Here is a 57,671-nt window from a genome sequence, read left to right on the forward strand (position 1 = left end):
GAAAAGCTGCAACGCATGCAGCGTTTCCAGCACGCGACTATCAGACACACAAGAGAAGCGCGTAAACCGCTCCAACAGGTAAGCCGCGCGACGGCGTTCTATATCGTCACTGTGATTTTTCAGAAACGCCTTAACCTCGCTTTCAACACTAGAATTCGAGTACCACACTTCTTTCGCAGCGTTCACCAGCGCGACGTCATCGGCCTGATTGAGAGGGCTCCTGACGAGAGTATCCAACGCGGATGAGAGGACGTGCGCGTCATTCACCTTCGTCATCTCCCTTCTCCAGATAGTCTTGCCAGTTAATTAGAAGAGCTTCGCGAGCAGGCTCGCTCCCACAGGTTGAGCAGTGTTCTCAAAATCCTGCACGACGTTGTGGGAGCCCGCCTGCTGGCGATCAACGATGTCGCGTTATCAGGTTTGTGGATCGACCCGATCCAGCGCCCGGTTTACCGCGAGTTCGGCGAGCATGATGATTTGCTGGATCGCCAGAGCGGTGCTGCGTTGCAGGCCGCTGAGTTCGTTGGCGAAGTTGCTCGCCATGGCACTGGCAGAGGCCAACGATTCGTAGGCGTGGGCTAGCAGGGTTTCGGTGTCGACGTTGGGGTGGACGAGGAACATCGTGCTGGGTTGTCGGGGTTTGGCGGGTTGCGGGGTGAAGTAGAAATCGACAGCGCGCTTGATGGCTTCACGGTCTTTGGCTAGGTCTTCGACCCGGATGGCGTCGACGGGTGGCGTTGTAGCTTCGTGGGGTGGGTCGGGGATCAGTTTGTCCATCGAACAAGTCCTTTTAAGTGTTGCAGCCACTTGCTCCCGATCTCACTCGGAGAAGAGGTGGCAGCCATGTACGGAGTGAGATTACCGGTAAGGACCCCAAATCCGGCCGGACCGAAGTCCGCCCGTACATAGCCGCCATAAGGAATTGCTGACAGCGAAAGCTGACCGCAATTATGGGGGCACTTGTCTGGGGATCCAAATCGGGTATCTCACCTCCCGGTCGCTGAATTGGCAGCGACAAGCAAAGCCTAGAGACCGGGCGTCCGAGGGACAACCTGAAAACCTTGTGGGAAGGTTCTGGTTATTTGACACAGATTTAAACAGGACCAATGCCCTTGGTGACCAGACTGACCCCATCGCCAGCAGGCTGGCTCCCACAATTTCAACCCGGTGTATTCAGGTAGAGATTGGTCGGCTGTCAGGCCGCCATCGCTGGCAGGCCAGGCTCCCACAGGGGTTGAGTACATCTGCAATGGATCAGTGAGCTATCAGGACGCCTTCGCGAGCAAGCCCGCTCCCACAATTTCAACCCGGTGTATTCAGGTAGAGATTGGTTGGCTGTCAGGCCGCCATCGCTGGCAAGCCAGGCTCCCACAGTGGTTGAGTACATCTGCAATGGATCAGTGAGCTGGCAGGACGCCTTCGCGAGCAAGCCCGCTCCCACAATTTCAACCCGGTTTATTCAGATAGAAATTGGTCGGCTATCAGGCCGCCATCGCCAGCAGGCTGGCTCCTACAATTTAGCAAGCGCACACCCCATGCGGCGAAGCCGCCCCACTCCAGGATGAGCGCAAGCTCGGCTGCAGCTCTTGATCTTGATCCACGGGCGACGTCGGAAGGCTGAGTGGAGGGATTGATCCGGGGGTGGGAGCGCAGCGACCGTTTGGCGCAGCCAAACACAGCGAGAGGAGGTGCAGCGAAGCAAACCGGAGGCGCTGCGCCCGGATCAATCCCGGAGCGAAGGGACCCCGAGCCTCAGCGAGCGGGCCGAACGTAGGAGCAAGACTTTTTGGTTACTTTTGAGGCGTTTGTCAAAAGTGACTCGCTGTAAGAGCGAAACCGCCAGCCGCAGCACCCGCAGAAACGGATATTCACACAGTCAGCCAGAACATGGTCGCCTGTCAGGGCGCCATCGCGAGCAGGCTCACTCCTACAGAAAAGCAAATCGCAGCCAACAAAAAACCCGCAGACAATCACTCATCTGCAGGTTTCCCGTTCCAGCGGAAGGAAGATCAGAAATCCTCCAACCGCCACACTTCATAAGCCGGCGTCTCGTACGGGTGACTCAACTTCAAAGCCGCCACCACATCACGAATCAACGCGTCACAAACCACAAGCTCAACCTTCCACTCCTCAACCCGCTCAACCTGCCCCGCCTCACCAATGAACGGCTGACTGCCGTCCAAAGGCCGAAACTGACCAGACCCAAGCACCTGCCAAGCACAGTGGTCATAGTCCCCGATCCGCCCACCACCGGCAGCGAATACAGCGTCCTTGACCACCTCGACATGACTGTCAGGAACAAAAAACCCGAGCTTGTACACAGGCCTCAGTTCACCCAGACGCGAGCATTACGGAACATGCGCATCCAAGGAGCATCCTCGGTCCAGTCTTCCGAACGCCACGAGTTCTGCACCGCGCGGAACACCCGCTCCGGGTGCGGCATCATGATCGTCACACGACCGTCGCGGCTGGTGAGACCGGTAATCCCGCGCGGCGAGCCGTTCGGGTTGGCCGGGTAGGCTTCGGTGACCTTGCCATGGTTGTCGACGAAACGCATCGCCACGCAACCGGACAGATCGGCTTCCAGCAGCGCTTCTTCGCTGGAGAACTCGGCATGGCCTTCACCGTGAGCGATGGCGATCGGCATACGCGAACCGGCCATGCCCTGCAGGAAGATCGAGTTCGATTCCTGGATCTGCACCATCGCCACGCGCGCTTCGAACTGCTCGGAGCGGTTGCGCACGAAGTGCGGCCAGAACTCGCTGCCCGGGATCAGCTCGTGCAGGTTGGACATCATCTGGCAACCGTTGCACACGCCGAGGGTGAAGCTGTCGTTACGCTCGAAGAAGCCCTGGAACGCATCGCGGGCACGGCTGTTGAACAGCGCCGACTTGGCCCAGCCTTCACCGGCGCCGAGTACGTCGCCGTAGGAGAAGCCACCGCAGGCCACCAGGCCTTTGAACTCGTTCAGGTCGACGCGGCCGGCAAGAATATCGCTCATGTGCACGTCGATCGCGTTGAAACCGGCACGGTCGAAGGCAGCGGCCATTTCCACCTGACCGTTGACGCCTTGCTCACGCAGCACGGCAACCTGTGGGCGGATGCCTTTCTTGATGTAAGGCGCGGCGATGTCCTGGTTGACATCGAAGCTCAGCTTGACGCTCAGGCCCGGGTTGTCTTCTTCCAGCAGCGCGTCGAACTCTTGCTCGGCGCAGTCGGCGTTGTCGCGCAGACGCTGGATCTGGTAGCTGGTCTCGGCCCACTGACGTTGCAGCAGGCGACGCTGGCCTTCGAACACCGTGTCACCGTTGAAGGTGATGTTGATCTGGCCATTGTTGATCGGCTGACCGATCACCGACACGCAGTCACCCAGGCCGGCCGCGCTGAACTGCGCGAGGATGTCCGGAGTGGCGTCCTGACGAACCTGGATCACCGCACCCAGTTCTTCGTTGAACAGGATCGCGGCGATTTCTGCCGAGTTTTCGGCAACGCTGTCCAGGTTCAGGCTCAGACCGCAGTGGCCGGCGAACGCCATTTCCACCACGGAGGTCAGCAGACCACCGTCGGAACGGTCGTGGTAAGCCAGCAGGTGACCGTCGGCGTTGAGGCCCTGGATCACCGCGAAGAAGGCTTTCAGGTCTTCGGCGTCATCGACGTCCGGCGCCTGCTTGCCGAGCTTGCCGTGCACCTGAGCAAGGATCGAGGCACCCATACGGTTCTGACCGCGACCGAGGTCGATCAGGATCAGGTCGGTGGTGCCCTTGTCCATGCGCAGTTCCGGGGTCAGGGTCTGACGGATGTCAGCCACTGGGGCGAAACCGGTCACGATCAGCGACATCGGCGAGGTCACGGTTTTTTCTTCGCCGTTGTCGTTCCAGCGGGTGGCCATGGACATCGAGTCCTTGCCCACCGGAATGGTGATGCCCAGCTCAGGGCACAGTTCCATGCCGACCGCTTTCACGGTGTCGTACAGACGTGCATCTTCGCCCGGGTGGCCGGCAGCGGACATCCAGTTCGCCGACAGTTTGATGTCGGAGATCTTGTTGATGCGCGAAGCGGCAATGTTGGTCAGGGTTTCGCCGATGGCCATGCGGCCCGACGCCGGAGCGTCCAGCAACGCCAGCGGAGTGCGCTCGCCCATCGCCATCGCTTCACCGGTGTAGACGTCGAAGCTGGTGGCGGTAACTGCGACGTCGGCCACCGGCACCTGCCATGGGCCAACCATCTGGTCACGGGCCACGAGGCCGGTGATGGTGCGGTCGCCGATGGTGATCAGGAAGCTTTTGCTCGCCACGGCCGGGTGATGCAGGACGCGCTCGATGGATTCGCTGATGTCGAGGTTCGACGGATCGAAGTCATCGCCCAGCTCGGCTTCGCGAACCACCGAACGGTGCATGCGCGGGGCCTTGCCCAGCAACACTTCCAGTGGCATGTCCACCGGGTTGTTGCCGAAGTGGCTGTCCGTCACGGTCAGTTGCGGCTCGGCAGTGGCTTCGCCGACTACGGCGAACGGGCAACGCTCGCGTTCGCAGATCGCCTTGAAGCGCTCGAAGTCGGCCGGGCCGACCGCCAGAACGTAACGTTCCTGGGATTCGTTGGACCAGATTTCGTGCGGGGCCATGCCCGGCTCGTCATTTGGAATGTTGCGCAGTTCGAAACGGCCACCACGGTCGCCGTCGTTGACCAGTTCCGGGAAGGCGTTGGACAGACCGCCCGCACCCACGTCGTGGATGAAGCTGATCGGGTTCTTGTCGCCCAGTTGCCAGCAACGGTCGATGACTTCCTGGCAGCGACGCTCCATCTCAGGGTTTTCACGCTGTACGGAAGCGAAGTCGAGATCCGCCGAGCTGGTGCCGGTGGCCATCGAGGACGCAGCACCGCCGCCCAGACCGATGAGCATGGCCGGGCCGCCAAGCACGATCAGCTTGGAGCCGACCAGAATCTCGCCTTTCTTGACGTGTTCTTCGCGGATGTTGCCCATGCCGCCCGCGAGCATGATCGGCTTGTGGTAACCGCGAACTTCGTCACCGTGCGGGGTGGTGATCGACTGTTCGAAGGTACGGAAGTAGCCAGTCAGGGCCGGACGACCGAATTCGTTGTTGAATGCGGCGCCGCCCAGCGGGCCTTCGATCATGATGTCCAGCGCGGTAACGATGCGCTCAGGCTTGCCGTACGGCACTTCCCACGGCTGTTCGAAGCCCGGGATCTGCAGGTTGGACACGGTGAAACCGGTCAGGCCGGCCTTTGGCTTGGCGCCACGACCGGTTGCACCTTCGTCGCGGATCTCGCCACCGGAACCGGTGGACGCGCCCGGGAACGGGGCGATCGCGGTCGGGTGGTTGTGGGTTTCGACCTTCATCAGGATGTGCACCGGCTCCTGCACCGCGCCGTACTGGCGGGTTTCCGGATCCGGGAAGAAGCGGCCGGCGACGTTACCGACGATCACCGAAGCGTTGTCCTTATAAGCGGACAGCACGCCTTCGTTGTGCATCTGATAGGTGTTCTTGATCATGCCGAACAGGCTTTTTTCCTGGCTTTCGCCGTCAATATCCCAACTGGCGTTGAAGATCTTGTGGCGGCAGTGCTCGGAGTTGGCCTGGGCGAACATCATCAGTTCGATGTCGTGCGGGTTGCGCTTGAGACCGTTGAAGGCGTTGACCAGGTAATCGATCTCGTCTTCGGCCAAGGCCAGGCCCAGCTCGGTGTTGGCCTTTTCCAGCGCGGCGCGGCCGCCACCGAGGATGTCGATCGCGGTCAGCGGCTTCGGCTCGGCGTGGCTGAACAGACCGGCGGCCTGTTCCAGATTGCCCAGAACGATCTGGGTCATGCGGTCATGCAGCACGTCGGCGATTTGCTGGGCTTCGGCGTCACTGAACTGGCCGGCCACGTAGAACGCGATGCCGCGTTCCAGGCGCTGGATCTTGCTCAGGCCGCAGTTGCGGGCGATGTCGCTGGCCTTGCTCGACCATGGCGAGATGGTGCCGAAACGCGGCAACACCAGAAACAGACGACCGGTCGGCTCTTGTACCGGAACGCTTGGGCCGTACTTCAGAAGGCGCGCAAGCACCTGCTGTTCGTCGCCGGTCAGGACGCCGGTGACTTCGGCGAAGTGAGCGAATTCAGCATACAGGCCACTGACAGCTGGAACCTTCTGGCTCAGTTGCTCAAGGAGTTTGCTGTGGCGAAAGGCAGAAAGGGCAGGAGCGCCGCGCAGGATCAACATCTTCGGGACAGCCTCGGGAAGGGGTGTGCTTTGAGGCCGTGCATTCTAGCCTAAACCGCCCTCAACATCACCCGAAACGCTACGCACGGTTGCACTCGGATATCAATCTGTGTTTCTGCCTTTGAAGTCAAATTCCGAGGGTGCACGAGCCGTGCTTATTTTTCCTGTCACAAAATGCCGTTCAGCCCCATTCCTGCGGGGTTTCGTGCGGTTTTGTGATCTCTAGCAGACAAGCCGCTCACTGTCGAGATATGGCGCCCGCAGCCGTTTGCGTATACTGCGCAGATGTTTTTCCCAACGGCTTTGCGTCCGCGGTACGCCAAATGGCTGATCGCAACCGGACTCTTCCTGATGCTCGGTGGCTGTGTTGATAAACCCAACACACTCGAGCGCGTAAAGGAGGATGGTGTGCTGCGGGTGATTACCCGTAACAGCCCCGCCACCTACTTTCAGGATCGCAGCGGTGAAACCGGCTTCGAATACGAGCTGGTGAAGCGCTTCGCCGACGATTTGGGGGTTGAACTGAAGATCGAGACCGCCGACAACCTTGATGACCTGTTCAACCAGATCGGCAAGCCGAACGGCCCGGTGCTGGCGGCGGCAGGTCTGGTCAGCAGCGAGGATCGCAAGAAGCAGGTGCGGTTCTCCCACTCCTACCTCGAAGTCACTCCGCAGATCATCTATCGCAACGGCCAGTCGCGCCCTACCGACCCGGGTGATCTGGTCGGCAAGAAAATCATGGTGCTCAAGGGCAGCACCCACGCCGAACAACTGGCGGAGCTGAAAAAGAAATTTCCGGGCATCGAATACGAAGAATCCGACGCCGTTGAAGTGGTCGACCTGTTGCGCATGGTCGATGAAGGCCAGATCGACCTGACGCTGGTCGACTCCAACGAAGTGGCGATGAACCAGGTGTACTTCACCAACATCCGCGTGGCCTTCGACCTCGGCGATGCGCGCAGCCAGAGTTGGGCGGTGGCTGCTGGCGAAGACAACAGCCTGCTCAACGAGATCAACGCCTACCTCGACAAGGTGCAGAAGAACGGCACCCTGCAGCGCCTGAAAGACCGTTATTACGGCCATGTCGATGTCCTCGGCTACATGGGCGCCACCACCTTCGCCCAGCACTTGCAGCAGCGCCTGCCCAAATACGAACAGCACTTCAAAACCTACGCCAAGAAAGAGAAAGTCGACTGGCGCCTGCTGGCGGCCATCGGTTATCAGGAATCGCTGTGGCAACCGGCAGTCACTTCGAAAACCGGCGTGCGCGGTTTGATGATGCTGACCCAGAACACCGCTCAGGCGATGGGCGTGTCGAACCGTCTCGATCCCAAGCAAAGCATCATGGGCGGCGCCAAGTACCTGGCCTACATGAAGGATCAGCTCGACGAATCGATTCAGGAGCCGGATCGCACCTGGTTTGCCCTGGCGGCGTACAACGTCGGCAGCGGTCACCTCGATGACGCACGCAAACTGGCGTCCCGCGAAGGCCTGAACCCGGACAAGTGGCTGGACGTGAAGAAGATGCTGCCGCGCCTGTCGCAGAAACAGTGGTACAGCAAGACCCGCTACGGCTACGCCCGGGGCGGCGAGCCGGTGCATTTCGTGGCGAACATCCGTCGCTACTACGACATCCTGACCTGGGTGACCCAGCCGCAGCTTGAAGGCGATCAGGTGGCCGAGGGCAATCTGCATGTGCCCGGTATCGACAAGTCAAAACCGGCTCAAGAGCCTGCCCCGCTCTAACCAACAGCATAAATCCAATGTGGGAGCGGGCTTGCTCGCGAAGGCGGTGTGTCAGTCGACATATTCTTTGACTGATACACCGCCTTCGCGAGCAAGCCCGCTCCCACATTGGGTTCTGGGGTGTTGCTTAGTGCTTGGCGGCCGCCAGAATCAGCGTTTTCATCTCGGAAACAGCTGACTTGAAGCCCACGAACAACGCATGCGCCACCAGTGCATGGCCGATGTTCAATTCGTTGATGCCTTTGATCGCCGCCACGGCTTCGACGTTGTGATAATGCAGGCCATGCCCGGCGTTGACGATCAGGCCCTGCGCCAGACCAAACGCCACACCGTCCGCCACACGCTTCAGCTCTTCAGCAACTTCAGTCGGGGTTTCGGCATCGGCGTAACGCCCGGTGTGCAGTTCGATGGCCGGCGCACCGACGCGCTTCGACGCAGCGATCTGGCGCTCGTCAGCATCGATGAACAGCGACACCTCGCTGCCGATCTTCGACAGGCGCTCGACCGCTGCCCTGATGCGTTCTTCCTGCCCCGCTACATCCAGACCGCCTTCAGTGGTCAGTTCCTGACGGGTTTCCGGGACCAGGCAGATGTGCGCCGGACGGATGCGTTCAGCGAACGCCATCATTTCTTCGGTGACGCCCATTTCGAAATTCATGCGGGTCTGCAGCACATCCTTGAGCAGCAGCACGTCGCGCTCCTGAATGTGCCGGCGGTCTTCGCGCAGGTGCACGGTGATGCCATCGGCGCCCGCCTCTTCCGCGTCCAGCGCTGCCTTGACCGGATCCGGGTAGCGTGTGCCACGGGCCTGACGCAGGGTGGCGACGTGGTCGATGTTCACGCCAAGAAGAATGCGATTGCTGGTGGTCACGGATGCGCTCCTGAAGGGAAAGATTCGGCGCACAGCATATCAGGGCTTGCGAAATAGCTCGCGGCTGACGAGGGGGCGACCGCCCAAGTGCACGGCCAGTGCCTGACGCATCAGCCGCTTGGCCGCCGACAGTGCGCCGGGCGCGGTCCAGTCGGCTTCGGCCATGGCCAGCAGCTCGGTGCCGTTGAACAAGCCCGGCTGCAACAGAAACACCCGCTCAAGTCCGGCGTCCACTTGCAGACGATACAGACCGTCCGGCGCGACCGGTTCGCTGTGGATATCGGTATTCAGGGAGAAGCCGTAACCGAGATCGTCCAACAGGCGCCATTCGAAAGAACGCAGTAGCGGCTCCAACGGGCGACCCTCGGCCAGGGCCAGCAGTGTTGCAGCGTAATGGTCGAACACCGCCGGGTGCGGGTCTTCGGCAGGCAGCAGGCGGATCAGCAGCTCATTGAGATAGAGGCCACTGAACAGCGCCTCACCGACCATCCAGGTCGCATTGCCGGCACTTTCCATGCGCCCGACATTCTTCAGTTCACCCTTGCCACGAAACTCGACTTCCAGCGGCACGAACGGCCGCGCCAGTGTCCCGGCCTTGCCCCGCGCACTGCGCAACACCGCCCGCAGCCGCCCTTGCGGCGTGAGGAAGTCGACCAGCGCGCTGGTTTCGCGGTAGGCGCGCGAATGCAGGACGTAGGCGAGTTGGGCGGGAGGTGGGGTTTGCGACATGGAGTTCTCGATGAAGAAACGCGGTTTTACTCACAACCCAAAACTACTGTGGGAGCGGGCTTGCTCGCGAAAGCGCTGAATCAGTCAAAGCATAGGTCGACTGACACTGCGCATTCGCGAGCAAGCCCGCTCCCACAGGGGGTTCTCCGGTGTCTCGGAAAACCGCTGCTTACAGGTCGCCGTAACCCAGCGAACGCAAAGCACGCTCGTCGTCGGACCAGCCGCCCTTCACCTTGACCCACAGGTTGAGCATGATCTTGGAGTCGAACAGCAGCTCCATGTCCTTGCGCGCTTCGGTGCCGATGCGTTTGATGCGCTCGCCCTTGTCACCAATGATGATCTTCTTCTGCCCGTCACGCTCGACGAGGATCAGCGCGTGGATGTGCAGGGTCTTGCCCTGCTGCTTGAACTCTTCGATCTCGACGGTGATCTGGTACGGCAGCTCGGCGCCCATCTGACGCATGATTTTCTCGCGCACCAGTTCGGCGGCGAGGAAACGGCTGCTACGGTCGGTGATCTGGTCTTCCGGGAAGAAGTGATCGTTCTCCGGCAGGTGATCGGCGATGACCTTTTCCAGCGCGTCGAGGTTGTGCCCGTGCTGCGCGGAAATCGGGATGATCTGCGCGTTCGGCAGCTGTTCCTGCAACCACGACAGGTGCGGCATCAGCTCGGCCTTGTCTTCGATGCGGTCGGTCTTGTTCAGCGCGACGATCAGCGGGCCGGTCACGTACTGCACGCGCTCCAGCACCATCTGGTCCTCTTCGGTCCACTTGGTGCGATCAACCACGAAGATCACCACGTCGACGTCTTTCAATGCTGCCGAAGCGGTTTTGTTCATGTAGCGGTTCAGGGCCTTTTCGCCACCCTTGTGCATGCCGGGGGTGTCGACGTAGATCGCCTGCACGTCACCCTCGGTCTTGATCCCGAGCATGTTGTGACGGGTGGTCTGCGGCTTGCGCGAGGTGATCGCGAGCTTCTGGCCGAGGATGTGGTTCAGCAACGTCGATTTGCCGACGTTGGGACGGCCGACGATGGCAACGTAGCCACAGCGAGTTGCGTTTGTATCAGTCATTGCCATTCTCCACGCCCAGGGCAATCAGTGCTGCGGCGGCCGCTACCTGTTCGGCAATACGACGGCTCACACCCTGACCTCGGCTTTTTTCATTCAATAAGACCACTTCGCACTCGACGAAGAAGGTACGGCAGTGCGGCTCACCCTGGATATCCACCACTTCGTAGCGTGGCAGTTCGCAACCGCGCGATTGCAGATGTTCCTGCAGACGGGTCTTGGGATCCTTGTTGGTGTCGACCAGCGTCAGGCCTTCGAACTCACCGGCCAGCCAGGCCAGTACGCGCTCGCGAGCGACGTCCATGCCGGCATCGAGGTAGATCGCACCGATCAGCGCTTCGAGGGCATCGGCCAGAATCGATTCGCGACGGAAGCCACCGCTTTTCAGTTCGCCCGAGCCCAGACGCAGGTAGTCGCCCAAGTCGAAACCACGGGCCAGCACCGCCAGTGTCTCACCCTTCACCAAACGTGCGCGCAAACGCGACAACTGGCCTTCGCGGGCCAGCGGGAAGCGATCGAACAGCGCCTCGCCAGCGACGAAGTTGAGGATGGCATCGCCGAGGAATTCCAGGCGTTCGTTGTTACGCCCGGCAAAGCTGCGGTGCGTGAGGGCCAGCAGCATCAGCTCCTGATCCTTGAAGGTGTAACCGAGCTGGCGCTCGAGACGGCTTAGAGAAACGCTCACGGTTTACCCACGCTGAGTTCGTGGCTGGATTCCACTGCCATCGCCGGGGTACGGCGCAGGCCTGGGACAATTAACGCTGTGTTCAAAAATGACGTCCTGAATATCGTGGCTTCATGCCCTGGTGCCGATTTGTGTCGACTCCAGAAATGCATTCGGCGCTGTGGTCAACAGCGCCGTGATTGATTACTTGATCAGGCCAACCCGCGAGAAATTCGGCAGGTGGCTGAGTTTCGGTTCCGGCCAGCTCATCCAGACAGCGAAGGCTTTGCCGACGATATTCTGGTCGGGAACCATGCCCAGCAGATCCTTGGGAATGTTCGGGTCATCCCAGTAGCGACTGTCGTTGGAGTTGTCGCGGTTGTCGCCCATCATGAAGTAGTGCCCGGCCGGCACGGTCCAGGTATGGTCCGGCGTAGCGCGGTAGCGGCTCATTTCCTTGCGGATCAGGTGCTCGGCAGCGCCGAGTTTTTCCTTGTAGAGTTCCGCGCTGCCCAGCGTGCCCGGCTCGGAGCCGACCAGTTGCTCGGCAATCGACTCGCCATTGACCAACAGACGCTTGTCGGCGGTGTAACGCACCGTGTCGCCCGGCAGGCCGACTACACGCTTGATGTAGTTGACGTTCGGGTCGCTCGGGTAGCGGAACACCATCACATCGCCACGCTGCGGATCACCGACTTCGATGATTTTCTTGTCGATCACCGGCAGGCGGATCCCGTAAGAAAACTTGTTCACCAGAATGAAGTCGCCCACGTCCAGAGTCGGTTTCATCGAGCCGGACGGGATCTGGAACGGTTCCACCAGGAACGAACGCAGCACCAGCACGATGAACAGCACCGGAAAGAACGACTTGCCGTATTCAACCAGCAACGGCTCTTTGTTCAGCTTCTCGACCACCACGGGCTCGGGCTGGCTGACACTGCCTTGATAAGAGGCAATGGCAGCACGCCGGCGCGGCGCCAGGAACAGCAGATCGAGCAACGCCAACAGGCCGCAGACCAACACGGCGATGACCAGCAACAGCGGGAAATTTAGTGACATAGGACCTGACTATTCCAACCTGAGCACGGCAAGGAAGGCTTCTTGTGGAATTTCCACGTTGCCGACCTGCTTCATGCGTTTCTTACCGGCCTTTTGCTTTTCAAGCAGCTTTTTCTTACGGCTTACGTCACCGCCGTAGCATTTGGCCAATACGTTCTTTCTGAGTGCCTTGACGGTTGTCCGGGCAACGATCTGACCGCCAATGGCCGCCTGGATCGCCACGTCGAACATCTGACGAGGAATCAGTTCTTTCATCTTCTCGGTCAACTGGCGACCTTTGAAGTGCGAATTGTCACGGTGCACGATCAACGCCAGGGCGTCGACCTTGTCACCGTTGATCAGCACGTCCAGTTTCACCAGATTAGCCGATTGGTAACGATCGAAATGGTAATCCAGCGAAGCATAGCCGCGGCTGGTGGATTTGAGACGGTCGAAGAAGTCCAGGACCACTTCGTTCATCGGCAGGTCGTAGGTCACCTGGACCTGATTGCCGAGGAACAGCATGTCGACCTGTACGCCGCGTTTCTCGATGCACAGGGTGATGACGTTACCCAGGTGTTCCTGCGGAACCAGAATGTTGGCCCGCACGATCGGCTCGCGCATGTCTTCGATGGCCGACACATCGGGAAGCTTGGATGGGTTGTCGACGTAAATCGTTTCACCGGTTTTCAGCACCAGCTCGAAAATTACCGTTGGCGCGGTGGTGATCAGATCCAGGTCGTATTCGCGCTCGAGGCGCTCCTGGATGATCTCCATGTGCAGCATGCCGAGGAACCCGCAACGGAAGCCGAAGCCCAGTGCGTCGGAGCTTTCCGGGGTGTACTGCAGCGACGAGTCGTTCAGGGTCAGTTTCTGCAGCGCTTCACGGAAGTCCTCGAAGTCGTCGGAGCTGACCGGGAACAGACCGGCGTAAACCTGTGGCTGAATGCGTTTGAAACCGGGCAGAACCGGTACATCCGGAGTCGAGCTCAGGGTCAGGGTGTCACCGACCGGTGCACCGTGAATGTCCTTGATGCTGGCGATGATGAAGCCCACTTCGCCAGCCTTGAGGTCAGCGGTAGCGGTGTGCTTCGGGTTGAATACACCAACGCTGTCGACCAGGTGGATCTTGCCGGTGGATTTCACCAGGATCTTGTCGCCCTTCTTCACGCGGCCATGACGCACGCGCACCAGGGAGACAACGCCCAGGTAGTTGTCGAACCAGGAGTCGATGATCAGCGCTTGCAGCGGATCTTCGATGTTGCCGGTCGGCGCAGGAATGGTCGCGACCAGACGCTCGAGCACTTCGTCGACACCCAGGCCGGTCTTGGCGCTGCAGGTGACGGCGTCGGTGGCGTCGATGCCGATGATCTTCTCGATCTCGTCCTTGACGCGGTCCGGCTCGGCCTGTGGCAGGTCGATCTTGTTCAGCACCGGCATGACCTCGAGGCCTTGCTCGATGGCGGTGTAGCAGTTGGCCACGGACTGGGCTTCAACACCCTGACCGGCATCGACCACCAGCAACGCCCCTTCACACGCGGCCAGGGAACGGCTGACTTCGTAGGTGAAGTCGACGTGGCCCGGGGTGTCAATGAAGTTCAGCTGGTAGGTGACGCCATCTTTGGCTTTGTAATAGAGGGTAACGCTGTGGGCCTTGATGGTGATCCCGCGTTCGCGCTCCAGATCCATGGAATCCAGTACCTGGGCTTCCATTTCACGCTCGGCCAGGCCACCGCACATCTGGATGAAACGGTCAGCCAGCGTCGACTTGCCATGGTCAATGTGGGCGATGATGGAGAAATTGCGGATATGACTCAAATCACTCACGGATCAACACTCAAAAAGGCTGCAGGCTTGGCCCGCCGAAAAATAGCCGGGAATTGTACCTGATACACGGCGCAAGCGTCACGTTCGCCTGTCACCCCGATTGCATACGAAAACGCCCCGATCTGTCGACCGAGGCGTTTTCGCGGTTAAAGCGTTGGCAACAACGCGGCCATCAGCCGGCCCGTCGCAGCAACCACACACCCGCCAGCGCACAGACCGTGGCCGGCACCAGCACCGCGAACAGCGGCGAGAAACCGAACACCAGGCTCGATGGGCCAAGCAGATCCTGGACGATGCGGAAGGTGAAGCCCACCAGCACACCGGTGAACACTCGCTGACCGAGGGTGACCGAACGCAACGGACCGAAGATGAAGGAGATCGCCATCAGCACCAGCGCGGCGGTGACCAGTGGCTGCAACACCTTGACCCAAAATGCCAGCCAATAGCGGCCATTGCTCAGGCCCTGATCCGCTAGATAGTGGATGTAGCCCCACAGACCGGAAATCGACAGCGACTCAGGCGCCATCACCACCGTATTGAGCAGTTGCGGGCTCAGCGACACGTCCCACTCCTCGCTCGGCGCATTCACCACTTCGGTGCTGCGCTCGTGGAACACCGTGGTGGTCACGTCGCTGAGCAGCCAGCGCTTGCCGTCGAACTCCGCACGCTTGGCGAAGCTGGAGCTGAGCAGGTGGCGCTCTTTGTCGAAGTGATAGCGGGTCACGCCATACAACAGGCCGTCGGGTTGCACGGCGTTGATATGGATGAACTCCTCACCCTGACGGTGCCACATGCCGTGCTTGGCGCTCTGCGCGTCGCCGCTGCCTTGCGCCAGCGAGCGATTGGCCTGGGCCATGCTTTCGGTGGCCGGGGCCACGTATTCGCCGATCAGCACGCCAGCCAGCATCAGCACCAGCATCGGTTTCATGACGGCCCAGACGATGCGCCCGATGGACACACCCGCGGCACGCATGACCGTCAGTTCGCTGCTGCTGGCCAGACTGCCGAGGCCGATCAGACAGCCGATCAGCGCGGCCATCGGCAGCATTTCGTACAGGCGACGCGGCGCGGTGAGCAGGACGAAGCTCAGCACGTCGGCCAGCGTGTAGGTATCGCTGACGTCGCTCATCTCGTCGATGAAGGCAAACAGGGTCGCCAGACCCAGAATGATCGCCAGCACGGCGATGATCGCCACGAATACGCTGCTGCCGATGTAGCGGTCGAGTTTAACCACGGGCCACCTCCAGCGCAGCGCTGCGACGGCTGGCCAGCTTCAGGCGCAACGGCTCCCAGTACAGCAGGCCGAGACCGATGACCAGGAAGATCCCGTGCACCCACCACAGTCCCAGCGCCGCTGGAATCTTGCCTTTTTCGAGGGCGCCGCGGGCGGCAATCAGGATGGTCAGGTAAGCCATATAAAGAAGAATCGCCGGCAGCAGCTTCAGGAAACGGCCCTGACGCGGATTGACCCGCGACAGCGGCACCGCCATCAGGGTCACGATGAACACCAGCAACGGCAGGGAAATCCGCCATTGCAGTTCGGCCTTGGAACGCTCGTCGTCGGCGCCCAGCAGGGTCGAAGTCGGGATCGCGTCACGGTCGGTGACTTCGTCACTGGCATCAGGTTTTGGCAGCAATACGCCGTAGGTGTCGTATTTGATCGCGCGGTAATCGGCCTGACCCGGGCTGCCGTCATAGCGATAGCCGTTGTGCAGGATCAGATAGCGGTTGCCGTCCGAGTGAACTTCCTGGCGGCCTTTTTCGGCCACCAGCACGGAAATCCCGCGGTCCTTCTGATCGGAGCCGAGGTTTTTCTGCGAGATGAACACGCCACCGAGGTTGACGCGATCGTCGGTCAGGCTTTCGGTGTAGGTCACCCGAGTGCCGTCTCGCAACGCCTGGAAACGGCCAGGTTCGAGGGTATCGAATTCGGTCAGGGCGTCCTGCTTGTTCAGCAGCAGCTGGAACTGGTTGGCGCCCTGCGGGGCCAGACTCAGGCTCAGCCACGCCACCACCAGTGCCACCAGCGTCGCCGGGAACAGGGTCATGCGCAGCAGACGCTGCTGACTCATGCCGGTGGCCGAGAGCACGGTCATTTCGCTTTCGAGGTACAACCGGCCGTAAGCCAGCAGGATCCCGAGAAACAGACCCAACGGCAGGATCAGTTGCATGAAACCCGGCAGACGGTAACCCATGATCAGGAACAGCGATCCCGGATCGAGTTGGCCCGCAGCGGCCTGGGCAAGGTATTTGATGAAGCGACCGCTCATGATGATGACCAGCAGCACGGCGCTGACGGCGCTCAGGGTCAACATTACTTCACGGGACAGATAACGGAAGACGATCAAACCAGACACTCCAGGGTTGTCAGGCTAAGGCGGCCAAACAAGCAAACGTTTCGAGCGACCCGCAAGGCAGAGCCGTCGAAAAAAGATGCGGCATTATCCTGTGATTGAGGGCGCCTGTCACTGCGCACACTCACCCAAGCGTAGATTCCGTTGAAGATCGCACAACCGAGGGTTGTCAGGCGCGGTGAGCGAGGTTCAAACTGCCGCCTTCGTCGCAGGCACAGACCTGCGCCTCTTCTATCTATAAGCAGGCGACTGCGGACACCGTCGAACGCCTGTGTGTTGACCATTCATTCAGGGATCCGGACATGGAACTGGTTGTAAAAAGCGTTAGCCCAGAAACGTTGAAAACCGCCACCCTGGTGGTTGCCGTCGGCGAAGGCCGCAAACTCGGCGTCGCCGCCAGACAGGTCGACGAGCTGAGCGGTGGCGCGATCAGCGCCGTGCTCAAGCGTGGCGATCTGGCCGGCAAGGTCGGTCAGAGCCTGCTGCTGCACAGCCTGCCGAACCTGAAAGCCGAGCGCGTGCTGCTGGTCGGCGCGGGCAAGGATGAAGAACTGGGCGACCGTCCGTTCCGTAAAATCGTGGCTGGCATCCTCAACACCCTGAAAGGTCTGGGTGGCAGCGATGCCGTGCTGGCCCTGGATGAAATCATCGTCAAGAACCGCGACAGCTACGGCAAGATCCGTCTGCTGGCGGAAACCCTAGTGGACGGCGAATACACCTTCGACCAGTTCAAGAGCCAGAAAGCCGAACCGCGCGCCCTGAAGAAAATCACCCTGCTGACCATCAAGGCTGCGCAGGCCGAAGTGCAGCGCGCCGTGAACCACGCTACGGCAATCGCCAACGGCATGGCCTTCACCCGCACCCTGGGCAACCTGCCGCCGAACATCTGCCACCCGACGTTCCTCGGCGAGCAAGCGAAGAACCTCGGCAAAGAGTTCAAGGATCTGAAAGTCGAAGTCCTCGACGAGAAGAAGATCAAATCCCTGGGCATGGGCTCGTTCTACGCCGTCGGCCAGGGCAGCGCCCAGCCGCCGCGCCTGATCGTCATGCAATACAACGGAGGCAAGAAGTCCGAGAAGCCTTACGCGCTGGTCGGTAAAGGCATCACCTTCGACACCGGCGGCATCAGCCTCAAGCCGGGCGCCGGCATGGACGAAATGAAGTACGACATGGGTGGCGCGGCCTCCGTGTTCGGTACCCTGCGTGCCGTGCTCGAACTGAAACTGCCGATCAACCTGGTGTGCATCCTCGCCTGCGCCGAAAACATGCCGAGCGGCAATGCTTCGCGTCCGGGCGACATCGTCACCACCATGAGCGGCCAGACCGTGGAAATCCTCAACACCGACGCCGAAGGCCGTCTGGTGCTGTGCGACGCCCTGACCTACTCCGAGCGCTTCAAGCCACAAGCAGTGATCGACATCGCCACCCTGACCGGTGCCTGTGTGGTTGCACTCGGTGCACACACTTCCGGCCTGCTGGGCAATAACGACGAACTGATCGAGCAACTGCTCAGCGCTGGCAAGGCTGCTGACGACCGCGCCTGGCAACTGCCGCTGTTCGACGAATACCAGGAACAACTGGACAGCCCGTTCGCCGACATCGCCAACATTGGCGGGCCGAAGGCCGGCACCATCACCGCCGCGTGCTTCCTGTCGCGCTTCACCAAGAACCTCAACTGGGCGCACCTGGACATCGCGGGCACCGCGTGGACCAGCGGCGGCAAGGACAAGGGCGCCACCGGCCGTCCGGTTCCGCTGCTGACCCAATACCTGCTGGACCGCGCCAAAGCCTGAAACCGATGAACCTGGGCGGCGTCACTTTGCGGTGACGCCGCTCAAGGCTCAGGGAACCGCAATGACCAAAGTCGACTTCTATATCCTGCCCAGCGCCGATCCTTCGGCTCGCCTGGACTTTGCCTGCAAGCTCACCGAGAAAGCCTGGCGCATGGGCCACCGCATCTACCTGCATTGCAGCGATGCTGCTCAGCGTGGCGATCTCGATGCGCGCCTGTGGGCGTTCAAGGGCGAAACGTTCGTGCCGCACGGCCCTGCCGAGAGCGAGCCGGATGGTTTGATCGTGCTGGGACTGGGCGCTGACTGCGGCGAGCATCAGGATCTGCTGGTCAACCTCGACCTGAAAGTCCCGGCTTTCGCCAGCCAATTCGCCCGCGTGGCGGAAGTGGTGGTGGAAGATCCGGCGATTCGCGCGGCGGCACGGGAGAGTTTCCGTTTCTACCGCGAACAGGGCTATCCTCTGCAAGATCACCGTTTACAGCGACTCTGAGTACGCCGATGGACACTCCAAAACCGCTGCAAAAGCCTGCACACCTGTTGGACGATCTCGAATCGATCCGCCAGTTGCTCGGCGATGACAACCTGCAACCGCCACTGCTGACCGACACGGTCGATGACGGTGAACAGGAACAGATTCCGATGCTGTTCGAGGCCGTCGACGCCACGCCGCCCGCCATCGAACCGCCCCAAGCTCCGGCCCCGGTGCCTGCTGCCAAACCGGCAGCACCTGTGGATAAAGGCCCGGACGCCCTGCTGCACCTCGATAGCGAACTGCGCGCCGCCGCGCAATTGATCATGCAGGACGTGATCGACGACTTCGCGCCGCACATCGAAACCGAAATCAAACGCCGCCTCGAGGCGCGGATGGAACGGCTTTTGAGCCAATACGAATAACCACAAATCCCCTGTGGGAGCGGGCTTGCTCGCGAATGCGGTATGTCAGGCACCATCATCGCTGGCTGACACACCGAATTCGCGAGCAAGCCCGCTCCCACATTTGAACCGCGCACTACCTCCCCCGCTCGCCCTCGGCCCCATGCCCCGCTATACTTCCCGGCTTTTCCTGAATAAATGCCAATAGGGTCCCGCCGCGCATGGATAAGACCTACCAGCCGCACGCCATTGAAACTTCCTGGTACAACACCTGGGAGTCCGAGAACTATTTCGCACCGCAAGGCGCGGGCGATTCCTACACCATCATGATCCCGCCGCCGAACGTCACCGGCAGCCTGCACATGGGTCACGGTTTCAACAACGCGATCATGGACGCCCTGATCCGTTTCCGCCGCATGCAGGGTCGCAACACCCTGTGGCAGCCGGGCACCGACCACGCCGGTATCGCCACGCAGATGCTGGTGGAGCGTCAACTGGAAGCCACCGGCCAGAACCGCCACGACCTGGGCCGCGAGAAATTCCTCGAGAAAGTCTGGGAGTGGAAGGATCAGTCCGGCGGCAACATCAGCCGTCAGATCCGCCGCCTCGGTTCGTCCGTGGACTGGAGCCGCGAGCGCTTCACCATGGACGACGGTCTCTCGGAAGCGGTTAAAGAAGCCTTCGTACGCCTGCACGAAGACGGCCTGATCTACCGCGGCAAGCGTCTGGTCAACTGGGACACCAAGTTGCACACGGCGATTTCCGACCTCGAAGTGGAAAACCACGACGAGAAAGGTTTCCTGTGGAACCTCAAGTACCCGCTGGCCGACGGCGCGAAAACCGCTGAAGGCAACAATTTCCTGATCGTCGCGACCACCCGTCCGGAAACCATGCTCGGCGACTCCGCCGTCGCGGTTAACCCGAACGACGAACGCTACAAAGCCCTGATCGGCAAGTTTGTCGAGCTGCCACTGGTTGGCCGCCGCATCCCGATCATCGCCGACGATTACTGCGATCCAGAGTTCGGCACCGGTTGCGTGAAGATCACCCCGGCCCACGATTTCAACGACTACGAAGTCGGTAAGCGCCACAACCTGCCGCTGCTGAACATCTTCGACAAGAACGCCAACGTGCTGCCCGCAGCCCAGGTGTTCAACCTCGACGGCACGTTGAACGACAGCATCGATGGCCAGATCCCGGCCCAGTACGCCGGTCTCGAGCGTTTCGAAGCGCGCAAGCAGATCGTCGCGGCGTTCGACGCCGCCGGCCTTCTGGTCAGCGTCGACGATCACAACCTGAAAGTGCCGAAAGGCGACCGTTCCGGCACCGTGATCGAGCCGTGGCTGACCGACCAGTGGTACGTTTCCACCAAGCCGCTGGCTGAGCCGGCGATTGCTGCCGTTGAAGACGGCCGTATCCAGTTCGTGCCGAAGCAGTACGAAAACATGTACTTCTCGTGGATGCGCGACATCCAGGACTGGTGCATCAGCCGTCAGCTGTGGTGGGGCCATCGGATTCCGGCCTGGTACGACGAGTCGGGCAAGGTCTACGTCGGTCGCGACGAAGCCGAAGTGCGGGCCAAGCACAACCTCGGCCCGGACGTTGCGCTGCAACAGGACAACGACGTGCTCGACACCTGGTTCAGTTCGGGGCTGTGGACGTTCTCCACCCTCGGTTGGCCGGAAAAGACCGAGTTCCTGAAAAAATTCCACTCCACCGACGTGCTGGTCACCGGTTTCGACATCATTTTCTTCTGGGTTGCCCGGATGATCATGCTGACGATGCACCTGATCAAGAACGAGGACGGCACCCCGCAAGTACCGTTCAAGACCGTTTATGTGCACGGCCTGGTGCGTGATGGCCAGGGCCAGAAGATGTCCAAGTCCAAGGGCAACGTCCTGGACCCGCTGGACATCATCGACGGTATCGAGCTGGAAGCCCTGGTGCAGAAACGCACCTCCGGCATGATGCAGCCGAAACTGGCGAAGAAGATCGAGAAGCAGACCCGCGACGAGTTCGCCGACGGCATCGCCAGCTACGGCACCGACGCCCTGCGCTTCACCTTCTGCTCGCTGGCGTCCACCGGTCGCGACATCAAGTTCGACATGGGCCGCGTCGAAGGCTATCGCAACTTCTGCAACAAGATCTGGAACGCCGCGCGTTATGTTCTGGACAAGGGCGAAGACTGCGGCCAGAACGGCGAAGCCTATGAGCTGTCGCTGGCGGATCGCTGGATCATCTCGCAACTGCAACGCACCGAAGCCGAAGTGACCCGTCAACTGGATCAGTTCCGTTTCGACCTCGCCGCGCAAGCGCTGTACGAGTTCATCTGGAACCAGTACTGCGACTGGTACCTGGAACTGTCCAAGCCAGTGCTGTGGGACGAAAACGCTCCGGTCGAGCGTCAGCGCGGCACCCGTCGCACCCTGGTGCGCGTATTGGAAGTGGCGCTGCGTCTGGCGCACCCGTTCATGCCGTTCATCACTGAAGAAATCTGGCAGCGCATCGCGCCGCTGGCCGGCATTCAGGGCAAGACGATCATGCTGCAACCTTGGCCGGTGGCCAACGAGGAGCGCATCGATCCGGCCGCCGAAGACGACATCGAATGGCTCAAGGGTCTGATGCTCGGCACGCGCAACATCCGTGGCGAAATGAACATCGGCCCGGGCAAACCGCTGCCGATCTACCTGAAGAACGTCAGCGCTGAAGATCAGCGTCGCCTGACCGAAAACGAAGCGCTGCTGAAGAAACTGGCGCGTCTGGAATCGATCACCGTACTCGCCGCCGGCGAAGAGGCGCCGCTGTCCGCCACCGCGCTGGTTGGCGAGATGGAAGTGCTGGTGCCGATGGCCGGTCTGATCGACAAGGGCGCCGAGCTGGCACGTCTGGATAAGGAAATCCTGCGTCTGCAGGGCGAAGTCCAGCGGGTTGGCGGCAAGCTGTCGAACGCCGGTTTCGTTGACAAGGCCCCGGCCGAAGTCATCGAGAAGGAACGCGCCAAACTGGCCGAGGCTGAACAGGCCCTGGGCAAACTGGCCGAGCAGCACGCGCGGATTTCCAGCCTGTAAGGGCAAGCCGCAATGAAAAAGGGAGGCCCGCAAAGGCCTCCCTTTTTTATTCAAGAATCGCCACGAATCCCCTGTGGGAGCGAGCCTGCTCGCGAATGCGGTGTGTCATTCAACCTATGTGTTGGCGGACACACCACTTTCGCGAGCAAGCCCGCTCCCACAGTTTGAACGGTGTTGCCTTTAGATGTGGGACAATACCCGCCACTTTCAGCCATACCCGAATCGATCACACCCATGAACGCCCCCCGCACACCCAAACCTGCGCGCAAGAAGCCTGATGCCGCGACCCCGGCCAAAGCCGTCGAGCCGCGTGAAAAGGCCAGCCTGCACCCGCGCAATCGCCACCAGGGTCGCTATGACTTCCCGGCGCTGATCAAGACCACGCCGGAACTGGCGAAGTTCGTGATCACCAACCCGTACGGCAAGGAAAGCATCGACTTCGCCAGCCCCGATGCGGTGCGTGTGTTCAACCGGGCGCTGCTCAAGTCGTTCTACGGCATCGAGCATTGGGACATTCCGGCGGATTATCTGTGCCCACCGGTCCCGGGCCGTGCCGATTACGTGCATTTCCTCGCCGACCTGCTGGCCAGCATGAACGACGGCAAAGTGCCGCGCGGTGCGATCGTCAACGTGCTGGACATCGGCATGGGCGCCAACTGCGTTTATCCGCTGATCGGTAACAGCGAATACCGCTGGCACTTCCTCGGTTCGGAAATCGATCCGACCGCAGTGGCTGCCGCGAAGGCCATCGTCCAGTCCAACGGGCTGAACAAGGTGATCCAGCTGCGCCAGCAGGAAAACCGCAAGCACATCCTGATCGGCTTGCTGGAGCCGGGCGAGCGCTTTGACCTGACCATGTGCAACCCGCCGTTCCACGCTTCGATGGAGGAAGCGACCAAGGGCAGCGAGCGCAAATGGCGCGCACTGGGCAAGGCCGATCCGAAACGCAAGCTGCCAGTGCTGAACTTCGGTGGTCAGTCCGCCGAACTGTGGTGTGAGGGCGGTGAAGCGCGTTTCGTGACGCAACTGATCGCCGAGAGCGCGCACTTCCAGCACAAGGTGCTGTGGTTCAGCACGCTGGTGTCGAAAGCCTCGAACCTGCCCGCCATCGAAACCGCGCTGAAGAAGGCCGGCGTGCTGGAAAGCCAGGTGGTGGAGATGTCGCAAGGGCAGAAACAGAGCCGCTTCGTGGCCTGGACCTTCCAGACCAAGTCCGAGCAGCAGATCTGGCGTCGCGAGCGCTGGGTTCGCTGACACTGAGCTACTTGTGGGAGCGGGCTTGCTCGCGAAAGCGGTGTATCAGCCGACATCAAGGTGACTGACACACCGCTATCGCGAGCAGGCTCACTCCTACAAAGGTTCGAGGTGCATCGCCAAATCGCAGACACAAAAAAACCGTGCCCGGATCGCTCCGGTGCACGGTTTTTTTATCGCTGCGTCTTACTTGTTCACAGCGTCGGTCAGGCCTTTGGCCACAACCAGCTTGATCACTTTCTTGGCAGGGATTTCGATGGCAGCGCCAGTCGAAGGGTTACGGCCAGTGCGGGCAGGACGCTCGGTCACTTTCAGCTTGCCGATACCTGGCAAGGTGATTTCGCCGCCGTTTTCCAGCTGATCGGCAACGATTTGGCCCAGTTGGTCCAGAGCGTTACGCGCGGTGGTTTTCGGCGCGTCGATAGCTTCAGCGATGTCGGCGATCAGTTGGTCTTTAGTAAGAGCCATGTAGTGTTCCTTCCCTATCAAATTCATATGGATTGCAGAGTGCAGTGTCAGCCATCGAGCCCGATCTTCTGGATCTGGCACCCTCGGCGATAACCACGACGAGTCGGGTTATAGATGCCGAAATCAGGGTTTGGTTCGACCTGACAAATGCTGATTGCACGCTTAACGCAGTGACTTCGCGTAAGACCGGGCAAAACTAGCACAGAGACGGGGAAATATCCGCCTCTAGCTACCCATTTGGTCAGGTTTATTGCTCTAAATCGGTAAAAAACTGCATAAGGGCACCCACCCGCCCCGGATTTGCCCTTCACCCCGCGCCAAAACCAGTGGTTGCGGTACACTGGGCGCTTTTTCGGGGGAGCCTGCCCTCCTCCCTTCCACCAGCCGAGAAGCCCATGCCGATCCGTCATTGCATCGTCCACCTGATCGACAAAAAACCCGACGGCACGCCCGCAGTTCTGCACGCCCGTGACTCCGAACTGGCTGAGTCCGCGGCCATCGAGAACATGCTCGCCGACCTCAACGAGAGCTACAACGCCAAACAGGGCAAAGCCTGGGGCCTGTTCCACCCGGAATCCGGTGCGTTCCCGTTCAGCGGCTGGCTGAAGGAATACATGGAAGGCGGCAAGGACTTCGCCGCGTTCAGCAAGGTTGCGGTCGAGCATCTGCAGAAGCTGATGGAAGAGTCGAACCTGTCGGTCGGCGGCCACGTGCTGTTCGCCCACTATCAGCAAGGCATGACCGACTACCTGGCGATCGCCCTGCTGCACCACAGTGAAGGTGTGGCGGTGACCGATGAGCTGGACGTGACCCCGTCGCGTCACCTCGACCTCGGCCAATTGCACCTGGCGGCGCGGATCAACGTCTCCGAGTGGCAGAACAACAAGCAGTCCAAGCAGTACATCTCGTTCATCAAGGGCAAGAACGGCAAGAAGGTTTCGGAATACTTCCGCGACTTCATCGGCTGCCAGGAAGGCGTCGATGGCCCGGGCGAGACCCGCACCCTGCTCAAGGCCTTCAGCGACTTCGTCGAGAGCGAAGACCTGCCGGAAGACTCCGCCCGCGAGAAAACCAAGACCCTGGTCGATTACGCCAGCAGTCAGGCCAAGCTCGGCGAGCCGATGGGCCTGGAAGAGCTGTCGGAGCTGATCGACGAAGAACGGCCGAAAGCCTTCTACGATCACATCCGCAACAAGGACTATGGCCTGTCGCCGGAGATTCCGGCAGACAAACGCACCCTTAACCAGTTCCGCCGCTTCACCGGCCGCGCCGAAGGCCTGTCGATCAGCTTTGAAGCGCACCTGCTGGGCTCGAAGATCGAGTACGACGAAGAGGCTGGCACCCTGATCATCAAGGGCCTGCCGACCTCGCTCACTGATCAGCTCAAGCGCCGCAACTGATGCTCGGCAATGTACTGAAGAAGGTCGCGCTGGTTCTGCTGGTGGTGGTGATCTATCAGAACTGGGGCAAGATCGAGCGGGTGTTCAACCCGTCGCAGATGGTCTCTGAGCAGACGCGAGCGCAGGCCCGTGTCGTGCTGTATGCCACCGACTGGTGCGGCTACTGCAAGCAGACCAGGCGCTTTCTCGACAGCAAGGGGATTCCTTTCAAGGAATTCGACATCGAGAAGGACGCCGAGGCGCGCAAGGCGTATGAGGCGCTGGGCGGGCGCGGGATTCCGCTGATCGACGTGAATGGCACGTTGATTCGCGGATTCGACCCGGACGAAATCCTCGCTGCCCTGAAATAACACAGCTCCTCTGTGGTGAGGGGATTTATCCCCGATCGGCGGCGAAGCCGTCGCAAAATCTGCATGGTAAAGCGTGCAGTTTTTTGGGGGCGCTTCGCGCCCCATCGGGGATAAATCCCCTCACCACAATTGCGCCCCTCCCCTCAAGCAGAGGCTACTTGCTGATCAGCGAGCTTCGATGCGGAATCCAAAGCGCGGGAAGTGCACGTGCACCACGCCGCCACGCGGGTCTTCGCGGCGCAGGATCAGCTCTTCGCGGCCAGCAAACAGCAACTCACCCACCACCGGATCAACCCCGTAATCTGTCGCGGCAATCGCCACCTGCTGCCCGGCCTTGAAACCGTTCGGATCGACAAACTGCTCATCCGGCAACGCCGCCGGCGTCGAACTGCGCGCGACTTCCAGCGCCTCCTCGGCAGTCATCTCACTCGCGGCACCATGACCAAAGCCCAGCACACGCCCCAGCCAGGCAGTCACGGCCGGATATTCATCGACCAACGGCGCAGTGACGTGCGTCGCCTTGAGGAACCACAGTGGATGCGCCAGGGCGAAGTCGGCAATCGACGGCTCACCGAACAGGAAGTCGCCCTGCTCACGCTGCAACTGCTGCTCCAGCCGCGCCATGAGCGTTGGCCACTGATGCTTGGCCTGTTCGGCCGACAGCCGCGTGGCGCTGCCGCCACTGAACAGCCCGGCACGGTCAGCGATAAAGGCCTTGATCGCTTCCGGCGGCAACTTGCCGAAACGCACCGCCACCGATTCTGGCTGGAACACCAGGCTGACCGCGTGCTGGAACACCACCGAGTCGGCCCAAGCGGCGAAGCTGGCGCTGGTCATTTCCTGGCCTTCCGGGAAAAACGCCGGCAGGGCTTTTTCCTGCTCCAGACGACGGGCAATCAACGATGTGTCGCAATAGATGTCGGCGCCGATCTGCAACACCGGGGTCTTGCGGTAGCCGCCAGTCAGCGCGGTCAGATCCGGCTTGGGCATCACCGGCGAAATGTGCACCGAGCGCCAGGATAAGCCTTTGAAGCCCAACAGCAGACGAGCCTTTTCGGCAAATGGAGAGGTCGGGTAATGATGCAGAATCAACTCGGACATGCTCGGCTCCGCCGCACAGAAAGTGAGTCCGCAGCTTAGCGTGCATTTGGTTAGCAGCCTACAGATCTGCCTGATGGGAACCGATCAGTCAGATTGATAAGACGCGACCAGGCATTCCTTGGCGCTCTTGCGCAGCTTCTTGATCAAGCGTTCCTGACGCAACGCATCGCTCTTGTCGCGGCAACGTTCGGTGTAGACCAGCGCCATCGCCGGGCTGGACAGGAAGAAGCGCGCGCCCTTGCCGCTCTGATGCTTGGCGAAGCGGCGCACCGGGTCGTCGCTGATCCCGCAATACAGCGAACCGTTGGCCGCGCGCACGAGGTAGACGAACCAGGACTTGCTTACTGGCTCGACGACTTCAACCGGTTTTTCGCTGAGGCTGGTCACTTCGGGATCTGGATGTGTAGGAAACAGGCCGCGATCTTATCAGCGAGTAGCCTGAAATGCCTTCAGACCTTTCAGCGCCTGCGCCCGGACGGCGTTGCGCACCAGCGGTGTCCAGCCCAGCAGCAGGCCTTTGAAACCCAAGGCCTGACGCGACCAGCGCCACAGGTCGAAGTGGTCGTGGTGCTCGCAGATCTTGCCGTCGCGAAAGACGAAGCGCGCCTGGATATCGTTGATTACCACGTTGCCGGTCTGGCTGAACAGGTAAGTCGCCACCCAGTGCGCGCCGCCGCTGCGCTCGTCGGCGCGGACATTGTCGAAAGTCAGGGAGAAGTCCTTGGCGCGGGTGGTGAGCATGCGCCACATGTCGCCGGCATCGCGCCCGCGCAGTTCACCGAAGGCCGGATCGCTGAACACCACATCGTCGGTATAGCAGGCGGCCATGGCCTCGGCGTCGAGGCGCTGGAAGGCCTGGTAGAAGCGAGTGATCAGGGCGGCGTGGGCTTCGCTCATGGGCAAACTCCGGAAATGGACAGATTGCCAGCACGATAAGCTGCAAATCGCAGAAACACTATCGGCATTCGCAAAGCGAATATCAGCCGCACACAGAACCACTGTAGGAGTGAGCCTGCTCGCGATAGCGGTGTATCAGTCAGCGCAATGTTGACCGACACACCGTTATCGCGAGCAGGCTCACTCCTACAAGTTGAACCGTGTCAGATCTTTTCGCTTTGCACTTGCACGTACAGCGCCCGGCCGGCACCAAGGCCGGCAATGATCGCACCGGTGCCAATGATGCCGAAGATCCAGCCCACGGCATTCCAGCCGCCGGTCCAGTCATGCACCACGCCGACCGCGAACGGCCCCATCGACGCCAGGGTGTAGCCGAAGCCCTGGGACATGCTCGACAGGTTCGCGGCCACATGCGAATCCCGCGAGCGCAGCACGATCAGGGTCAGCGCCAGACTGAACGTACCGCCCTGCCCCAGCCCCAGCAGAATCGCCCAGCCCCAGAGCCCTTCAATCGGCGCATACAGGCAACCGAACAGACCACCGAGGGTCAGCGCCATCACCACCACGATCGCCAGGCGCTGGTCCTTGCCACGGGTCGCCAGCCACGGCGCAGCCAGGGAGCTGGCGAGCTGGATGATCACCGAGCAGGACAGCACCAGGCCGGCCTGGGTCGGAGTCAAGCCGCGGCCGATCAGAATCGACGGCAACCAGCCGAACACGATGTACGCCAGCGACGATTGCAGGCCCATGTACAAAGTCACTTGCCACGCCAGTGGATCGCGCAGCAGACCTTTCACCCGATAGGCGACGTTGTGCGCGCCGTGTTTCTGCCCGACTTGCGGCAGCCAGAACAGCGCCGCCACCAGCGCCGGGATTACCCAGAAGCCCAGGCCCAGTGCCCAGCTGTGGTCGAAGTGTTCGCTCAACGGCACGGTCGAACCCGCCGCCATCGCGGCGCCCAGGCACAGGGCCATGGTGTACACGCCGGTCATGGTTCCGGCGTGTTTGGCGAAGTCGCGTTTGACGATGCCCGGCAGCAGCACGCCGATAATGCCGATGCTCGCACCGCCAAGCACGCTACCTGCAAACAGCCCGATCTCACCGAAGTTGCTGCGCACAATAATCCCGGCGGCCAGGGTCAGCAGAATCCCCAGCACCACCCGCTCAGCGCCGAAACGCCGCGCCAGAATCGGCGCCAGCGGCGCGAACAGTCCTAAGCACAACACCGGCAACGTGGTCAGCAAACCGGCCTGAGCCGCAGACAGACCAAGGCTTTTCGACACTTCGCTGAGCAGCGGCGCCATGCTCGACAGCGCAGGGCGCAGGTTCAGCGCCACCAGAATCAGCCCCAGCAGCAACAGCCACGGCCGGCGCACCAGCGGATGGCTTTGCTGTACTTGTTCGTCGTCAGCCTCGGCGTCGATCAGCAGCTCTTCGAGCTCCGCCGTGCGCTTGGGGGTTGAAAAGTTTTTCTCGCTTTCAAGGTTCATTGATCAACTGCCTCGATATGGCTTTGGCCCGTTCCGGGTCGCGTTGTTCGACGGCATCGAGCAACTCGATGTGCAGGTCGAACACTTCCTGACGGCGCGGGACGATGTTCAGCGTCTGGCGCAATTGCGCGCCGACGATGCTGGAGAAATAGCGATACAACTCGCTGAGGGTGGGGTTGTGCGCGGCGTCCACCAGACGGCGGTGGAACACCAGATCGCAGGCAATGTAAGTGTCGAGATCACCGTGGTAGTGGCTGCCGCTGGTGCCGAGCGCTGCGCGCAATGCGGCGAGATCTTCATCGGTGCGGCGCAACGCGGCCAGGCCAATCGCCTCGACTTCGAGAATGTGCCGGGTCTCGCGCGCCTGCTCCAGCGAGCAGCGGGACAACGCCTTGAGCGTGTCCATCGGATCGACCACTGCGCGCAAATAACTGCCGTCGCCCTGACGGATTTCGATCAACCCGGAAAACGCCAGCACGCGCATGGCTTCGCGCACGGTGTTGCGGCTGATGCCCAGATCGGCGCACAGCTCAGGCTCGGTCGGCAGCCGTTCGCCGACCTGCCACACGCCATCGCTGATGCGCTGACGCAACTGATCCAGAGCCTGATCGACCAGGGATCGCTTGATCAAAGGTGAGATGTCTGTCATGAAATTCGCCCTTTCATCCAATCATAGGATGAATTTTCTGACATCTTAGTCAGCTGCGGCGCCCCACACAACCCCACGCAGGAAGGAACAACCGGGACACCAATCCTACATGTCGAGTTGTAAAAACCGCTGACAGGCGAAGTGATTTCCCACATTCCGCAGGAATACTGCCGACATCACTTGCGGACGCTGGACTGCAGACTTTGGACATTGATCCAGGGGCATTTTGCCCCGTCATTATCCAAAGGAAGAAGCACGCTCATGGTAGAAGTCAATTTCGGCAAGCAGCACGACCGCCCTTTTGTTCTGCAGAAAAATCGCCAATTGCTGGCAGTCCGCAGCCACGCGGGAACGCAGTTGGCCCAAACGCTTTGCTGCGAATCTGCTCACGCAGCGCTGGAAGGTTGCGAGCTGTTGCTGCATGTCGAGGACGCTGATGTGCAGATTTTCAAACTGCCTGGACACTCGGACGCATCGCAACGCAAGGCGCTGCTACGCGAATTGCCCGACGTGCGCTTCGCGGGCAGCGTGCTGGTGGATCCCATCAATCAGGAGCCGGTGCTCTATACCGAAAATATCTTTTTGAAGTTCATCGACTCACTGAAAGCCACTGAGTGCATGGTCATACTTCAAGCGCTGGGCCTGATGATCAAGCAACAGGTGCCGTATGCAAAAAATGCCTTTTTTGTGCATCACCCCGCCACCCATGGCATCGATATCTGCACCCTCACGAGTGAATGGCTGGAACGCGACGAGATCGAGTACTGCCACCCGGAGCTGCTGCGCCAGGGTCAACGCCGAGCGATCCATGCCAATCAGTGGCACCTGAAGAAAACCACCGTGACCTATCAGGTTGAAATCGATGCCAGCGCCAACGTCGAAGCCGCGCATGAGCTCGCGCAGGGCGAAGGCATCGTCATCGCAGTCATCGATGACGCGTTTGATATTGACCATCCCGAATTTTCCGGAGAAGGCAAAGTGGTCGGTGCAAAGAACTTTGACCGACGTAACGCCAAAGGCGGCCCGCGCCCACTGAACGCCCTGGAACGCCACGGTACGGCCGCTGCCGGGGTCGCTTGCGCCAATGGTGAGGACGGCGCCAGCGGTGTCGCCCCCAAAGCCAGCCTGATGCCATTGAAACTCACCAAACCCTTGGGAGCCCGCGCGGAGGCCGACGCCTTTTTCTGGGCGGCCGATCAGGGAGCCGACGTCATTTCCTGCAGCTGGGGGCCGGCTGAAGGGCATTGGGCCGACCCGGCGGACCCGCGTCACACGCAAGTGTTTCCCCTGGCCGCCAGCACACGGCTGGCAATCGAATACGCCGCCACCAAGGGCCGCAATGGCAAAGGCTGTGTGATCTTTTTTGGCGCGGGAAACGGTAACGAGTGCGCCGATAACGATGGCTATTCCAGCCACCCCCATGTCATTGCGGTAGGTGCCTGCAACGATCAGAACCGGCGCAGTGCCTACAGTGACTATGGCAAGTCACTCTGGTGCTGCTTTCCCAGCGGAGATCAGAAACACCCCGATCCGAAGTTCAAGCCTGCGACTTCGATCCCGCAGACCCGGGGTATCCGTACCACTGATTTGAGCGCAAAGTTTGCCGCCGCCACATTGCCGGCCTACACCGACACCTTCAGCGGTACCTCCAGCGCCTGCCCCGGCGCCGCGGGCATCGCTGCGCTGGTGCTCGGCGTCAATCCCGAGCTTGATCGCTCTGCGGTACGCCAGATACTTGCCGATTGCTGCGACAAGATCGGCCACCCCAATGACGGGCCGCGCGGCCAGTACGACGAAAACGGCCACAGTCACTACTACGGGCACGGCCGACTCAACGCGCTGCGTGCCGTGCACCTGGCACTTGAACGCAAAACAAATGCGGGCTGATTCGCCCCCATGAAAAAAGCCCTGTCGGCATACCGGCAGGGCTTTTTGTCAGGCGAGCTTCTCAGGCAATCAATGCAGGATCTGGCTCAGGAACAGCTTGGTACGGTCATTTTGCGGGTTGTCGAAGAAGTCGTTCGGCGCCGCCTGTTCGACGATTTCGCCCTTGTCCATGAAGATCACACGGTTGGCCACGGTGCGGGCGAAGCCCATTTCGTGGGTCACGCAGAGCATGGTCATGCCGTCTTCGGCGAGGCCGATCATGGTGTCCAGCACCTCTTTGACCATCTCCGGGTCGAGGGCCGAGGTCGGTTCGTCGAACAGCATGATTTTCGGTTTCATGCACAGCGCACGGGCAATCGCCACACGCTGTTGCTGACCGCCGGACAGTTGCCCCGGAAACTTGTGCGCCTGCTCCGGAATGCGTACGCGCTCCAGATAATGCATGGCGATTTCCTCGGCCTTGCGCTTGGGCATCTTGCGCACCCACATCGGCGCCAGCGTACAGTTTTGCAGGATGGTCAGGTGCGGGAACAGGTTGAAGTGCTGGAACACCATGCCGACTTCGCGACGGATCGCTTCGATCTGCTTGAGGTCGTTGGTCAGCTCCACGCCGTCGACCACGATGCGGCCCTGCTGGTGTTCTTCCAGGCGATTGAGGCAACGAATCGTGGTCGATTTGCCGGAACCCGACGGGCCGCACAGGACGATACGCTCGCCCTGTTTGACGTTGAGGTTGATGTCTTTCAGCACGTGGAACTGGCCGTACCACTTGTTCACGCCCTGCATCTGGATAATGCCTTCAGGGCCGACAGGCTTTTTGATTGCTTCGCTCATTTACAGAGAACTCCTAACGCTTGTGGCCAGTGTCGAGCTTGCGTTCCAGATGCATGGAATAGCGCGACATACCAAAACAGAAAATCCAGAACACCAGGGCGGCGAACACGTAGCCTTCGGTGGCCATGCCCAGCCATTTCGGGTCGGCAGCGGCTTGCTTGACGCTGTTGAGCAGGTCGAACAGGCCGATGATGATCACCAGGCTGGTGTCCTTGAACAGCGCAATGAAGGTGTTGACGATGCCCGGGATCACCAGCTTCAGGGCTTGCGGCAGAATCACCAGGCCCATGGCGCGCCAGTAACCGAGGCCCATCGCCGCTGCCGCTTCGTACTGACCTTTGGGGATCGCTTGCAGACCGCCGCGCACCACTTCGGCAACGTAGGCCGACTGGAACAGGATCACCCCGATCAGCGCCCGCAGCAGCTTGTCGAAGTTCATGCCTTCGGGCAGGAACAGCGGCAGCATCACCGAGGACATGAACAGCACCGTGATCAACGGCACGCCGCGCCAGAACTCGATGAAGGTCACGCAGACCACACGAATCGCCGGCATGTTCGAGCGCCGGCCCAGCGCCAGAATGATCCCCAGCGGCAAGGCACCAGCGATACCCACGGTGGCGATGACCAGGGTCAGCATCAGACCGCCCCACTGGCTGGTCGCCACGGCGTCGAGGCCGAACACGCCGCCATGCAGCAGGCACCAGGCGACGATCGGGTAGATCACCAGGAAGCTCAGGCCGTACACCGCTTTACGCGGGAAGCGCGAGATGAACAGCGGCGCCACACCGATCACCGCCAGCCACACGGTCAGGTCGACGCGCCAGCGCAGGCCGGTCGGGTAGTAGCCGTACATGAACTGGCCGAAACGCTGCTGAATGAACACCCAGCAGGCGCCGTCCTTGGTGCAGTCGGCGCGGGTGGTGCCGACCCAGTTGGCATCGAGAATCGCCCAACTGAGGATCGGTGGTACCACCAGGTAGATCAGGTAAAACGCAAACAGGGTCAGCAGGGTGTTGAGCCAGCTGGAAAACATGTTCGCGCGTATCCATGCCATCGGGCCGAAGACCTTGGCCGGCGGTGGCATGTCGGGTTTGAAAGTATGGGTTGTCATGCGCGTTTCCTCACCGCTCGATCAGCGCAATGCGCTTGTTGTACCAGTTCATCAGCAGGGAAATGCTGATACTGATCGCCAGGTACACGCTCATGGTGATGGCAATGACTTCGATGGCCTGACCGGTCTGGTTGAGCACGGTGCCGGCGAACAGCGAAACCATTTCCGGATAACCGATACCGGCGGCCAGCGACGAGTTCTTCGCCAGGTTCAGGTATTGGCTGGTCAGCGGCGGAATGATCACTCGCAAGGCTTGCGGAATGATCACCTTGCGCAGGGTTGGGCCGTTGCGCAGGCCGAGCGAACGCGCCGCTTCGGTCTGGCCATGGCTGACCGACTTGATCCCCGAACGGACGATTTCCGCGATGAACGCAGCGGTGTACACGGTCAGCGCCAGGGTCAACGCGAGCAGTTCCGGGATCAGCACCCAGCCGCCGACGAAGTTGAAGCCTTTGAGTTGCGGCATTTCCCAGTGCAGGGGTGCACCGAAGATCAGCGCGCACAAGGTCGGGATCACCAGCAGGATCGCCAGGCCGGTCCAGAACTTGTGAAACGGTACGCCGGTGTCTTCGAAACGCTTGTTGGCCCAGCGGCACATCAGCACGATGGCGACGATGGCCAGCACCACACTGATGAAGAACGCCCAGAAGCCGTCAGCCATTTGCGCGGCCGGCATGTTCAGGCCACGGCTGCTGACGAAGAAGCTGTCGCCGAAGTTGTGGCTGTTGCGCGGTCCCGGCATGGTCAGGAATACCGCGAAGTACCAGAACAGGATCTGCAGCAGCGGCGGAATGTTGCGGAACACTTCCACGTACACGGTCGCCAGTTTGCTGATGATCCAGTTCGGCGACAGCCGCGCCACACCGATGATGAAGCCCAGCAGGGTCGCCAGGATCACGCCGATGAAGGTCACCAACAGGGTGTTGAGCAGGCCGATCACGAACACCCGAGCGTAACTGTCCGCTTCGGTGTAGGAGATCAGGTGCTGAGCGATGCCGAACCCGGCACTGCGCTCCAGAAAGCTGAAACCGGAGGTAATGCCCCGGTGTTGCAGGTTGGTCTGGGTGTTATCGAACAGATACCAGCCCATGGCGACCACCGCCACGACGGTGATGATCTGAAACAGCCACGCACGCACTCGCGGATCGCTGAGGCTGAGCCTCTGCTTTGGTGCGCCGATTGAATTTTGCATGAAGTGCCCCGGAAGAAATGGAACAGAACATCACCCGGCGGTTGGCCCGCCGGGTGATAGAACCATTAGCGCACTGGTGGTGCGTACTGAATGCCGCCGTTGGTCCACAGCGCGTTCAGGCCACGGTCGATTTCCAGCGGAGTGCTCTTGCCGAGGTTTTTCTCGAAGATTTCACCGTAGTTACCGACCTGCGAAACGATTTTCACAACCCAGTCCTTCGGCAGTTTCAGGTCCTTGCCGTATTCACCGTCAGCACCCAGCAGACGAGCGACGTCCGGGTTCTTGGTGGATTTGGCTTCTTCCAGCACGTTTTTCGACGTCACGCCGGCTTCTTCAGTGTTCAGCAGCGCGTAGCCAACCCAGCGAACGATCGCCAGCCACTCGTCGTCGCCGTTACGCACGACCGGGCCCAGTGGTTCTTTGGAGATGGTTTCCGGCAGTACCACGTAGTCTTTTGGCGAAGCCAGTTTGCTGCGCTGTGCGTACAGCTGCGACTTGTCGGAGGTCAGCACGTCGCAACGACCGGATTCCAGCGACTTGGCGCTTTCATCGGAGGTGTCGAAAGTGATCGGGGTGTACTTCAGGCCGTTGGCGCGGAAGTAGTCGGAGACGTTCAGTTCGGTGGTGGTACCGGCCTGGATGCAGATGGTTGCACCGTCCAGTTCCTTGGCACTTTTCACGCCCAGCTTGTTGTTGGCCAGGAAGCCCACGCCGTCGTAGTAAGTGATGAAGCCCGGGAATTTCAGGCCCATGCCGGCGTCACGCGAGCTGGTCATGGTGGTGTTGCGCGAGAGCAGGTCGATTTCGCCGGACTGCAGCGCGGTGAAGCGCTCCTTGGCGTTCAACTGGCTGAACTTGACCTTGTTGGCGTCGCCGAATACGGCAGCGGCCACAGCGCGGCAGACGTCAGCGTCGATCCCGAGGATCTTGCCCGAAGCGTCCGGTACCGAGAAACCCGGCAGACCGTCGCTCACGCCACACTGCACGAAACCTTTCTTCTGCACGGCATCCAGGGTTGCACCCGCCTGAGCGAACCCGCTGACGCCGAGTACTGCTGCTGCAGTCACGACCGCCAGAGTGGATTTCAACATCTTCATTCAAACCTCCAGTTTTGCTCTTGTTGTGTCGGAGCTTGAGTCCAGTCGCACCCTTTTGAGGCGTTGTTGACCCGTGTTGGCTTTTTTTGGGGTCAACCGACGTAAGACCTTCGCTATGAGTCTAGTAGGAGAAAATCCACATCATGGACAACTCACTTCTCACCAATCGGCCGAACGGGCTGTAGCCCTTTCACGTTCGCTTTGCCCGTAGCGGCCATCGGCGAACATCCATCACCGGATTCTTTGCAATCCCGTCGCAAGACGTACACTGATAGTGTTACCGCAAGGCGTAGGACGCTTCGTACAGAATCCTCCATAGCAAAGCCCGTACCACACCGCCTGCTGAAGCGATTGCGCGACAGGTCAATAGCAAAACTTGTAGCCTTGCGACATCTTCTTAACGGATCGACCGGACGCGCACCTCAATCACGCACTTATTGAGAGCGCCCGCACATTTTTGGAGCAGCCATGACCGAGCCCCTGATTCTTCAACCCGTAAAGCCTGCAGACGCCTGCGTGATCTGGCTGCACGGCCTCGGCGCGGACCGCTATGACTTCTTGCCGGTCGCCGAAGCGCTGCAGGAAAGCCTGCTGACTACCCGCTTTGTATTGCCGCAAGCGCCAACCCAGCCCGTCACCATCAACGGTGGTTACGAGATGCCGAGCTGGTACGACATAAAGGCCATGAGCCCGGCACGGTCGATTGACCGTGAGCAGTTGGAAGCGTCGGCGGATCGCATCATTGAATTGATCGAAAAGGAGCGCGCCAGCGGAATAGACGCTTCGCGGATTTTTCTCGCCGGGTTTTCCCAAGGCGGCGCCGTCGTTCTGCACACCGCTTATATAAAGTGGCAAGGTCCGTTGGGTGGCGTACTTGCCCTCTCCACCTACGCCCCGACCTTCACTGACGAGATGGAGCTTTCAGCCAGTCAGCAGCGTATTCCTGCGCTGTGCCTGCACGGCCAGTTCGACAGCGTGGTGCAGAACTCGATGGGGCGCAGTGCCTATGAGCATTTGGTGAAGCATGGTGTCACCGTGACATGGCAGGAATACCCAATGGAGCACGAAGTGTTACCCGAAGAAATTCGTGATATCGGCGTCTGGCTGGGCGAACGCCTGCGTTGATCGTTTCAGCTGCATCGCCCCTTTGATCATCCCACTACGCCGCGCCCGTTTCTTGCATTACACTGGCCGGCGTACATTCCTTAACCAATTGATGAGATGACCGTGCTCAAAGCACTCAAGAAAATGTTCGGTAAAAGCGAGGCTGAGCAGCTCGCGCCAGTCCCCAGTGCGCCGTCGCACGCCCCCGGCCCTCGCAGCGATGTGCCCAAGGCTGAACGTCCGGCTCCGGTAGCGACACCCCAGCCTGAGCCGCAACCTGCCGTCGCCACCGAACCGGTCCGCGCCGAAGCGCCGAAACCACCCCGGCCGCGCCGCGAACCGAAGCCCAAGGCACCGGTCATTCCCTGGAAACTCGAAGATTTCGTCGTCGAACCCCAGGAAGGCAAAACCCGCTTTCACGATTTCAAGCTCGCTCCGGAACTGATGCACGCCATCCAGGACCTGGGCTTCCCGTACTGCACGCCGATCCAGGCGCAGGTGCTGGGTTTCACCCTCGCCGGCAAAGACGCCATCGGCCGCGCGCAGACCGGTACCGGCAAGACCGCCGCGTTCCTGATCTCGATCATCACTCAGTTGCTGCAGACGCCGCCGCCGAAAGAACGCTACATGGGTGAACCCCGTGCACTGATCATCGCGCCGACCCGTGAGCTGGTGGTGCAGATCGCCAAGGATGCTGCCGACCTGACCAAGTACACCGGCCTCAACGTCATGACGTTCGTTGGCGGCATGGACTTCGACAAGCAGCTCAAGCACCTCGAAGCGCGCCACTGCGACATCCTCGTCGCCACCCCGGGCCGTCTGCTCGACTTCAACCAGCGCGGCGACGTGCACCTGGACATGGTCGAAGTGATGGTGCTGGACGAAGCCGACCGCATGCTCGACATGGGCTTCATCCCGCAAGTGCGGCAGATCATTCGCCAGACCCCGCCGAAGTCCGAGCGTCAGACCCTGCTGTTCTCCGCGACCTTCACCGAAGACGTGATGAACCTGGCCAAGCAATGGACTACCGATCCGGCGATCGTCGAAATCGAAATCACCAACGTGGCCAACGAAAACGTCGAGCAGCACATCTATGCGGTGGCCGCGGCTGACAAATACAAACTGCTCTACAACCTGGTCAACGATAACGGCTGGGAGCGCGTGATCGTCTTCGCCAACCGCAAGGATGAAGTGCGCCGCATCGAAGAGCGTCTGGTGCGCGACGGCATCAACGCCGCGCAACTGTCCGGCGACGTGCCGCAGCACAAGCGCATCAAGACCCTCGAAGGCTTCCGCGAAGGCAAGATCCGCGTGCTGGTGGCCACCGATGTCGCCGGTCGCGGCATCCACATCGACGGCATCAGCCACGTGATCAACTTCACCCTGCCGGAAGTCCCGGACGACTACGTGCACCGCATCGGCCGTACCGGTCGCGCGGGCGCCGACGGTGTATCGATCAGCTTCGCCGGCGAGGACGACTCCTACCAGTTGCCGTCGATCGAAGAAAAACTCGGTCGCAAGATCAGCTGCGAAACACCACCGACGCACCTGTTGCGCGCTGTTGAACGCAAGCGTCCGCAGCCGCAGTAAGCGATCTGTAACGCAAAAAGCGCAGCCGGCAACGGACTGCGCTTTTTTTTGCCCGGCGTTTTCAACAGGCGCTTGCGATAGACAACTAAAAGTCCATAATGGACAAATTAGTTTATATCCAGACCGCGGAGCCTGACATGTCCAGTACACCCTACGTGATCGACCACACCCAGGCCCGCGAGCTGCTGGCGCGCATCGACGTGCCGCAGATCCTGCGCAAACTGTTCCGCGACCTCGCCGCCGGCCACGCCGTGCAACCGGCGCAGCAACTGGTGGAGTTTCCGCAGGGCGCCGGCGACTTCATCAATTATCTGGGGGTGCTGGCCGAGGATGGCGTGTACGGGGTCAAGACCTCGCCGTACATCGTCCGCGAGCAAGGGCCACTGGTCACGGCGTGGACCCTATTGATGTCGATGAAAACCGGCCAACCGCTGTTGCTTTGCGATGCCGGCGAGCTGACCAGCGCACGCACTGCAGCGACCACCGCCGTTGCTGTCGATGCCCTCGCCCCGCTGAATGCCCAACGGCTGGCGATCATCGGCAGCGGCAAGGTTGCTCAGGCGCATCTGCATTACGTGAAAGGTCTGCGCGACTGGCAGAACATCAGCGTGTATTCGCCGAGCCTGTCGGAAGACGCTGAAACCCGGGCGCTGCTGAAAGAGATCTACCCGGGGGTGAAGATTGCCGACAGCCGCGATGTCGCCCACATAGACGCGGACGTGATCATGCTCTGCACCTCGTCCGCCGGCCCAGTGATCGACCCGGCCAGCTTGAGCAAACCGGCGCTGATCACCTCGATCAGCACCAACGCGCCACGCGCCCATGAGGTGCCGCCGCAGAGCCTGAGCGACATGCAAGTGTTCTGTGACTATCGGCTGACCACGCCGGGCTCGGCCGGTGAGATGTTGATCGCGACCGAGCAGCATGGCTGGGACAAGTCTGCGATTGTCGGTGACCTCGCCGACCTGCTCAGCGAGAAAGTGCCGCGCCCTGATTACGACCGTCACGTATTTTTCCGTTCAATCGGCCTGGGCCTGGAAGACATTGCGCTGGCGAATGCGGTTTATCTCTTAACCCACTAACACCACAAATCCCATTGTGGGAGCGGGCTTGCTCGCGAAGAGGCCGTATCAGGCAACGCATTTGCCGAATGACATACCGCCTTCGCGAGCAAGCCCGCTCCCACAGGGGATCAGCGAATTTTCCAATATTGCGAGCAACTGGAGACTTTCATGAGCCAGGCAGATTTCATCATCATCGGCGGCGGGATTGCCGGCGCTTCCACCGGTTTCTGGCTGTCGCCCCACGCCAAAGTGATCGTGCTCGAACGTGAATCGCACCCGGCCTATCACTCCACCGGGCGTTCTGCCGCGCTGTACACCGCCGCCTACGGTACGCCGCAGGTGCGGGCGCTGACACTGGCCAGCCGTGAGTTTTTCGACCATCCGCCGAGCGGTTTCTGTGAGCACCCATTGCTGACACCGCGCGGCGAAATGACCGTGGACTTCAGCGGTGACGCCGCCGAGCTGAACAACCAGTACCTCAGCGCCAAAGCCACAGTGCCAGAAATGCAGCTGCTCAGCGCCGACGAAGCCTGCGCCCGTCTGCCGATCCTGCGTCGGGAAAAAGTCCACGGCGCGATCTACGATCCGACCGCCAGTGACATCGACACCGACGCCCTGCATCAGGGCTACCTGCGCGGTATCCGCCGCAACAACGGCGAGGTGCACACCGATTGCGAAGTGCTGGGCCTGACGCGCGACGCCGCTGGCCTCTGGCAGGTGCAAACCAACGGTCAGACCTTCCGCGCGCCGGTCATCATCAACGCCGCCGGCGCCTGGGCTGACCAGATCGGCGCGCTGGCTGGCGCCCAGGCGCTGGGCCTGCAACCGAAACGCCGTGCGGCGTTCATTTTCGCCGGCCCCGAGGGCGTGGACATTCATCACTGGCCGATGCTGGTCAGCCTCGACGAATCGTTCTACATGAAGCCCGACGCCGGGATGTTCCTCGGCTCGCCGGCCAACGCCGACCCGGTCGAACCGCATGACGTGCAACCGGAAGAGCTGGACATCGCCATGGGCATCTATCAGATCGAAGAGGCTACGACCCTGACTATCCGCCGCCCGACCCGCACCTGGGCCGGACTGCGCAGCTTCGTCGCCGACGGTGATCTGCTCAGCGGTTTCGATCCGCAGGTGCCGGGGCTGTTCTGGGTCGCGGCCCAGGGCGGTTACGGTATTCAGACTTCACCGGCCATGGGCCAGGCCAGCGCGGCATTGGTGCGTGGTCAGCCGTTGCCTGAGTCGTTGCAGCAGTTCGGCCTGAGCAGCGCCATGCTCTCCCCTTCACGACTGCGCTGATGCCCCCTGCGGATGACGCGCCCAACGGATTGCGGCACACTCGCAGCGCCCCCGTGCACGGGGGCGCTGACGCCGCCTGGAGCTCCACAATCATGACCGCCCCCGAATTCGATCCGGCACTGGATAACTTCCGTGCCATCGCCGACGCCATCGCCACGCTGTTCTTTCCCCACGCCGAAGTGGTGCTGCACGACCTGCGCACGCAGAAGGTCGACTACATCGCCAACAACCTGTCCAAGCGCGAGATCGGCGACGATTCATCGCTTGAAGACATGCTCAGCGAGGAGGTCAGCGAGCGCAACATCGGCCCGTACGAAAAGCTCAATTGGGACGGCCAGAAAATCCGCAGCCTGAGCACCGTGCTGCGCGACCACGATGAGCGGCCGCTGGCGGTGCTGTGCATCAACCTGAATATTTCGCTGTTCGAGAATGCCAAGGCTGCGCTGGATCTGTTCCTGTCGCCGAGCAAACTGATCCCGCAGCCGGATTCACTGTTTCGCGATGACTGGCAGGAACGCATCAACACCTTCCTCCACGCCTGGCTGCGCGAGCGCCAGCTGAGCCTGAATCTGCTGACCCGCGATCACAAGCGCGAACTGGTATTGGCCCTGCACGCCGAAGGCGCGTTCAAGGGCAAGAGCGCCTCGAACTATGTGGCCAATGTGCTGAACATGGGGCGGGCGACGGTGTACAAGCATTTGAAGGAATTGAAGGGCTGAAGATCTGCATTGGCAGTTCTGGCCCCATCGCGAGCAGGCTCACTCCTACAGTTGGAATGCGTTCCCCTGTAGGAGTGAGCCTGCTCGCGATAGCGGACTATCAGTCGCCGTAGATGTCGGACTTGAAATACTTCTGGGAAATCTTCTGATACTCGCCACTCGCCCGAATCCCGTCGATGGCCGTGTTCAACTCACTGACCAGCTCGGTATTGCCCTTGCGCACCGCGATCCCCGCGCCCTCGCCCACGTACTTCGGATCCTTCAGCTCCGGCCCGACAAACGCATAGCCCTTGCCGCGTGGCATCGACAGGAAATCGTTCAGCGGGATGGTGTCGGCGAAAATCGCATCGAGCCGCCCGGCCGCCAGGTCCATGTAGATTTCTTCGTTATTGCCGTAGCGCTTGACGTTGATGCCCTTCGGTTCGAACACCTCGGTAGCATAACGATCGGTGGTGGTGGCGCGCTGCACGCCGACGGTCTTGCCCTTGAGGCTGGCGTATTGGTCATCGACCGTGGCGCCTTCCTTCATCACCAGCCGTGACGACGTGAAGTAGTACTTGTGGGTGAAATCCACCGACTTCTTGCGGTCTTCGTTGATGGTCATCGACGACAAAGCCATGTCGATTTTCTTCACTTTCAACGAAGGAATCAGGCCATCGAACTCACCCTCGACCCACACACACTTGACCTTCATCTGCGCGCACAGGGCGTTGCCGATGTCGTAGTCGAAACCGACGATCTCACCCTTGTCGGTTTTCGAGGCGAACGGTGGATAAGCGGCCTCAATGCCGATGCGCAGGGTTTTCTCGGCGGCAAACGAGCTGGTGCACGCCAACAGGCTCAGGGCCAGACCGGTAATCAGGGGGAGTTTCTTCATGTTCGTTCTCTCGCGGGTTGTTGTTGGTTTGGCAAGACAGAAGAAAAAGAGCTGGAACGGAATTTTGTACTTGTAAATCCATACTGGACTTTTACGTACAAACCGTCAATCAGATGAAAGAGGCAGGATTTTTTGCGTGGCGGATGACGCCTTCGCGGGCAAGCCCGCTCCCACATTGGAATGCGTTCTCCTGTGGGAGCGGGCTTGCTCGCGAAGACGGACTTGAAGGCGCTATAAAAACTATTTTTTCCAGCGATCCGCAGCGGCATGATCACTGTCACGCCCCTCGACCCAGCGCGGGCCGTCACTGGTGTTTTCTTTCTTCCAGAACGGCGCGCGGGTTTTCAGGTAGTCCATGACGAAGGCGCAGGCGTCGAACGCCGCCTGGCGATGGGCGCTGGCCGCGCCGACAAACACGATCGGCTCGCCAGGCTCCAGCGCGCCGATGCGGTGCAGCACTTCGAGCTTCAACAGCGGCCAGCGCTGCTCGGCCTCGACGGCGATCTTGCCAAGGGCTTTTTCGGTCATGCCCGGATAATGTTCGAGGAACATCCCGGCCACATCCAACCCATCATTGAAGTCGCGCACGTAACCGACAAAACTTACCACCGCGCCAACACCGACATTCGCCGCGTGCATCGCGTTGACTTCAGCGCCGGGATCGAACGCCGTGGACTGCACCCGAATCGCCATGCCTCAGCCTCCGGTCACGGTGGGGAAAAACGCCACTTCGTCGCCATCGCTCACCGGCTCGTCGAGCGGGCACAGGTCTTCGTTGCGTGCGCACATCAGGTTCTGTTCGCTCAGCACTTCGGCGCCCTCGCGTTGCGCGAGCAGCGCACGCACAGCGTCGACCGTGGCGAAATCGCCTTCGACCTCGACCGAGTCCACGCCCAGCGCTTCACGATAACGGGCAAAGAATTTAACCGTCAGCTTCATGGCTGCTCCGCCTGAAAATGCCCGCTCTTGCCGCCGACCTTCTCCAGCAGACGCACGCTTTCGATGATCATGCCGCGATCCACCGCTTTGCACATGTCATAGATGGTCAGTGCGGCGACGCTGGCAGCGGTCAGTGCTTCCATCTCTACGCCGGTCTGCCCCGACAGCTTGCAGCGGGCGACGATGCGCACGCTGTCGTCACCTTCAGCGCTGAGTTCGACCTTGACCCCGGTGAGCATCAGCGGATGGCACAGCGGGATCAGATCACTGGTTTTCTTCGCCGCCTGAATGCCGGCAATGCGCGCTACGGCAAACACGTCGCCCTTGGGATGGCCGCCGCTGACGATCATCTGCAGGGTTTCGGGGAGCATGCGCACCAGCGCTTGGGCCGTCGCCTCACGGAACGTCACGGCTTTTTCGGTGACGTCGACCATGTTGGCGCGACCTTGGGAATCGAGATGAGTCAGCACGGGATTACTCCTGATCAGGAGCAGGGATTGTAAACCTGTGGGTCAAATTTCCGCATCACTGATTATGAATTCACCACTATCCCCTGTGGGAGCGGGCTTGCTCGCGAAAGCGGTGTATCAGGCACACATTTGGTGGCTGACACACCGCTTTCGCGAGCAAGCCCGCTCCCACATTGGGTGATGTGTTCATCCATAAAAAACGGGCGGCTGTCAGGCCGCCCGTTTTCTGGTGGAGGGTTACAAATGCGATTCGGCGTATTCGGCCAGAATCGAGCGTGGCACCCCTTGCAGGGTGATGTGCACCCCGTTGGGGAAATCCTTGAAGCGTTCGGTCAGGTAGGTCAGCCCGGAGCTGGTCGCGGACAGGTAAGGGGTGTCGATCTGCGCCAGGTTGCCCAGGCACACCACTTTGGAACCGGCGCCGGCCCGGGTGATGATGGTTTTCATCTGGTGCGGCGTGAGGTTCTGGCATTCGTCGATCAGGATCAGGCTCTGCTGGAAGCTGCGACCACGAATGTAGTTGAGCGATTTGAACTGCAACGGCACTTTGCTGAGGATGTAGTCGACGCTGCCATGGGTGTTTTCGTCATCCATGTGCAAGGCTTCGAGGTTGTCGGTGATGGCGCCCAGCCAAGGCTCCATTTTTTCCGCTTCGGTGCCCGGCAGGAAGCCGATTTCCTGGTCCAGGCCCTGCACGCTGCGGGTCGCGATGATCCGGCGATAGCGCTTGCTGACCATGGTCTGCTCGATCGCCGCGGCCAGTGCCAGAATGGTTTTGCCGGAACCGGCGGCACCCGACAGGTTGACTAGGTGAATGTCCGGATCCAGCAACGCATACAGCGCCAGGCTCTGGTAGATGTCCCGCGGCTTGAGGCCCCAGGCTTCCTGGTGCAGCAGCGGTTCCTGGTGCAGGTCGAGGATCAGCAGCTTGTCTTCCTGGATTTCCTTGATCCAGCCGACAAAGCCTTGTTCGTCAATGATGAATTCGTTGATGTGCACCGCCGGCAGGTTGTCGATCAACTGCACCTGATGCCAGGTGCGGCCGTGATCCTGACGGGTTTCGACCTTGCTCACGCGGTCCCAGAAGGAGCCGGTCATGTTGTGGTAGCCGTTGGGCAGCAGGGACACGTCATCGACCAACTGGTCGGTGCTGTAATCCTCGGCCGCGATCCCGCAGGCGCGCGCCTTGAGGCGCATGTTGATGTCTTTGGTGACCAGCACCACGGCCTTCTTCGGATCACGGGTGTGCAGGTCGATCAACTGGTTGATGATTTTGTTGTCGTTCAGATGCTCGGGCAGAATCAGGTTCGACTCGGCCTGTTTGCTCATCAGAATTGACAGCAAGCCCTTCGGCCCGCCCTTGCCGCGCTGAATCGGCACACCCAGCTCGACGTCCTCGGGGGAGGCATCGCCCAGGGTCTTGTCGATCAGGCGGATTGCCTGGCGGCATTCGGCAGCAACGCTGTGATGGCCGCTCTTGAGCTTGTCCAGCTCTTCGAGCACGGTCATCGGGATCGCGACGTGGTGTTCTTCGAAATTCAGCAGGGCATTTGGATCGTGAATCAATACGTTGGTATCGAGTACATAAAGGATTGGCTGGTTGGAAGAAGGGCTACGTCCGTGATCATCCATACTCGGTCACCTTTGTGGGAGCCATTCGACGCAATACCTGGGCGGTGCTGCGCCTCGAAGTGACTGCCGAATTCATCCACGAGGGCCTGGATGAACTGCACACAAAAGGAGTCTTGGAAGACGCCACCTGTGTTGCAGGTTTCGGCGGTCTGTCTTCGTAATACTCCAAAACCCATGACATAAAAAAGCACTTTGACGGTTTTTTTAAGTTTATTTTGCAGAGTGACGAAAAGCCCTTGGCGGACCGTCCAGACCCCGCTAAAGTCGGAAGTCCGCCTGCATCGAATTCTCTAGAAAAATCGCCCCAAGCCCAATGTTTCCGGGCTTTTTCCGTTTATCAGCGAAACCCGTCCTGACAGTCTTCAAAGCCGATGCCGCTTTGTGCAGTTTGCGTGATCAGCCACGGCAACGCGGTCTTCACCGCATCCTGTTTCATGTTGAAATTGATCACCCCGTGACGCCACAGCAGCATCAGGGTCAGCACCCGCTGCGCACTCTGTGCGCCCTTGAGCTTGCCGGCGCCGTCCTGGGCATCGATGTCCCACAGCGCCACTTGCAGGCCCTGATTGCGGAAGAAGCTGCCAGCATCACTGCGGCGCTGCCCCTCCGGCGGACGGAACAGTGGCACATAGTTCTCCGGCAACTTGTTCTTCACCAGATCGGCGCTGCGGCGCACCGAGTCCTGCCAGTCCTGCCAATAGCTGTGGGAACGGAACTCCCAACCCTGCACGCCCACACACTGTTTCGAGAACTCCGATTGCAGGTTGCTCACCGAGCGATCGGCCAGACGCGCCTGCACATCCTTGCCCAACAGGAAGAACGTGCCGCTGAGATTGGATTTGCGCAGGTAGTCGGCAATCCAGTCGGTGTTGTCCGGCTGCAGATTGGCGGCGCTGTCGAAGCTCAGCAGAAACAGTCGATCGTGCATCTCGTCGCCATTGCGCTCGTAGTCGCCGAATTGATCGACTTCGCTGCTGGTTTGCGGTGACAGCGCGGCCTTGCGCATCAGCTCGTCCAGATACTGCAGATGAAACAACCGGCTCGGCTCGGCCCACTTGGTGTAATAGCTGTCGTCGCTGACCACGAACTTGGCGGCCTGCTCGCGCAGGGTCGGCAGGTCTTCGACGAGGAAGCAGAACGAGGCATCCTGATCGCAGCTCTGCTGGGCGAAGTTGTAGTTGGCCAACAGACGTTCCCAGAGCCGCTGGCGCAGGCGGCTGATCGCGTCGACGTTGACCGTGCGCAGCCCAAGGCGCTGGGCCAGCGCGGCCTCGTCCAGCGCCTCGGTGCCGAGCAGGCCCCGGGCGAACATGAGGATTTCCGCGCGCGAGGCGACGTCGAACAGCGTCGGGCTGCTCAGTTGCTCCGGCCAGGTGGTGCGATCCAGCGTCGCCACATCGCCCGGCGCCGCCATGGCCCCGAAGCTCAACAGCCACGCGGTGAATAAAAGAACAATGCGCAAAGGGGTGTCTCCATAACCAAACCCGCGCGGCACTATAGCTGATGTGCAAGCTTCAAGGACGCTGCCCTCACCCCAGCCCTCTCCCGAAGGGAGAGGGAGCCGATCTTCATGTTTTCAAACCTGAGTTCGACTGGATATTTCAGGTCGATGTATGACTCTAGAACAACACGGTCAGCTCCCTCTCCCTCCGGGAGCGGGCTGGGGTGAGGGGAAAATCCACCAGCCGTCGCAAAAGCCCGAGCTTCCTGATACCTATTACCCTCATAGCTGGAGTCCACTCGGCCAACCCCCTAGAATCGCCCCCACGATTAAAGGAGACGACTTCATGCTGATGGTGATTTCCCCCGCCAAGACCCTCGATTACGAAACACCGCCGGCGACCCAGCGCTTTACCCAGCCGCAATACCTCGATCACTCTCAGGAGCTGATCCAGCAGCTGCGCGAACTGAGCCCGGCACAGATCAGCGAACTGATGCACGTGTCCGACAAGATCGGCGGCCTGAATGCCGCGCGTTTCGGCAGCTGGACGCCCGCCTTCACCCCGGAAAACGCCAAGCAGGCGCTGCTCGCGTTCAAGGGTGACGTGTACACCGGCCTCGACGCGCAATCGTTCAGCGAAGCTCAGTTCGACTATGCGCAAAAGCACTTGCGCATGCTCTCCGGTCTCTATGGCCTGCTGCGTCCGCTGGACCTGATGCAGCCGTATCGTCTGGAAATGGGCACCAAACTGGCCAACGCCCGTGGCAAGGACCTGTACGCGTTCTGGGGCACGCGCATCAGCGAATGGCTCAACGAAGCGCTGGCCGATCAGGGCGACGATGTGCTGCTGAACCTGGCCTCCAACGAGTACTTTTCGGCGGTCAAACGCAGCGCCCTGAACGCGCGGATCATCAACACCGATTTCAAGGACCTGAAGAACGGCCAGTACAAGATCATCAGCTTCTACGCGAAGAAGGCCCGCGGCCTGATGAGCCGTTTCGTGATTCAGGAAAAAATCAATGATCCTGCCCTGCTCAAGCAGTTCGACGTGCAGGGTTATCGCTACAGCGCCGAGCAATCGAAACCGGACAATCTGGTGTTTCTGCGCGACCACGCCCCGGAATAAAGCATGCCCATTGCACGACTCTTTCTATAAAGAGTCGTGCAGCTCGCACGACGTCAAAAATCCCTCGCAACATTTCGCCGTTTTATTGGCGCCATAAAATCGTCCTGCCCAATTCTAATTTTAGTTTCACTCGACAGCCGCACTTTTTTTCAGTAGTGGCACGTAAATTTTTTTACGGTAGTGGCACAAAACTATCTAGCTCGATTACGCACCGATTAACAAAGGCCCAAATCGAAAGTGCTATCAAATTGAGACCAGTGCCATCTTTGGCAATATTTCAAAAAATTTCAGATTTCGCGATGAGCGGGTAGGAACTATGTCCAAATGCATAGCTCATACCACCGGTAACGATTCTCGCCGAGTTTGTACGAGATAACTTACGCAGAGCGGAGAACCATGTAACCAAGTTGTCACAGCAACTTGCCTAGATGGTTCACTCATCTGATCAACTAACGATGGATAGGTGATACGCACCATAAACATCCTCTACAAGGCCAAGGCTGCGCCCCTGTAATTGTGCTCGCCTGAGCACCCAACCGCTTGATCTACGGGCCTTTCGTCCGACATCAGGTGGACTGAACACATGCACGAGAGTCTTCCAGCAAGAAGATCCGCTGCATAACAGGGCAAGTCATAACAACTAAGGCCTAGTTGCGCACATCTTGAGTGCACTTATTTAGACACTCGGAACTTAGTATGCCTGCACACGGCATTGTGGCGCCTGTATGCCGCACTTTCGAGTGCACTATGACCGCTGAACACCATTAACTCCGGCCATCTAATGGCTTGATAAAACACAGAGGTAATTGCGATGCGCATCAGCATATTTGGTTTGGGTTACGTTGGCGCAGTGTGTGCCGGTTGCCTGTCTGCACGGGGCCATGACGTGGTTGGCGTCGATGTTGCCAAAGACAAGATCGACATGATCAACGCCGGCAAGTCGCCGATTGTGGAACCGGGTCTGGGCGAACTTCTGGCTCAGGGTATCGAGACCGGTCGTCTGCGCGGTACGACCAACTTCGCCGAGGCGATTCGTGACACCGACCTGTCGATGATCTGCGTCGGTACGCCGAGTAAGAAGAACGGCGACCTGGAACTGAACTACATCGAGGCGGTGTGCCGCGAGATCGGTTTCGTACTGCGTGAAAAAACCACCCGCCACACCATCGTGGTACGCAGCACCGTGCTGCCGGGCACCGTCGCCAACGTGGTGATCCCGATCCTCGAAGACTGCTCGGGCAAGAAGGCCGGTGTCGATTTCGGCGTCGCGGTCAACCCGGAATTCCTGCGTGAATCCACCGCGATCAAGGACTACGACCTGCCACCGATGACCGTCATCGGCGAGTTCGACAAAGCCTCGGGCGACGTTCTGCAATCGCTGTACGAAGAACTCGACGCGCCGATCATCCGCAAGGACATCGCGGTCGCCGAGATGATCAAGTACACCTGCAACGTCTGGCACGCAACCAAGGTCACCTTCGCCAACGAGATCGGCAACATCGCCAAAGCGGTCGGCGTCGATGGTCGTGAAGTGATGGACGTGGTCTGCCAGGACAAGACCCTCAACCTGTCCCAGTACTACATGCGCCCGGGCTTCGCCTTCGGCGGTTCGTGCCTGCCCAAAGACGTGCGCGCCCTGACCTACCGTGCAGGTTCGCTTGACGTCGAAGCACCGTTGCTCAACTCGCTGATGCGCAGTAACGAATCGCAAGTGCAGAACGCCTTCGACATCGTTGAAAGCCACGACAAACGCAAAGTCGCCCTGCTCGGTCTGAGCTTCAAGGCCGGTACCGATGACCTGCGCGAAAGTCCGCTGGTGGAACTGGCCGAAATGCTGATCGGCAAGGGCTACGACCTGAGCATCTACGACAGCAACGTCGAGTACGCCCGTGTTCACGGCGCGAACAAGGACTACATCGAGTCGAAGATCCCGCACGTGTCGTCCCTGCTCAACTCGGACTTCGATTCGGTGATCGACAACTCCGACGTGATCATCCTCGGCAACCGCGACGAGAAATTCCGCTCGCTGGCCCAGGAAGCACCGCAAGGCAAACAGGTCATCGACCTGGTCGGCTTCATGGCCAAAGCCACCAACCCGGGTACTCGCACTGAAGGTATCTGCTGGTAAAGCAGCGCCAAGCGACAAGCCTCGAGCTGCAAGCAAAGCGTTTCGCTTGCAGCTCGAAGCCTCTCTTACCTCGGATGACGTCGATGACCAAGCTCAAACATTTCTTTCTGCAATCCGCCGGCTGGCTTTTGTTTCTAAGCCTGTTGTTGGGCCTGGCCTTGATGCTGCCCACGTCCACGTTCGACTCCGAGTCGAAGGACTTTATTTTCCTGATTGGCGCCGTGGGTATCTGGCGCTACTCGATGGGTGCAACGCACTTTGTGCGCGGCATGATTTTTCTCTACATCGTTTACCCGCACCTGCGCCGCAAAGTGCGCAAGCTGGGTAAGGCGGCGGACCCGTCGCATGTGTTTCTGATGGTCACCAGTTTCCGTATCGACGCGCTGACCACCGCGCAGGTCTACAGCTCGGTGATCCGCGAAGCCATCGACTGCGACCTGCCGACCACCGTGGTCTGCTCGATCGTCGAAATGTCCGATGAGCTGCTGGTCAAAGCGCTGTGGGCGCGGATGAATCCGCCAGACCGCGTGAAGCTCGACTTCGTGCGCATTCCCGGCACCGGCAAGCGCGATGGCCTGGCTTATGGTTTCCGCGCGATCTCCCGTCACCTGCCGGACGACCGCGCCGTGGTGGCCGTGATCGACGGCGACACCGTGCTTGGCGAAGGCACCGTACGCAAGACCGTGCCGTGGTTCCAGCTGTTCGGCAATGTCGGCGGCCTGACCACCAACGAGTTCTGCGAAGTGCGCGGCGGCTACATCATGAGCGAATGGCACAAGCTGCGTTTCGCCCAGCGTCACATCAACATGTGCTCGATGGCCCTGTCCAAGCGCGTGCTGACCATGACCGGGCGCATGTCGGTGTTCCGTGCCACCGTGGTCACCGACCCGGAATTCATCGCCGACGTCGAAAGCGACTCCCTGCAACACTGGCGCCTGGGCCGTTTCAAGTTCCTCACCGGCGACGACAAGTCGAGCTGGTTCAGCCTGATGCGCCTGGGTTACGACACCTTTTACGTGCCGGACGCCGCGATCAACACCGTTGAGCATCCGCCGGAAAAGAGCTTCATCAAGGCCAGCCGCAAACTGATGTTCCGCTGGTACGGCAACAACCTGCGCCAGAACTCGCGAGCGCTGGGCCTGGGTGTGAAACGCCTCGGCGCCTTCACCTCGGTGGTGCTGTTCGATCAGCGCGTATCGATGTGGACGTCGTTGCTGGGCCTGACCGTGGCGATCATCGCCAGCTTCAAGTACGGCGGCGCGTTCATCCTCGCCTACCTGCTGTGGATCGGTATCACCCGCCTGATTCTGACCCTGCTGCTGTCGTGCTCCGGTCACCGGATCGGCCCGGCCTATCCCGTGATTCTGTATTACAACCAGATCGTCGGTGCGCTGGTGAAGATCTACGTGTTCTTCCGCCTCGACCAGCAATCCTGGACGCGCCAACCCACTTCCCTGACCCGTGATCTCGCCAGCTTTCAACGTTGGTTCAACACCTGGTCGTCTCGGACCATGACCTTCTCCGCCGGCAGCATTTTCGTCGCCGTGCTGCTGATGATGGTCTGACCTGCCCCTATTGAATTAACAAGGAAATCGCCCCCATGAATACCGCCGTCAACGCCAACGTAGTGCATGAATCCGAAGCCCAGCGTCAGCACGCCCGAGTGAAAATCCCGGCCAAACTGCGTTTCTTCGGCCCCGACCGGACGCCGGTCGAAGCGCGGGTCCTCGACCTGTCCGCCGGTGGTCTGGCGTTCAACGCCGGGCAACTGCCGCTGACCCTCGGCGAGGTGTACAAGGCACGCCTGCAATTCGTCATCGACAACCTCGGTCTGGCCATGGACGTCGAACTTCAAGTGCGCTCCTACGATCGCCAGAGCGGCCGCGCCGGTTGCCAGTTCCAGAACCTGGAACCGCAGGATATTTCCACGCTGCGCCACCTGATCACTTCGCACCTGGCCGGCGACATCGTCAGCATGGGTGAAGTGCTGGCGACCCTGCAGCGCGACAACTTCACCAAGGCGCGCAAGGTCAAGGACGGCGGCAGCGGCATGACCCCGTTCGGGCGTCTGAAAGCCGTGACTTTCAGCGCCGGCATTTTCGCCATCGGTCTGGTCGCGTTCGGTTTCGTCTTCAAGTCGGTGTACGGCATGTACTTCGTCAGCCACGCGCAAGCAGGTCTGGTCAGCGTACCGGGGATGAACATCACCATGCCGCGTGACGGCACCGTGCAGAGCCTGGTCAAGTCTGACGGCGTGGCCGCCAAAGGCGCCCCGCTGGCGACCTTCAGCACCAGCATGCTCGACGTGCTCAAGGGCCATCTGGACGAAGACCAGTTGCAACCGGCCAAGGTTGAAGAACTGTTCGGCAAGCAAATGACCGGCACCCTGACCTCGCCGTGCGATTGCACCGTGGCCCAGCAACTGGTGGCTGACGGTCAGTACGCGAGCAAGGGCGACGTGATCTTCACTCTGGTACCGCGCAATACACAGGCCACCGTCGATGCACGCTTCTCCTATCGCCAGTTCGGCGACGTGCGTCCGGGGACGCCAGTGAGCTTCCAGATCGCCGGCGAAGACCAGACCCGCACCGGCAAGATCGTCAGCAGCACCAGCCTGAAAAGCGCCGACCTGTCCTCCGACATCCGCGTGCAGATCCAGCCGGACGAACCGCTGGACAGCAGCTTCGCCGGCCGCCCGGTGGAAGTAAACAGCGATCGTGGTCCGAACCTGAACTGGCTGATCGACAAAGCCATGGCTGCCGGTCTTTAAGTCGAGGACATGCCTGTGACGATTCCTACTCTTTTGAACACGCCGCAGCCCTTGTGGGAGCGGGCTTGCTCGCGAATGCGGTTCAACATTCAAAATCAGTTTGGGCTGACACACCGCCTTCGCGAGCAAGCCCGCTCCCACATGGGTCCGCTGTGTGCAGTCGCACTGGCGGTAAGTCTGGCCGGTTGCGCCGGCCTGCCCGACCAACGCCTGGCCAACGAAGCGTTCAAGCGTGGCGACACCGCCACCGCCGCGCAGAACTACCGCGCACTGGCAGACCTGGGCTACAGCGAGGCGCAAGTCGGTCTCGCCGATATCCAGGTCGACAGCCGCGACCCCGAGCAGATCAAACAGGCCGAGGCGACTTACCGTGCCGCCGCCGACGTGTCGCCACGGGCTCAGGCCCGTCTCGGTCGCCTGCTGGTGGCCAAGCCGGGTTCCACCGAAGCCGAGCACCACGAAGCCGAAAGCCTGTTGAAAAAAGCCGCCGCCAATGGCGAAGGCAACACGTTGATCCCGCTGGCGATGCTGTACCTGCAATACCCGCACAGCTTCCCGAACATCAACGCTCAGCAGCAGATCGATCAGTGGCGCAAATCCGGTTACCCGGAAGCCGGTCTGGCGCAGGTGCTGCTGTATCGCACCCAAGGCACTTACGACCAGCATCTGGATGACGTGGAAAAGATCTGCAAGGCCGCGCTCAACACCACCGACATCTGCTACGTCGAACTGGCCACGGTCTATCAGAAACGGGCCCAGCCGGAGCAACAGGCCGAGCTGATCAAGCAGATGCAGGCCGGTTACAGCCGTGGCACGGTCAGCGCGCAGCGCGTCGATTCGGTGGCACGCGTGCTGGCCGATTCGACCCTCGGCAAGACCGACGAAAAGACCGCGCAGTCGCTGCTCGAACCGATCGCACCGGGCTACCCGGCATCGTGGGTGACCCTCGCGCAGCTGCTCTACGACTTCCCGGAACTGGGCGACGTCGATCAGATGATGAAATACCTGGACAACGGCCGCGCCGCCGACCAGCCGCGCGCCGAACTGTTGCTGGGCAAGCTCTACTACGAAGGCAAACTGGTGCCGGCCGACGCCAAAGTCGCTGAAGAACACTTCCAGAAAGCCGTCGGCCGCGAAGTCGCCGCCGACTACTACCTCGGCCAGATCTATCGCCGTGGTTACCTGGGCAAGGTCTACCCGCAGAAGGCCCTCGACCACCTGCTGACCGCTGCGCGCAATGGCCAGAACAGCGCCGACTTCGCAATCGCCCAACTGTTTTCCCAAGGCAAGGGCACCAAGCCCGACCCGCTCAACGCCTACGTATTCAGCCAATTGGCCAAGGCGCAGAACACCCCGCAAGCCGATGAACTGGCGACCACCCTGGCAGCACAATTGCCGCCCGAGCGTCTGGCCGAAGCCCAGCGCCTGCTGCAACAGGAACAGGCCAGCCGTGGCGCCCTGAACCAGAACACGCTGCAACTGCACGCCCTGCAAGAAGAAGACGGCGAGGAATCCCTATGAAGTTGAATCCCTTTGTGAAGGCCGGCATTGGCCTCACGTTCGCGCTGATCTGGTCTTGCCCGACACTGGCCGCGATCACTGAAACCAAGAACTTCGGTCTGGAAGTAAAAATCACCGGCCAGTCCGAAGACGACCGCGACCTCGGCACCGCCAGCGGTGGCGACGTCAACGGTGTGGGCCTCGACCTGCGTCCTTGGATCTACGGCGAAAGCGGCGCGTGGAGTGCCTACGCCATGGGTCAGGCCGTGACCTCGACCGACATCATCGAGACCGACACCTTGCAGCAGTCGGACGGTGAGCAAACCACCGACAACAGCGACCGCAAAACCAAGAAAAACTACTTGGCGATGCGCGAGTTCTGGGTCGGCTACAGCGGCCTGACGCCGTACCCCGGCGAGATGCTCAAGCTCGGTCGCCAGCGCCTGCGCAATGACGACGGGCAATGGCGCGACACCAACATCGAAGCGCTGAACTGGACCTTCGACACCACCCTGTTGCGCGCCAACGTCGGTGTCGCCGAACGCTTCAGCGAATACCGCACCGACCTCAAAGAGCTGGCGCCAAAAGACAAGGATCGCCTGCACGCCTACGCCGATGCCGCCTATCAGTGGACCCCGGGTAACTGGGTCGGCATTCGCGGTCATCACACCCACGACAACGGCAAGCTCGATTACGCCGAACCGGGCGTGCCCCGCGACACCCTCGACAAAACCCAGAACGGCGACATCAGCTGGCTCGGTCTGACCGCCGACAGCGACGCCTACAACTGGCGCAACACCAACACCGTCAACTACTGGGGCAGCATCACTGGCATGAGCGGCGACCTCGATTCGGTCAACCCGCTGAACGCCGATGGCAGCCGTCCGGCCCAAGCCAAGCGCAGTGATGACATCAACGGCTGGGCCACCGACCTGGGCGTGCGCCTGCGCCTCGATCCGCAGTGGCAGGTCGGTGCGGCCTACGCTCGCGCCAGCGCCGATTACCAGCAGAACGGTCTGGAAAGCAACCGCTCCAACTACACCGGTACCCGCTCGCGCGTGCACCGTTTCGGCGAAGCGTTCCGTGGCGAAATGAACAACATGCAGACTGCCACCCTGTTCGGTTCGTGGATGCTCAACGACCAGTACGACGCCAGCCTGATCTACCACAAGTTCTGGCGCGTGGACGGCAACAAACCGGTGGGCAGCAACGGCATCAACGCCGTGGAAAACAACACCGACGACGTCACTGGCGCGATCCTCTCCAGCACCTCGCTGCCGCTGCAGGATGGCAACAAGGACCTGGGCCAGGAAATGGATCTGGTGGTGACCAAGTACTTCAAGCAAGGCTTGCTGCCGGCGGCGTTGAGCCAGTCGATCGACGAGCCGTCGGCGCTGGTGCGCTTCCGCGGCGGTGTGTTCAAGCCCGGTGATGCCTATGGCAGCCAGGTCGATTCGTACATGCACCGCGCGTTCATCGACGTGATCTGGCGCTTCTGATGCAAACCGCCAAGGGAGTGCCCGACATGCACCACGCAAGGAAAGGCTCGCTCAGCCTGTTGGCCGGCGCCATGCTGCTGGCCTCCGCTGGCGCGTTCGCCACGGTGGAACCGGCCAAGCCGGTGACCACCGCCAAAGAGCTGCAACAAGCCAAGACCTACACCGTCAGCAGCGCGCCGACCGAGGCGCTGGAACTGGCCAAGCCGAAACTGCCCGACCTGTCCGGCTTCACCGCCGAGGCCGCTGCCGCGAAAATCAATCGCAGCAAACCGGGCAAGATCAGCGTGCGCCGGATGATGCAGGAAGACGCCCTGAAGGACTTCATCGGCGGCGACAACAAGATGGCCGAATGGGTGGTGCGTCAGCACGGCATCCCGCAGGCGATCTTCGTCGACGACGGTTACCTGAACCTCAAGGATCTGGCGCAGAAGCTGCCCAAGCAGTACTTCAGCGAAACCGCGCCGGGCGTGTACCTGGCGAAGTTGCCGATCGTGGTCGGCCGTAAAGGCATCCTCGAAATCGACGGCCAGACCCAGGAATTGCGTCTGTCGCAAGAGGCCGGTTCGTTCCTGGTCAACGACGGTCAGTTGTTCGTGCGTGACACCAAAGTCACCGGCTGGCGCGAGAAGGAAAACGGCCCGGCAACCTTCCGTTCGCCGAAGGAATTCCGGCCGTTTCTGCTGGCCTGGGGCGGCACCGAGACCTACATCGTCAACAGCAAGATGGCCAGTTTCGGCTACGCCAACAGTAAGTCGTACGGGGTGAGTATTTCCCAGTACACGCCGAACATGGCCAAGGTGCTCAAGCGCCCTGAACCGACCGGCTGGATCGTCGGCTCCGAGTTCTCTGACATGTGGTACGGCTTCTACTGCTACGAGACCCGCGACTTCGTGGTCAAGGGCAACACCTACAAGGACAACATCGTCTACGGCATCGACCCGCACGACCGTTCCCACGGTCTGATCATTGCCGAGAACACCGTCCACGGTACGAAGAAGAAGCACGGCATCATCATTTCCCGAGAAGTGAACGACAGCTTCATCTTCAACAACAAGAGCTACGACAACCACCTCTCGGGCCTGGTGATCGACCGTAACAGCGTCAACAACATCATTGCCTACAACGAGATCTACAAGAACCACACTGACGGCATCACCCTCTACGAGTCCGCCGACAACCTGCTGTGGGGCAACAAGGTCATCAGCAACAAGCGCCACGGCATCCGCATTCGTAACAGCGTGAACATCCGCCTCTACGAAAACGTCGCCATGGCCAACGGTCTGACCGGCGTCTACGGCCACATCAAGGACCTGACCGACACCGACCGTGACATCAAGCTCGACCCGTTCGATGCGCAAGTCTCGCTGATCGTGGTCGGCGGTGAACTGGCGGCCAACGGCAGCGGGCCGATGGCCATCGACTCGCCGTTGAGCGTCGAGCTATATCGCGTATCGATGCTGGCGCCGACCAAATCCAGCGGCATCAGCTTCAACGGCATCCTTGGCGAGCGCCAGGATGAAATTCTCGACCT

General features: G+C 60.6%; 49 protein-coding genes (2 of these 49 only partly in view). 21 read left to right on the plus strand and 28 right to left on the minus strand.

The window, feature by feature from the left end; all coding sequences use genetic code 11:
• The 4 genes from J1G18_RS21590 to purL form a co-directional block, all read right to left on the minus strand.
• A protein-coding gene (locus J1G18_RS21590) for a hypothetical protein (RefSeq protein ID WP_007967820.1) crosses the window boundary here: on the minus strand, positions 1-276 show its 5' portion. Its footprint begins 171 nt before the window's first position; 276 of the gene's 447 nt are visible here — the first part of the coding sequence; it begins with the start codon at positions 274-276; its stop codon lies beyond the left edge, outside the window.
• Between the two features lie 138 nt (positions 277-414).
• Positions 415-777 carry a DUF6124 family protein gene (locus J1G18_RS21595; protein WP_210558946.1) on the minus strand — a complete coding sequence of 121 codons (363 nt, stop codon included), beginning with the start codon at positions 775-777 and terminating at the stop codon, positions 415-417.
• 1,232 nt (positions 778-2,009) lie between these two features.
• Entirely contained in the window at positions 2,010-2,321 is a 312-nt protein-coding gene (locus J1G18_RS21600; RefSeq protein ID WP_223008427.1) for a YqfO family protein, read from the minus strand.
• Positions 2,322-2,326: 5 nt separating this feature from the next.
• On the minus strand, positions 2,327-6,223 hold the full coding sequence (gene purL, locus J1G18_RS21605; RefSeq protein ID WP_223008428.1) for a phosphoribosylformylglycinamidine synthase: 3,897 nt from the start codon (positions 6,221-6,223) through the stop codon (positions 2,327-2,329).
• A 285-nt stretch (positions 6,224-6,508) separates the two neighbouring features.
• On the opposite strand from purL, the gene mltF reads away from it, so the two are divergent.
• Positions 6,509-7,969 carry a membrane-bound lytic murein transglycosylase MltF gene (mltF, locus tag J1G18_RS21610; RefSeq protein ID WP_097086355.1) on the plus strand — a complete coding sequence of 487 codons (1,461 nt, stop codon included), beginning with the start codon at positions 6,509-6,511 and terminating at the stop codon, positions 7,967-7,969.
• 127 nt (positions 7,970-8,096) lie between these two features.
• On the opposite strand, the gene pdxJ is transcribed toward mltF, so the two are convergent.
• The 8 genes from pdxJ to lptF all read right to left on the minus strand — a co-directional run bounded on the left by pdxJ (position 8,097) and on the right by lptF (position 16,515).
• Positions 8,097-8,840 (minus strand): pyridoxine 5'-phosphate synthase, encoded by a 744-nt coding sequence (pdxJ, locus tag J1G18_RS21615; protein WP_085654695.1) that lies wholly within the window; start codon positions 8,838-8,840, stop codon positions 8,097-8,099.
• 39 nt (positions 8,841-8,879) lie between these two features.
• Positions 8,880-9,569 (minus strand): DNA repair protein RecO, encoded by a 690-nt coding sequence (gene recO, locus J1G18_RS21620; protein WP_007965159.1) that lies wholly within the window; start codon positions 9,567-9,569, stop codon positions 8,880-8,882.
• A 169-nt stretch (positions 9,570-9,738) separates the two neighbouring features.
• Positions 9,739-10,641, minus strand: coding sequence for a GTPase Era (era, locus tag J1G18_RS21625; protein ID WP_003221935.1), 903 nt, complete (start codon positions 10,639-10,641; stop codon positions 9,739-9,741).
• Positions 10,634-11,323 (minus strand): ribonuclease III, encoded by a 690-nt coding sequence (rnc, locus tag J1G18_RS21630; protein WP_024011703.1) that lies wholly within the window; start codon positions 11,321-11,323, stop codon positions 10,634-10,636. Before rnc ends, era begins: the two co-directional genes overlap by 8 nt.
• A gap of 183 nt (positions 11,324-11,506) precedes the next feature.
• Positions 11,507-12,361, minus strand: a complete 855-nt coding sequence (lepB, locus tag J1G18_RS21635) for a signal peptidase I (protein WP_096795193.1) — start codon at positions 12,359-12,361, stop codon at positions 11,507-11,509.
• Positions 12,362-12,370: 9 nt separating this feature from the next.
• A complete protein-coding gene (lepA, locus tag J1G18_RS21640) occupies positions 12,371-14,167 on the minus strand; it encodes a translation elongation factor 4 (protein ID WP_003221926.1) in 1,797 nt (598 codons plus the stop codon).
• A gap of 172 nt (positions 14,168-14,339) precedes the next feature.
• Positions 14,340-15,401, minus strand: coding sequence for an LPS export ABC transporter permease LptG (gene lptG / locus J1G18_RS21645; protein ID WP_150370323.1), 1,062 nt, complete (start codon positions 15,399-15,401; stop codon positions 14,340-14,342).
• Positions 15,394-16,515, minus strand: a complete 1,122-nt coding sequence (gene lptF, locus J1G18_RS21650) for an LPS export ABC transporter permease LptF (protein WP_027610953.1) — start codon at positions 16,513-16,515, stop codon at positions 15,394-15,396. Before lptF ends, lptG begins: the two co-directional genes overlap by 8 nt.
• Before the next feature lie 308 nt (positions 16,516-16,823).
• On the opposite strand from lptF, the gene J1G18_RS21655 reads away from it, so the two are divergent.
• From J1G18_RS21655 to rlmF, 5 genes are all read left to right on the plus strand, one after another.
• Positions 16,824-18,314 carry a leucyl aminopeptidase gene (locus J1G18_RS21655; RefSeq protein WP_223008429.1) on the plus strand — a complete coding sequence of 497 codons (1,491 nt, stop codon included), beginning with the start codon at positions 16,824-16,826 and terminating at the stop codon, positions 18,312-18,314.
• A 61-nt stretch (positions 18,315-18,375) separates the two neighbouring features.
• Positions 18,376-18,804, plus strand: coding sequence for a DNA polymerase III subunit chi (locus tag J1G18_RS21660; protein WP_210558943.1), 429 nt, complete (start codon positions 18,376-18,378; stop codon positions 18,802-18,804).
• An 8-nt stretch (positions 18,805-18,812) separates the two neighbouring features.
• Positions 18,813-19,208 carry a DNA polymerase III subunit chi gene (locus J1G18_RS21665; protein ID WP_098967336.1) on the plus strand — a complete coding sequence of 132 codons (396 nt, stop codon included), beginning with the start codon at positions 18,813-18,815 and terminating at the stop codon, positions 19,206-19,208.
• A 200-nt stretch (positions 19,209-19,408) separates the two neighbouring features.
• Positions 19,409-22,255 carry a valine--tRNA ligase gene (locus J1G18_RS21670; protein WP_098967335.1) on the plus strand — a complete coding sequence of 949 codons (2,847 nt, stop codon included), beginning with the start codon at positions 19,409-19,411 and terminating at the stop codon, positions 22,253-22,255.
• A gap of 234 nt (positions 22,256-22,489) precedes the next feature.
• Complete coding sequence (gene rlmF, locus J1G18_RS21675) at positions 22,490-23,509, plus strand: 23S rRNA (adenine(1618)-N(6))-methyltransferase RlmF (protein ID WP_223008430.1); 1,020 nt, start codon at positions 22,490-22,492, stop codon at positions 23,507-23,509.
• A gap of 186 nt (positions 23,510-23,695) precedes the next feature.
• Here the strand turns inward: rlmF and J1G18_RS21680 are convergent, their stop codons facing one another.
• Positions 23,696-23,977, minus strand: a complete 282-nt coding sequence (locus J1G18_RS21680) for an HU family DNA-binding protein (RefSeq protein ID WP_003221909.1) — start codon at positions 23,975-23,977, stop codon at positions 23,696-23,698.
• A 395-nt stretch (positions 23,978-24,372) separates the two neighbouring features.
• Here J1G18_RS21680 and yejK point away from each other — a divergent pair, with 395 nt between their 5' ends.
• Both yejK and J1G18_RS21690 read left to right on the plus strand, forming a co-directional pair.
• The gene (yejK, locus tag J1G18_RS21685; protein WP_027610948.1) at positions 24,373-25,377 is read left to right on the plus strand and encodes a nucleoid-associated protein YejK; all 1,005 of its coding nucleotides are present in this window, start codon (positions 24,373-24,375) and stop codon (positions 25,375-25,377) included.
• Positions 25,377-25,727 carry a glutaredoxin family protein gene (locus J1G18_RS21690; RefSeq protein WP_223008431.1) on the plus strand — a complete coding sequence of 117 codons (351 nt, stop codon included), beginning with the start codon at positions 25,377-25,379 and terminating at the stop codon, positions 25,725-25,727. Before yejK ends, J1G18_RS21690 begins: the two co-directional genes overlap by 1 nt.
• A 165-nt stretch (positions 25,728-25,892) precedes the next feature.
• Here J1G18_RS21690 and J1G18_RS21695 read toward each other — a convergent pair whose 3' ends face one another.
• From J1G18_RS21695 to J1G18_RS21715, 5 genes are all read right to left on the minus strand, one after another.
• Positions 25,893-26,828, minus strand: coding sequence for a glutathione S-transferase family protein (locus J1G18_RS21695; protein WP_115988154.1), 936 nt, complete (start codon positions 26,826-26,828; stop codon positions 25,893-25,895).
• Positions 26,829-26,912: 84 nt separating this feature from the next.
• On the minus strand, positions 26,913-27,215 hold the full coding sequence (locus J1G18_RS21700) for a GIY-YIG nuclease family protein (protein ID WP_115986582.1): 303 nt from the start codon (positions 27,213-27,215) through the stop codon (positions 26,913-26,915).
• Between the two features lie 39 nt (positions 27,216-27,254).
• Positions 27,255-27,725, minus strand: coding sequence for a nuclear transport factor 2 family protein (locus J1G18_RS21705; protein ID WP_027610944.1), 471 nt, complete (start codon positions 27,723-27,725; stop codon positions 27,255-27,257).
• A 203-nt stretch (positions 27,726-27,928) separates the two neighbouring features.
• Positions 27,929-29,215, minus strand: coding sequence for a CynX/NimT family MFS transporter (locus J1G18_RS21710; RefSeq protein ID WP_223008432.1), 1,287 nt, complete (start codon positions 29,213-29,215; stop codon positions 27,929-27,931).
• The gene (locus tag J1G18_RS21715) at positions 29,205-29,864 is read right to left on the minus strand and encodes a FadR/GntR family transcriptional regulator (protein ID WP_098967322.1); all 660 of its coding nucleotides are present in this window, start codon (positions 29,862-29,864) and stop codon (positions 29,205-29,207) included. Before J1G18_RS21715 ends, J1G18_RS21710 begins: the two co-directional genes overlap by 11 nt.
• Positions 29,865-30,125: 261 nt before the next feature.
• Here J1G18_RS21715 and J1G18_RS21720 point away from each other — a divergent pair, with 261 nt between their 5' ends.
• Positions 30,126-31,751 carry a S8 family peptidase gene (locus tag J1G18_RS21720; protein ID WP_223008433.1) on the plus strand — a complete coding sequence of 542 codons (1,626 nt, stop codon included), beginning with the start codon at positions 30,126-30,128 and terminating at the stop codon, positions 31,749-31,751.
• A 69-nt stretch (positions 31,752-31,820) separates the two neighbouring features.
• On the opposite strand, the gene J1G18_RS21725 is transcribed toward J1G18_RS21720, so the two are convergent.
• From J1G18_RS21725 to J1G18_RS21740, 4 genes are all read right to left on the minus strand, one after another.
• The gene (locus tag J1G18_RS21725; RefSeq protein ID WP_003221897.1) at positions 31,821-32,585 is read right to left on the minus strand and encodes an amino acid ABC transporter ATP-binding protein; all 765 of its coding nucleotides are present in this window, start codon (positions 32,583-32,585) and stop codon (positions 31,821-31,823) included.
• A 13-nt stretch (positions 32,586-32,598) separates the two neighbouring features.
• Complete coding sequence (locus tag J1G18_RS21730; RefSeq protein WP_007965184.1) at positions 32,599-33,696, minus strand: amino acid ABC transporter permease; 1,098 nt, start codon at positions 33,694-33,696, stop codon at positions 32,599-32,601.
• Between the two features lie 10 nt (positions 33,697-33,706).
• Positions 33,707-34,888, minus strand: a complete 1,182-nt coding sequence (locus J1G18_RS21735; protein WP_223008434.1) for an amino acid ABC transporter permease — start codon at positions 34,886-34,888, stop codon at positions 33,707-33,709.
• A gap of 65 nt (positions 34,889-34,953) precedes the next feature.
• Positions 34,954-35,985, minus strand: a complete 1,032-nt coding sequence (locus J1G18_RS21740) for an amino acid ABC transporter substrate-binding protein (protein WP_007965188.1) — start codon at positions 35,983-35,985, stop codon at positions 34,954-34,956.
• Between the two features lie 468 nt (positions 35,986-36,453).
• On the opposite strand from J1G18_RS21740, the gene J1G18_RS21745 reads away from it, so the two are divergent.
• The 5 genes from J1G18_RS21745 (at position 36,454) to J1G18_RS21765 (ending at position 41,758) form a co-directional block, all read left to right on the plus strand.
• Positions 36,454-37,110: an alpha/beta hydrolase gene (locus J1G18_RS21745; RefSeq protein WP_135295009.1), complete on the plus strand. Its 657-nt coding sequence runs from the start codon at positions 36,454-36,456 to the stop codon at positions 37,108-37,110.
• 96 nt (positions 37,111-37,206) lie between these two features.
• Complete coding sequence (gene rhlB, locus J1G18_RS21750; protein WP_135295008.1) at positions 37,207-38,679, plus strand: ATP-dependent RNA helicase RhlB; 1,473 nt, start codon at positions 37,207-37,209, stop codon at positions 38,677-38,679.
• 137 nt (positions 38,680-38,816) lie between these two features.
• Positions 38,817-39,761, plus strand: a complete 945-nt coding sequence (locus J1G18_RS21755) for an ornithine cyclodeaminase family protein (protein WP_098967314.1) — start codon at positions 38,817-38,819, stop codon at positions 39,759-39,761.
• Positions 39,762-39,911: 150 nt separating this feature from the next.
• Positions 39,912-41,039, plus strand: a complete 1,128-nt coding sequence (locus J1G18_RS21760) for an NAD(P)/FAD-dependent oxidoreductase (RefSeq protein ID WP_210558936.1) — start codon at positions 39,912-39,914, stop codon at positions 41,037-41,039.
• Between the two features lie 92 nt (positions 41,040-41,131).
• Complete coding sequence (locus tag J1G18_RS21765; protein ID WP_098967310.1) at positions 41,132-41,758, plus strand: transcriptional regulator; 627 nt, start codon at positions 41,132-41,134, stop codon at positions 41,756-41,758.
• A gap of 100 nt (positions 41,759-41,858) precedes the next feature.
• On the opposite strand, the gene J1G18_RS21770 is transcribed toward J1G18_RS21765, so the two are convergent.
• From J1G18_RS21770 to J1G18_RS21795, 6 genes are all read right to left on the minus strand, one after another.
• Positions 41,859-42,635, minus strand: coding sequence for an ABC transporter substrate-binding protein (locus tag J1G18_RS21770; RefSeq protein ID WP_027610934.1), 777 nt, complete (start codon positions 42,633-42,635; stop codon positions 41,859-41,861).
• Positions 42,636-42,875: 240 nt separating this feature from the next.
• On the minus strand, positions 42,876-43,328 hold the full coding sequence (gene moaE / locus J1G18_RS21775; RefSeq protein ID WP_007965204.1) for a molybdopterin synthase catalytic subunit MoaE: 453 nt from the start codon (positions 43,326-43,328) through the stop codon (positions 42,876-42,878).
• A gap of 3 nt (positions 43,329-43,331) precedes the next feature.
• The gene (moaD, locus tag J1G18_RS21780) at positions 43,332-43,574 is read right to left on the minus strand and encodes a molybdopterin converting factor subunit 1 (RefSeq protein WP_098967306.1); all 243 of its coding nucleotides are present in this window, start codon (positions 43,572-43,574) and stop codon (positions 43,332-43,334) included.
• On the minus strand, positions 43,571-44,044 hold the full coding sequence (gene moaC, locus J1G18_RS21785) for a cyclic pyranopterin monophosphate synthase MoaC (RefSeq protein WP_027610932.1): 474 nt from the start codon (positions 44,042-44,044) through the stop codon (positions 43,571-43,573). The genes moaD and moaC overlap by 4 nt, the downstream gene beginning before the upstream one ends.
• Before the next feature lie 237 nt (positions 44,045-44,281).
• On the minus strand, positions 44,282-45,676 hold the full coding sequence (locus J1G18_RS21790) for a PhoH family protein (protein ID WP_095139594.1): 1,395 nt from the start codon (positions 45,674-45,676) through the stop codon (positions 44,282-44,284).
• A 337-nt stretch (positions 45,677-46,013) separates the two neighbouring features.
• Positions 46,014-47,090, minus strand: coding sequence for a polysaccharide deacetylase family protein (locus tag J1G18_RS21795; protein WP_410477719.1), 1,077 nt, complete (start codon positions 47,088-47,090; stop codon positions 46,014-46,016).
• 373 nt (positions 47,091-47,463) lie between these two features.
• Between J1G18_RS21795 and yaaA the strand changes: the two genes are divergently transcribed.
• From yaaA to algG, 7 genes are all read left to right on the plus strand, one after another.
• Positions 47,464-48,243: a peroxide stress protein YaaA gene (gene yaaA, locus J1G18_RS21800; protein ID WP_108181747.1), complete on the plus strand. Its 780-nt coding sequence runs from the start codon at positions 47,464-47,466 to the stop codon at positions 48,241-48,243.
• Positions 48,244-49,054: 811 nt separating this feature from the next.
• Positions 49,055-50,371: a nucleotide sugar dehydrogenase gene (locus tag J1G18_RS21805; RefSeq protein ID WP_007965217.1), complete on the plus strand. Its 1,317-nt coding sequence runs from the start codon at positions 49,055-49,057 to the stop codon at positions 50,369-50,371.
• 83 nt (positions 50,372-50,454) lie between these two features.
• Complete coding sequence (alg8, locus tag J1G18_RS21810) at positions 50,455-51,936, plus strand: mannuronan synthase (protein WP_167797061.1); 1,482 nt, start codon at positions 50,455-50,457, stop codon at positions 51,934-51,936.
• A 35-nt stretch (positions 51,937-51,971) separates the two neighbouring features.
• The gene (locus J1G18_RS21815) at positions 51,972-53,141 is read left to right on the plus strand and encodes an alginate biosynthesis protein Alg44 (RefSeq protein WP_098967301.1); all 1,170 of its coding nucleotides are present in this window, start codon (positions 51,972-51,974) and stop codon (positions 53,139-53,141) included.
• A gap of 15 nt (positions 53,142-53,156) precedes the next feature.
• Positions 53,157-54,662, plus strand: a complete 1,506-nt coding sequence (gene algK, locus J1G18_RS21820; protein ID WP_223008435.1) for an alginate biosynthesis TPR repeat lipoprotein AlgK — start codon at positions 53,157-53,159, stop codon at positions 54,660-54,662.
• Positions 54,659-56,140, plus strand: coding sequence for an alginate export family protein (locus J1G18_RS21825; protein WP_027610925.1), 1,482 nt, complete (start codon positions 54,659-54,661; stop codon positions 56,138-56,140). The genes algK and J1G18_RS21825 overlap by 4 nt, the downstream gene beginning before the upstream one ends.
• A gap of 26 nt (positions 56,141-56,166) precedes the next feature.
• Positions 56,167-57,671, plus strand: the 5' portion of a protein-coding gene (algG, locus tag J1G18_RS21830; protein ID WP_223008436.1) for a mannuronan 5-epimerase AlgG. 67 nt of this gene lie beyond the right edge of the window; 1,505 of the gene's 1,572 nt are visible here — the first part of the coding sequence; the start codon lies at positions 56,167-56,169; its stop codon lies off the right edge, out of view.

The organism is Pseudomonas sp. MIS38, from assembly GCF_019891575.1.
Taxonomy (GTDB): Bacteria; Pseudomonadota; Gammaproteobacteria; order Pseudomonadales; family Pseudomonadaceae; genus Aquipseudomonas; species Aquipseudomonas putida_A.

What these genes read in the sequence shown, in the direction of transcription:
- J1G18_RS21795 (WP_410477719.1), bottom strand. Translation starts at nt 47,090, where the DNA reads ATGGCGGCGCCGGGCGATGTGGCGACGCTGGATCGCACCACCTGGCCG.
- J1G18_RS21715 (WP_098967322.1), bottom strand. Translation starts at nt 29,864, where the DNA reads ATGACAGACATCTCACCTTTGATCAAGCGATCCCTGGTCGATCAGGCT.
- J1G18_RS21805 (WP_007965217.1), top strand. Translation starts at nt 49,055, where the DNA reads ATGCGCATCAGCATATTTGGTTTGGGTTACGTTGGCGCAGTGTGTGCC.
- J1G18_RS21595 (WP_210558946.1), bottom strand. Translation starts at nt 777, where the DNA reads ATGGACAAACTGATCCCCGACCCACCCCACGAAGCTACAACGCCACCC.
- moaE (WP_007965204.1), bottom strand. Translation starts at nt 43,328, where the DNA reads ATGGCGATTCGGGTGCAGTCCACGGCGTTCGATCCCGGCGCTGAAGTC.
- rhlB (WP_135295008.1), top strand. Translation starts at nt 37,207, where the DNA reads ATGACCGTGCTCAAAGCACTCAAGAAAATGTTCGGTAAAAGCGAGGCT.
- J1G18_RS21660 (WP_210558943.1), top strand. Translation starts at nt 18,376, where the DNA reads ATGACCAAAGTCGACTTCTATATCCTGCCCAGCGCCGATCCTTCGGCT.
- J1G18_RS21695 (WP_115988154.1), bottom strand. Translation starts at nt 26,828, where the DNA reads ATGTCCGAGTTGATTCTGCATCATTACCCGACCTCTCCATTTGCCGAA.
- alg8 (WP_167797061.1), top strand. Translation starts at nt 50,455, where the DNA reads ATGACCAAGCTCAAACATTTCTTTCTGCAATCCGCCGGCTGGCTTTTG.
- J1G18_RS21665 (WP_098967336.1), top strand. Translation starts at nt 18,813, where the DNA reads ATGGACACTCCAAAACCGCTGCAAAAGCCTGCACACCTGTTGGACGAT.
- J1G18_RS21790 (WP_095139594.1), bottom strand. Translation starts at nt 45,676, where the DNA reads ATGGATGATCACGGACGTAGCCCTTCTTCCAACCAGCCAATCCTTTAT.
- J1G18_RS21735 (WP_223008434.1), bottom strand. Translation starts at nt 34,888, where the DNA reads ATGCAAAATTCAATCGGCGCACCAAAGCAGAGGCTCAGCCTCAGCGAT.
- J1G18_RS21725 (WP_003221897.1), bottom strand. Translation starts at nt 32,585, where the DNA reads ATGAGCGAAGCAATCAAAAAGCCTGTCGGCCCTGAAGGCATTATCCAG.
- J1G18_RS21690 (WP_223008431.1), top strand. Translation starts at nt 25,377, where the DNA reads ATGCTCGGCAATGTACTGAAGAAGGTCGCGCTGGTTCTGCTGGTGGTG.
- J1G18_RS21655 (WP_223008429.1), top strand. Translation starts at nt 16,824, where the DNA reads ATGGAACTGGTTGTAAAAAGCGTTAGCCCAGAAACGTTGAAAACCGCC.
- J1G18_RS21765 (WP_098967310.1), top strand. Translation starts at nt 41,132, where the DNA reads ATGACCGCCCCCGAATTCGATCCGGCACTGGATAACTTCCGTGCCATC.
- J1G18_RS21730 (WP_007965184.1), bottom strand. Translation starts at nt 33,696, where the DNA reads ATGACAACCCATACTTTCAAACCCGACATGCCACCGCCGGCCAAGGTC.
- lepB (WP_096795193.1), bottom strand. Translation starts at nt 12,361, where the DNA reads ATGTCACTAAATTTCCCGCTGTTGCTGGTCATCGCCGTGTTGGTCTGC.
- recO (WP_007965159.1), bottom strand. Translation starts at nt 9,569, where the DNA reads ATGTCGCAAACCCCACCTCCCGCCCAACTCGCCTACGTCCTGCATTCG.
- purL (WP_223008428.1), bottom strand. Translation starts at nt 6,223, where the DNA reads ATGTTGATCCTGCGCGGCGCTCCTGCCCTTTCTGCCTTTCGCCACAGC.
- J1G18_RS21760 (WP_210558936.1), top strand. Translation starts at nt 39,912, where the DNA reads ATGAGCCAGGCAGATTTCATCATCATCGGCGGCGGGATTGCCGGCGCT.
- yaaA (WP_108181747.1), top strand. Translation starts at nt 47,464, where the DNA reads ATGCTGATGGTGATTTCCCCCGCCAAGACCCTCGATTACGAAACACCG.
- mltF (WP_097086355.1), top strand. Translation starts at nt 6,509, where the DNA reads ATGTTTTTCCCAACGGCTTTGCGTCCGCGGTACGCCAAATGGCTGATC.
- J1G18_RS21770 (WP_027610934.1), bottom strand. Translation starts at nt 42,635, where the DNA reads ATGAAGAAACTCCCCCTGATTACCGGTCTGGCCCTGAGCCTGTTGGCG.
- J1G18_RS21680 (WP_003221909.1), bottom strand. Translation starts at nt 23,977, where the DNA reads ATGGCTCTTACTAAAGACCAACTGATCGCCGACATCGCTGAAGCTATC.
- J1G18_RS21720 (WP_223008433.1), top strand. Translation starts at nt 30,126, where the DNA reads ATGGTAGAAGTCAATTTCGGCAAGCAGCACGACCGCCCTTTTGTTCTG.
- yejK (WP_027610948.1), top strand. Translation starts at nt 24,373, where the DNA reads ATGCCGATCCGTCATTGCATCGTCCACCTGATCGACAAAAAACCCGAC.
- moaD (WP_098967306.1), bottom strand. Translation starts at nt 43,574, where the DNA reads ATGAAGCTGACGGTTAAATTCTTTGCCCGTTATCGTGAAGCGCTGGGC.
- J1G18_RS21670 (WP_098967335.1), top strand. Translation starts at nt 19,409, where the DNA reads ATGGATAAGACCTACCAGCCGCACGCCATTGAAACTTCCTGGTACAAC.
- J1G18_RS21710 (WP_223008432.1), bottom strand. Translation starts at nt 29,215, where the DNA reads ATGAACCTTGAAAGCGAGAAAAACTTTTCAACCCCCAAGCGCACGGCG.
- J1G18_RS21745 (WP_135295009.1), top strand. Translation starts at nt 36,454, where the DNA reads ATGACCGAGCCCCTGATTCTTCAACCCGTAAAGCCTGCAGACGCCTGC.
- J1G18_RS21755 (WP_098967314.1), top strand. Translation starts at nt 38,817, where the DNA reads ATGTCCAGTACACCCTACGTGATCGACCACACCCAGGCCCGCGAGCTG.
- J1G18_RS21705 (WP_027610944.1), bottom strand. Translation starts at nt 27,725, where the DNA reads ATGAGCGAAGCCCACGCCGCCCTGATCACTCGCTTCTACCAGGCCTTC.
- era (WP_003221935.1), bottom strand. Translation starts at nt 10,641, where the DNA reads ATGACTGATACAAACGCAACTCGCTGTGGCTACGTTGCCATCGTCGGC.
- J1G18_RS21815 (WP_098967301.1), top strand. Translation starts at nt 51,972, where the DNA reads ATGAATACCGCCGTCAACGCCAACGTAGTGCATGAATCCGAAGCCCAG.
- rlmF (WP_223008430.1), top strand. Translation starts at nt 22,490, where the DNA reads ATGAACGCCCCCCGCACACCCAAACCTGCGCGCAAGAAGCCTGATGCC.
- J1G18_RS21825 (WP_027610925.1), top strand. Translation starts at nt 54,659, where the DNA reads ATGAAGTTGAATCCCTTTGTGAAGGCCGGCATTGGCCTCACGTTCGCG.
- J1G18_RS21740 (WP_007965188.1), bottom strand. Translation starts at nt 35,985, where the DNA reads ATGAAGATGTTGAAATCCACTCTGGCGGTCGTGACTGCAGCAGCAGTA.